Origin of the sequence: Pseudoalteromonas sp. JC28 (genome assembly GCF_013319255.1) — a bacterium.
GTDB lineage: Bacteria > Pseudomonadota > Gammaproteobacteria > Enterobacterales > Alteromonadaceae > Pseudoalteromonas.
Map to the genome: position 1 here is coordinate 1 of NZ_QOKX01000012.1, position 57,671 is coordinate 57,671.

Annotated in this window: 51 protein-coding genes, 11 tRNA genes and 1 rRNA gene (1 of these 63 running past the window's edge); 25 read left to right on the plus strand and 38 right to left on the minus strand. The window is 42.3% G+C overall.

The features are described 5' to 3' along the window. The 12 genes from DS891_RS22035 to DS891_RS22090 all read right to left on the minus strand — a co-directional run. Window positions 1–80 (minus strand): 16S ribosomal RNA (locus DS891_RS22035); the annotation flags it as partial. A gap of 980 nt (window positions 81–1,060) precedes the next feature. Continuing rightward, window positions 1,061–1,134, minus strand: a tRNA-Cys gene (locus DS891_RS22040). Between the two features lie 11 nt (window positions 1,135–1,145). Next, a tRNA-Gly gene (locus DS891_RS22045) sits at window positions 1,146–1,221 on the minus strand. A 43-nt stretch (window positions 1,222–1,264) separates the two neighbouring features. Next, window positions 1,265–1,351: transfer RNA gene (locus tag DS891_RS22050), tRNA-Leu, on the minus strand. 21 nt (window positions 1,352–1,372) lie between these two features. Further along, window positions 1,373–1,448 (minus strand) — tRNA-Gly (locus DS891_RS22055). A 57-nt stretch (window positions 1,449–1,505) separates the two neighbouring features. Continuing rightward, a tRNA-Leu gene (locus DS891_RS22060) sits at window positions 1,506–1,592 on the minus strand. A 36-nt stretch (window positions 1,593–1,628) separates the two neighbouring features. Beyond that, a tRNA-Cys gene (locus DS891_RS22065) sits at window positions 1,629–1,702 on the minus strand. A 7-nt stretch (window positions 1,703–1,709) separates the two neighbouring features. Further along, window positions 1,710–1,785, minus strand: a tRNA-Gly gene (locus DS891_RS22070). A gap of 209 nt (window positions 1,786–1,994) precedes the next feature. After that, a complete protein-coding gene (gene pgsA, locus DS891_RS22075; RefSeq protein WP_010375584.1) occupies window positions 1,995–2,540 on the minus strand; it encodes a CDP-diacylglycerol--glycerol-3-phosphate 3-phosphatidyltransferase in 546 nt (181 codons plus the stop codon). Window positions 2,541–2,582: 42 nt separating this feature from the next. Continuing rightward, window positions 2,583–4,406 carry an excinuclease ABC subunit UvrC gene (gene uvrC / locus DS891_RS22080; RefSeq protein WP_174170939.1) on the minus strand — a complete coding sequence of 608 codons (1,824 nt, stop codon included), beginning with the start codon at window positions 4,404–4,406 and terminating at the stop codon, window positions 2,583–2,585. An 11-nt stretch (window positions 4,407–4,417) separates the two neighbouring features. Then, entirely contained in the window at window positions 4,418–5,068 is a 651-nt protein-coding gene (gene uvrY / locus DS891_RS22085; RefSeq protein WP_174170981.1) for a UvrY/SirA/GacA family response regulator transcription factor, read from the minus strand. A gap of 258 nt (window positions 5,069–5,326) precedes the next feature. Beyond that, on the minus strand, window positions 5,327–6,472 hold the full coding sequence (locus DS891_RS22090) for a dicarboxylate/amino acid:cation symporter (protein WP_174170940.1): 1,146 nt from the start codon (window positions 6,470–6,472) through the stop codon (window positions 5,327–5,329). A 211-nt stretch (window positions 6,473–6,683) separates the two neighbouring features. Between DS891_RS22090 and DS891_RS22095 the strand changes: the two genes are divergently transcribed. The 3 genes from DS891_RS22095 to DS891_RS22105 all read left to right on the plus strand — a co-directional run bounded on the left by DS891_RS22095 (window position 6,684) and on the right by DS891_RS22105 (window position 11,101). Next, window positions 6,684–8,978: a carbohydrate binding family 9 domain-containing protein gene (locus DS891_RS22095; RefSeq protein ID WP_174170941.1), complete on the plus strand. Its 2,295-nt coding sequence runs from the start codon at window positions 6,684–6,686 to the stop codon at window positions 8,976–8,978. A gap of 128 nt (window positions 8,979–9,106) precedes the next feature. Beyond that, window positions 9,107–10,075, plus strand: a complete 969-nt coding sequence (gene cysK, locus DS891_RS22100) for a cysteine synthase A (RefSeq protein ID WP_010606534.1) — start codon at window positions 9,107–9,109, stop codon at window positions 10,073–10,075. Window positions 10,076–10,234: 159 nt separating this feature from the next. Beyond that, entirely contained in the window at window positions 10,235–11,101 is an 867-nt protein-coding gene (locus DS891_RS22105) for an ABC transporter substrate-binding protein (RefSeq protein WP_102056584.1), read from the plus strand. Window positions 11,102–11,198: 97 nt separating this feature from the next. On the opposite strand, the gene queE is transcribed toward DS891_RS22105, so the two are convergent. Beyond that, entirely contained in the window at window positions 11,199–11,864 is a 666-nt protein-coding gene (gene queE, locus DS891_RS22110; RefSeq protein ID WP_010606532.1) for a 7-carboxy-7-deazaguanine synthase QueE, read from the minus strand. Between the two features lie 123 nt (window positions 11,865–11,987). On the opposite strand from queE, the gene queC reads away from it, so the two are divergent. Beyond that, window positions 11,988–12,644, plus strand: a complete 657-nt coding sequence (queC, locus tag DS891_RS22115) for a 7-cyano-7-deazaguanine synthase QueC (protein WP_174170942.1) — start codon at window positions 11,988–11,990, stop codon at window positions 12,642–12,644. A 53-nt stretch (window positions 12,645–12,697) separates the two neighbouring features. On the opposite strand, the gene cysB is transcribed toward queC, so the two are convergent. After that, the gene (gene cysB, locus DS891_RS22120) at window positions 12,698–13,675 is read right to left on the minus strand and encodes an HTH-type transcriptional regulator CysB (protein ID WP_010375565.1); all 978 of its coding nucleotides are present in this window, start codon (window positions 13,673–13,675) and stop codon (window positions 12,698–12,700) included. A gap of 413 nt (window positions 13,676–14,088) precedes the next feature. Between cysB and DS891_RS22125 the strand changes: the two genes are divergently transcribed. Continuing rightward, window positions 14,089–14,850, plus strand: a complete 762-nt coding sequence (locus DS891_RS22125) for a hypothetical protein (protein ID WP_039492261.1) — start codon at window positions 14,089–14,091, stop codon at window positions 14,848–14,850. A 67-nt stretch (window positions 14,851–14,917) separates the two neighbouring features. Here DS891_RS22125 and DS891_RS22130 read toward each other — a convergent pair whose 3' ends face one another. Continuing rightward, window positions 14,918–16,207, minus strand: coding sequence for an NCS2 family permease (locus DS891_RS22130; protein WP_010606529.1), 1,290 nt, complete (start codon window positions 16,205–16,207; stop codon window positions 14,918–14,920). A gap of 121 nt (window positions 16,208–16,328) precedes the next feature. Here DS891_RS22130 and DS891_RS22135 point away from each other — a divergent pair, with 121 nt between their 5' ends. The 3 genes from DS891_RS22135 to DS891_RS22145 all read left to right on the plus strand — a co-directional run bounded on the left by DS891_RS22135 (window position 16,329) and on the right by DS891_RS22145 (window position 18,011). Continuing rightward, window positions 16,329–16,778, plus strand: coding sequence for a tetratricopeptide repeat protein (locus DS891_RS22135; protein WP_010375560.1), 450 nt, complete (start codon window positions 16,329–16,331; stop codon window positions 16,776–16,778). Window positions 16,779–17,108: 330 nt separating this feature from the next. Next, the gene (locus DS891_RS22140; RefSeq protein ID WP_017218896.1) at window positions 17,109–17,504 is read left to right on the plus strand and encodes a SulA-like leucine-rich domain-containing protein; all 396 of its coding nucleotides are present in this window, start codon (window positions 17,109–17,111) and stop codon (window positions 17,502–17,504) included. A 45-nt stretch (window positions 17,505–17,549) separates the two neighbouring features. Next, window positions 17,550–18,011, plus strand: a complete 462-nt coding sequence (locus tag DS891_RS22145) for a YchJ family protein (protein WP_174170943.1) — start codon at window positions 17,550–17,552, stop codon at window positions 18,009–18,011. A 396-nt stretch (window positions 18,012–18,407) separates the two neighbouring features. On the opposite strand, the gene DS891_RS22150 is transcribed toward DS891_RS22145, so the two are convergent. Beyond that, the gene (locus DS891_RS22150) at window positions 18,408–18,929 is read right to left on the minus strand and encodes a VC2046/SO_2500 family protein (protein ID WP_010606526.1); all 522 of its coding nucleotides are present in this window, start codon (window positions 18,927–18,929) and stop codon (window positions 18,408–18,410) included. Between the two features lie 112 nt (window positions 18,930–19,041). Between DS891_RS22150 and DS891_RS22155 the strand changes: the two genes are divergently transcribed. The 4 genes from DS891_RS22155 (at window position 19,042) to DS891_RS22170 (ending at window position 19,456) form a co-directional block, all read left to right on the plus strand. Next, window positions 19,042–19,126, plus strand: a tRNA-Tyr gene (locus DS891_RS22155). A 20-nt stretch (window positions 19,127–19,146) separates the two neighbouring features. After that, window positions 19,147–19,231 (plus strand) — tRNA-Tyr (locus tag DS891_RS22160). Between the two features lie 29 nt (window positions 19,232–19,260). Then, window positions 19,261–19,345, plus strand: a tRNA-Tyr gene (locus tag DS891_RS22165). 26 nt (window positions 19,346–19,371) lie between these two features. Beyond that, window positions 19,372–19,456: transfer RNA gene (locus tag DS891_RS22170), tRNA-Tyr, on the plus strand. A 17-nt stretch (window positions 19,457–19,473) separates the two neighbouring features. Here the strand turns inward: DS891_RS22170 and DS891_RS22175 are convergent. Further along, a complete protein-coding gene (locus DS891_RS22175) occupies window positions 19,474–19,971 on the minus strand; it encodes a DUF2938 domain-containing protein (protein ID WP_010606525.1) in 498 nt (165 codons plus the stop codon). A gap of 72 nt (window positions 19,972–20,043) precedes the next feature. Here DS891_RS22175 and DS891_RS22180 point away from each other — a divergent pair, with 72 nt between their 5' ends. Then, window positions 20,044–20,439 carry a helix-turn-helix domain-containing protein gene (locus DS891_RS22180; protein WP_174170944.1) on the plus strand — a complete coding sequence of 132 codons (396 nt, stop codon included), beginning with the start codon at window positions 20,044–20,046 and terminating at the stop codon, window positions 20,437–20,439. A 22-nt stretch (window positions 20,440–20,461) separates the two neighbouring features. On the opposite strand, the gene DS891_RS22185 is transcribed toward DS891_RS22180, so the two are convergent. Continuing rightward, window positions 20,462–21,118, minus strand: coding sequence for a M48 family metallopeptidase (locus tag DS891_RS22185; protein WP_174170945.1), 657 nt, complete (start codon window positions 21,116–21,118; stop codon window positions 20,462–20,464). A gap of 226 nt (window positions 21,119–21,344) precedes the next feature. On the opposite strand from DS891_RS22185, the gene DS891_RS22190 reads away from it, so the two are divergent. Continuing rightward, complete coding sequence (locus tag DS891_RS22190) at window positions 21,345–22,325, plus strand: ion channel (protein ID WP_010606522.1); 981 nt, start codon at window positions 21,345–21,347, stop codon at window positions 22,323–22,325. A gap of 17 nt (window positions 22,326–22,342) precedes the next feature. Here the strand turns inward: DS891_RS22190 and DS891_RS22195 are convergent, their stop codons facing one another. Further along, window positions 22,343–22,984 (minus strand): HD domain-containing protein, encoded by a 642-nt coding sequence (locus DS891_RS22195; protein ID WP_045989065.1) that lies wholly within the window; start codon window positions 22,982–22,984, stop codon window positions 22,343–22,345. 127 nt (window positions 22,985–23,111) lie between these two features. On the opposite strand from DS891_RS22195, the gene DS891_RS22200 reads away from it, so the two are divergent. Next, window positions 23,112–24,302, plus strand: coding sequence for a class I SAM-dependent methyltransferase (locus DS891_RS22200; protein ID WP_102056578.1), 1,191 nt, complete (start codon window positions 23,112–23,114; stop codon window positions 24,300–24,302). A gap of 63 nt (window positions 24,303–24,365) precedes the next feature. Here DS891_RS22200 and DS891_RS22205 read toward each other — a convergent pair whose 3' ends face one another. From DS891_RS22205 to DS891_RS22225, 5 genes are all read right to left on the minus strand, one after another. Then, entirely contained in the window at window positions 24,366–24,656 is a 291-nt protein-coding gene (locus DS891_RS22205) for a PilZ domain-containing protein (protein WP_010606519.1), read from the minus strand. 9 nt (window positions 24,657–24,665) lie between these two features. Continuing rightward, window positions 24,666–25,049 carry a PleD family two-component system response regulator gene (locus tag DS891_RS22210; RefSeq protein ID WP_010606518.1) on the minus strand — a complete coding sequence of 128 codons (384 nt, stop codon included), beginning with the start codon at window positions 25,047–25,049 and terminating at the stop codon, window positions 24,666–24,668. An 81-nt stretch (window positions 25,050–25,130) separates the two neighbouring features. Continuing rightward, window positions 25,131–29,024 (minus strand): ATP-dependent RNA helicase HrpA, encoded by a 3,894-nt coding sequence (gene hrpA / locus DS891_RS22215; RefSeq protein WP_174170946.1) that lies wholly within the window; start codon window positions 29,022–29,024, stop codon window positions 25,131–25,133. A gap of 153 nt (window positions 29,025–29,177) precedes the next feature. After that, complete coding sequence (locus DS891_RS22220; RefSeq protein WP_010375537.1) at window positions 29,178–29,606, minus strand: CBS domain-containing protein; 429 nt, start codon at window positions 29,604–29,606, stop codon at window positions 29,178–29,180. 85 nt (window positions 29,607–29,691) lie between these two features. After that, window positions 29,692–30,720, minus strand: a complete 1,029-nt coding sequence (locus tag DS891_RS22225) for an isoaspartyl peptidase/L-asparaginase family protein (RefSeq protein ID WP_174170947.1) — start codon at window positions 30,718–30,720, stop codon at window positions 29,692–29,694. A 253-nt stretch (window positions 30,721–30,973) separates the two neighbouring features. On the opposite strand from DS891_RS22225, the gene DS891_RS22230 reads away from it, so the two are divergent. Next, window positions 30,974–31,456: a hypothetical protein gene (locus tag DS891_RS22230; RefSeq protein ID WP_174170948.1), complete on the plus strand. Its 483-nt coding sequence runs from the start codon at window positions 30,974–30,976 to the stop codon at window positions 31,454–31,456. A gap of 128 nt (window positions 31,457–31,584) precedes the next feature. Here the strand turns inward: DS891_RS22230 and DS891_RS22235 are convergent, their stop codons facing one another. Further along, complete coding sequence (locus DS891_RS22235; protein ID WP_010375531.1) at window positions 31,585–32,295, minus strand: SapC family protein; 711 nt, start codon at window positions 32,293–32,295, stop codon at window positions 31,585–31,587. A gap of 149 nt (window positions 32,296–32,444) precedes the next feature. Next, the gene (locus tag DS891_RS22240) at window positions 32,445–33,149 is read right to left on the minus strand and encodes a SapC family protein (RefSeq protein ID WP_010606514.1); all 705 of its coding nucleotides are present in this window, start codon (window positions 33,147–33,149) and stop codon (window positions 32,445–32,447) included. A gap of 64 nt (window positions 33,150–33,213) precedes the next feature. Here DS891_RS22240 and DS891_RS22245 point away from each other — a divergent pair, with 64 nt between their 5' ends. After that, window positions 33,214–34,206: a cupin-like domain-containing protein gene (locus DS891_RS22245; RefSeq protein WP_174170949.1), complete on the plus strand. Its 993-nt coding sequence runs from the start codon at window positions 33,214–33,216 to the stop codon at window positions 34,204–34,206. Window positions 34,207–34,222: 16 nt separating this feature from the next. On the opposite strand, the gene DS891_RS22250 is transcribed toward DS891_RS22245, so the two are convergent. From DS891_RS22250 to pgi, 4 genes are all read right to left on the minus strand, one after another. After that, complete coding sequence (locus DS891_RS22250; protein WP_095729955.1) at window positions 34,223–36,874, minus strand: TonB-dependent receptor; 2,652 nt, start codon at window positions 36,872–36,874, stop codon at window positions 34,223–34,225. A gap of 787 nt (window positions 36,875–37,661) precedes the next feature. Further along, window positions 37,662–38,372: a 6-phosphogluconolactonase gene (gene pgl / locus DS891_RS22255; protein ID WP_010606511.1), complete on the minus strand. Its 711-nt coding sequence runs from the start codon at window positions 38,370–38,372 to the stop codon at window positions 37,662–37,664. Beyond that, on the minus strand, window positions 38,372–39,841 hold the full coding sequence (zwf, locus tag DS891_RS22260; RefSeq protein WP_069019726.1) for a glucose-6-phosphate dehydrogenase: 1,470 nt from the start codon (window positions 39,839–39,841) through the stop codon (window positions 38,372–38,374). Before zwf ends, pgl begins: the two co-directional genes overlap by 1 nt. Before the next feature lie 285 nt (window positions 39,842–40,126). Continuing rightward, entirely contained in the window at window positions 40,127–41,773 is a 1,647-nt protein-coding gene (gene pgi, locus DS891_RS22265; protein WP_174170950.1) for a glucose-6-phosphate isomerase, read from the minus strand. 382 nt (window positions 41,774–42,155) lie between these two features. Between pgi and DS891_RS22270 the strand changes: the two genes are divergently transcribed. Further along, a complete protein-coding gene (locus DS891_RS22270; protein ID WP_174170951.1) occupies window positions 42,156–43,193 on the plus strand; it encodes a LacI family DNA-binding transcriptional regulator in 1,038 nt (345 codons plus the stop codon). A 50-nt stretch (window positions 43,194–43,243) separates the two neighbouring features. Here the strand turns inward: DS891_RS22270 and DS891_RS22275 are convergent, their stop codons facing one another. Together DS891_RS22275 and DS891_RS22280 are read right to left on the minus strand one after the other, a co-directional pair. Next, a complete protein-coding gene (locus DS891_RS22275; protein WP_010606507.1) occupies window positions 43,244–44,311 on the minus strand; it encodes an AI-2E family transporter in 1,068 nt (355 codons plus the stop codon). Next, a complete protein-coding gene (locus DS891_RS22280; RefSeq protein ID WP_010375515.1) occupies window positions 44,304–44,555 on the minus strand; it encodes a hypothetical protein in 252 nt (83 codons plus the stop codon). Before DS891_RS22280 ends, DS891_RS22275 begins: the two co-directional genes overlap by 8 nt. Window positions 44,556–44,620: 65 nt before the next feature. Here DS891_RS22280 and DS891_RS22285 point away from each other — a divergent pair, with 65 nt between their 5' ends. The 5 genes from DS891_RS22285 to DS891_RS22305 all read left to right on the plus strand — a co-directional run bounded on the left by DS891_RS22285 (window position 44,621) and on the right by DS891_RS22305 (window position 48,202). Then, window positions 44,621–45,286, plus strand: a complete 666-nt coding sequence (locus DS891_RS22285) for a hypothetical protein (RefSeq protein ID WP_010606506.1) — start codon at window positions 44,621–44,623, stop codon at window positions 45,284–45,286. Window position 45,287: 1 nt separating this feature from the next. Further along, window positions 45,288–46,739 (plus strand): M48 family metalloprotease, encoded by a 1,452-nt coding sequence (locus DS891_RS22290; RefSeq protein WP_174170952.1) that lies wholly within the window; start codon window positions 45,288–45,290, stop codon window positions 46,737–46,739. 130 nt (window positions 46,740–46,869) lie between these two features. Next, complete coding sequence (gene arsC / locus DS891_RS22295) at window positions 46,870–47,217, plus strand: arsenate reductase (glutaredoxin) (protein WP_010606504.1); 348 nt, start codon at window positions 46,870–46,872, stop codon at window positions 47,215–47,217. Next, a complete protein-coding gene (gene wrbA / locus DS891_RS22300) occupies window positions 47,217–47,768 on the plus strand; it encodes an NAD(P)H:quinone oxidoreductase (RefSeq protein ID WP_010606503.1) in 552 nt (183 codons plus the stop codon). The genes arsC and wrbA overlap by 1 nt, the downstream gene beginning before the upstream one ends. Next, the gene (locus DS891_RS22305; protein ID WP_010606502.1) at window positions 47,765–48,202 is read left to right on the plus strand and encodes a DUF2069 domain-containing protein; all 438 of its coding nucleotides are present in this window, start codon (window positions 47,765–47,767) and stop codon (window positions 48,200–48,202) included. Before wrbA ends, DS891_RS22305 begins: the two co-directional genes overlap by 4 nt. Window positions 48,203–48,296: 94 nt before the next feature. On the opposite strand, the gene DS891_RS22310 is transcribed toward DS891_RS22305, so the two are convergent. Continuing rightward, on the minus strand, window positions 48,297–49,631 hold the full coding sequence (locus DS891_RS22310; protein WP_174170953.1) for an ankyrin repeat domain-containing protein: 1,335 nt from the start codon (window positions 49,629–49,631) through the stop codon (window positions 48,297–48,299). A 145-nt stretch (window positions 49,632–49,776) separates the two neighbouring features. Between DS891_RS22310 and DS891_RS22315 the strand changes: the two genes are divergently transcribed. Continuing rightward, window positions 49,777–49,983, plus strand: a complete 207-nt coding sequence (locus DS891_RS22315) for a DUF2897 family protein (protein WP_010606500.1) — start codon at window positions 49,777–49,779, stop codon at window positions 49,981–49,983. Window positions 49,984–50,018: 35 nt separating this feature from the next. Here the strand turns inward: DS891_RS22315 and DS891_RS22320 are convergent, their stop codons facing one another. After that, a complete protein-coding gene (locus DS891_RS22320; RefSeq protein ID WP_017218873.1) occupies window positions 50,019–50,429 on the minus strand; it encodes a hypothetical protein in 411 nt (136 codons plus the stop codon). Window positions 50,430–50,535: 106 nt separating this feature from the next. Then, complete coding sequence (locus DS891_RS22325) at window positions 50,536–51,693, minus strand: endonuclease/exonuclease/phosphatase family protein (RefSeq protein ID WP_174170954.1); 1,158 nt, start codon at window positions 51,691–51,693, stop codon at window positions 50,536–50,538. A gap of 166 nt (window positions 51,694–51,859) precedes the next feature. Here DS891_RS22325 and DS891_RS22330 point away from each other — a divergent pair, with 166 nt between their 5' ends. Continuing rightward, window positions 51,860–53,878, plus strand: coding sequence for a response regulator (locus tag DS891_RS22330; protein WP_174170955.1), 2,019 nt, complete (start codon window positions 51,860–51,862; stop codon window positions 53,876–53,878). Window positions 53,879–53,923: 45 nt separating this feature from the next. Here the strand turns inward: DS891_RS22330 and DS891_RS22335 are convergent, their stop codons facing one another. The 3 genes from DS891_RS22335 to DS891_RS22345 all read right to left on the minus strand — a co-directional run. Further along, the gene (locus DS891_RS22335) at window positions 53,924–54,895 is read right to left on the minus strand and encodes a RimK family alpha-L-glutamate ligase (RefSeq protein WP_010375495.1); all 972 of its coding nucleotides are present in this window, start codon (window positions 54,893–54,895) and stop codon (window positions 53,924–53,926) included. Between the two features lie 169 nt (window positions 54,896–55,064). After that, window positions 55,065–56,354 (minus strand): Glu/Leu/Phe/Val dehydrogenase, encoded by a 1,290-nt coding sequence (locus DS891_RS22340; RefSeq protein WP_174170956.1) that lies wholly within the window; start codon window positions 56,352–56,354, stop codon window positions 55,065–55,067. 86 nt (window positions 56,355–56,440) lie between these two features. Continuing rightward, window positions 56,441–57,671: the 3' portion of a UvrD-helicase domain-containing protein gene (locus DS891_RS22345; RefSeq protein ID WP_174170957.1), read on the minus strand. 743 nt of this gene lie beyond the right edge of the window; only the last 1,231 of its 1,974 coding nucleotides appear in the window; the start codon falls outside the window, past its right edge — the gene reads right to left on this strand; the stop codon is at window positions 56,441–56,443.

Genomic DNA, 57,671 nt, shown 5'->3' on the forward strand with positions numbered 1-57,671 from the left:
TAGAAATGTTACCGCTCGACTTGCATGTGTTAGGCCTGCCGCCAGCGTTCAATCTGAGCCATGATCAAACTCTTCAATTAAAAGTTTTTTTGAAGTCTAAGCTTCGTGCTCATTGAATTCTGATTGTTTGTTTCTACTTTTCAAAAAAGTAAAATCAAAACGAATTGACTATATAGTCACTCAGTTACAATTGAGACTCTAAATTTGTTTGCGTCATCTAGCGAACTAGAATCTGCTGTTAGAACTCAATCTGTACGAGTGCCCACACAGATGATTGCTTCATATTTTTAAAGAACATTTCGAAACATTTCGTTGTTTCGAGGGATGTGCATTCTAAGCATTCCCGATTTTTTGTCAATACTTAATTTTGAATTCCTTTAGAAGTTTTCTCTTAAGTTTTCAAAGCTAAGTTTTACTCGACTACCAACTCGTTGGCTTATTGCTTTTCAGCGCTGCTCCCCGTGTCGGTGGATGCGCATTATAGGGAGATCCGATTTTAGTGCAACCCCTTTTTTCATTAAAAATTATAAAAACGGTTTGTTCGAACAAAAAACAAACGAAATACATCAAAATAGTATATTTTTCACTCAAAAAAGACCGAATTGAGGTCACGCGAGTCTACATAAACTTTAAGCACCACTAAGGAACAACTGAACAAATGGCGTTATATAACATCTGTTAGCATATTAACTTGCCTACTTACATATAGAACTCGAAACAAAACCAGGTCAATTCTTCTTTATGTAGAGAAGGTGTACGTAAATTATGTGGAAGTGAAAATGTAAAGCGACTATGAAGCAGTAAGTCTATCCAATAAGCAGGACTAGATACCAAAATGATACCTTTTATCGAAAATATGAAGATAGCTGCGTTTATAAAGGCATTGAATACTAACTTTCGATCCTTCTTATTATTGACTAGTAGCTATAGCAATGATTCTGGGATCTAAAGAAACAACGCTTAAATAAAAGAAGATGTGGATAAATCAGTAACAGTGGCGTTTTTGGATAATAAAAAAGGTAAATAAGAAAGATATTAAGAATAAGGACAATATGCGATATGGAGGCGGAACCCGGAGTCGAACCGAGGTAGACGGATTTGCAATCCGCTGCATGGCCACTCTGCCATTCCGCCATGAAGAATATTGGAGCGAGTAACGAGGTTCGAACTCGTGACCTCGACCTTGGCAAGGTCGCGCTCTACCAGCTGAGCTATACTCGCATTCCATTTTTCACACTGGTAAATTTAATATGTGAAAAATAAATGGTGCCCGGGGCCGGACTTGAACCGGCACGCTGTTACCAGCGAGGGATTTTAAATCCCTTGTGTCTACCAATTCCACCACCCGGGCATCGGGTGTAAAAGCAAAAATTGGAGCGAGTAACGAGGTTCGAACTCGTGACCTCGACCTTGGCAAGGTCGCGCTCTACCAGCTGAGCTATACTCGCTTTCCGTTTTGTACATAAAAACCATGTAGACTTTTTACATACAAATCCCGATATAAATGGTGCCCGGGGCCGGACTTGAACCGGCACGCTGTTACCAGCGAGGGATTTTAAATCCCTTGTGTCTACCAATTCCACCACCCGGGCATCGGGCTTGCTTTCGCATGTGGATATGTTGAGAAATGGAGGCGGAACCCGGAGTCGAACCGAGGTAGACGGATTTGCAATCCGCTGCATGGCCACTCTGCCATTCCGCCGCAAATTTGGAGCGAGTAACGAGGTTCGAACTCGTGACCTCGACCTTGGCAAGGTCGCGCTCTACCAGCTGAGCTATACTCGCGTTCCATTATTTAAATCTACTTATTTACTAAGCTTCTTTAAACTTTAACTTGCTAGGTGATGCTATCTAAATTTCATTTAGATGACATACTGCCCTCTCAACACGGACGCATTCTACAGAAGTTCTGGAACGCGTCAACATAAAAAATGAATGTTTTGAATCGTTTGCTCAAAATTTATCTAAACCGCTGGGTTTATAATCATTTCAAGTCAAGAATTAGTCAATTCTCCTTTTGCAGCATAGAGATACTGGATCATAGAAACTAATGTTAGCAATGTCGCGATAGCTAAAAGTGCGTAACTTAGCATTGTCATCCAATCTGATAATTGCCAAATCAAACCTATAATAGCTAACATCTGTGCAGCTGTTTTGAATTTACCCAGCCAAGATACAGCAACACTACCTCTTTTACCTTGTTCAGCCATCCATTCACGCAACGCAGAAATAACTATTTCTCTACTAATAATGACAACAGCAGAAATAGTAATGAAATAATTATCATAATGTGTAGCAAGTATCACTAAAGCAACACTGACCATCACCTTGTCGGCAACAGGATCTAAAAAAGCACCAAATGGCGTTGACTGTTCCAACTTACGAGCAAGATAGCCATCGAGGATATCGGTAACGGAAGCTAACCAGAAAATAAAAGCGGCGGCAAAAAACGCCCATGAATAAGGAAGATAAAAAACGACTGCAAACACGGGAATGAGTAGCAATCTAAATGTTGTGAGCGTATTTGGAATATTCCACATAACTACTTGGTATTGTCTTTTTTTCTATGTTCGCATGATTGCTTAAGCTTTGTCATGCAAATGATTAAATATCTTTTCAGCCATTTCAGGGCTGATCCCAGGAACTTGCTTTAATTGATGTATATTTGCAGATTTAACTCCCTGCATGCCTCCTAAAAACTTAAGTAGTGCCTGACGTCTTTTCTGACCTACGCCTTCAATCTCTTCAAGCACAGATTGCGTTCTTTGTTTTTGTCTTTTATTACGATGCCCTGCAATTGCAAAGCGATGTGATTCGTCGCGGATATGCTGGATAAGGTGTAATGCAGGTGAATCACTTTCGACATTCACCGTTTTACGACCACCATCTATTAGCAATGTTTCTAATCCCGGCTTTCGGCTTGTGCCTTTTGCAACCCCTATCAGTATCGGCATTTTATTGAGTTGCCAATCAGCGAAGAAAGATTCCGCCCTACCTAACTGCCCCTTACCACCATCAATAAAAATAATATCGGGTACCTTCGCTTCATCCGACATTTTGCCGTAGCGCTTATTTAATGCAAAATCCATCGCTGCGTAATCATCCCCTGGGGTGATCCCAGTGACGTTATATCTGCGATACTCTCTATTGTTTGGCCCTTGACCATCGAATACAACGCACGATGCGACCGTGTTTTCTCCCATGGTATGACTGATATCAAAACACTCCATTCTTTGAATGTCTGACAGCCCTAGCACTGCTTTTAGTTTGGCATATCGTTTGGTGATTGAGTCTTGTGCACTTTGTTTAACTTCAATACTGTTTTGCGCATTTTTATTTGCCAATGCAAGATATTGGGCTCGCTCACCGCGAACGTTACATTTGAAATTAACTTTGCGCTTCGAAACTTGAGTCAGCGCTGCTTCTAATGCACTTCCCTCTTCTATTTCGAATGGCAATACAATTTCTTTAGCAATTCTAGAGTGGTTACCCGTTGAAATATAATACTGTCCAAGGAAAGAAGTTAGCACTTCATCTGCACCAGAATCTTTTGGTACTTTTGGAAAATGTGTTTTCGTCCCAAGTACCTTATGTTCTCTTATCATCAGTACATGAATGGCCACTAAACCGTTCTTCTGTTCATAGCCGATGACATCAAGCTCTGCAAAGTTTCCTGCAATGGACTGCTGTTCTTGCATTTGCCTTAATAAAGCAATTTGATCTCTGTGTTTTGCTGCTTTCTCAAAATCCAAAGACATACTGGCGATTTCCATTCGTTCCACCAGTGCTGAGATAACGTCCTGTGAACGTCCCGTCAAAAACTGTCGAACCATGGCAACTTGTTCTTGGTATTCTTCGTCGCTTACCTTGCCAACGCATGGTCCTGAACACCTTTTTAACTGATACTGCAAACAAGGTCGGCTGCGTGCGCGGTAATACGCATCTTCGCATTGCCTAACAGGGAAAATCTTCTGCATTAACCTCAGACTTTCCGATACCGCAGCACTGCTAGGAAAAGGACCAAAATATTCGCCTTTTTGTTTTCTACTACCACGATGAAATGCAAGCCTTGGATGTTGATGGGCGCTCAAGAAAATATACGGATAACTTTTATCGTCTCTTAAGAGAATGTTATATCGTGGTTGGTATTTCTTAATTAAGTTATTTTCTAAAAGCAGCGCTTCGGTTTCGGTATTCGTTAACGTTACTTCAATATGATCAATATTACTGACCAATACTCGCGTTTTACTATCTGTGATATTTGAACGGAAGTAGCTAGAAACTCGTTTTTTGAGGTTTTTTGCTTTACCAACATAGATAACCTGGTCGTCCACATCGTACATGCGGTACACACCAGGTTCTGTTGTTAATGTCTTAAGGAAAGGTTTGTAATCAAATTCAGTCATTTAAAAAGAACTTAATGACTGCTATCTATATCGATCATTTTATGGCGAATAGCCAAGTGGGTTAATTCCACATCACCGCTCACATTGAGCTTTTCAAACATGCGATAGCGATAACTATTTACCGTCTTAGAGCTTAGGTTCAAGCGATCTGCAATATTTTGTGCTTTCTCACCTTTAGTGATCATGAGCATGATCTGTAATTCTCTTTCCGATAGCGATTGGAAAGGGTTTTCGTCATTGCGGCCACTAAATTGCGCAAGGGCAATCTGCTGAGCAATTTCTGGCGCAATATAACGCTGGCCAGCATTAACAGCACGTATTGCGTTGATCATTTCATCAGGGCCTGCACCTTTTGTTAGGTAACCATGCGCACCAATTTGCATTACCTTGCTTGGGAAAGGATCTTCACAATGTACCGTAAGCACAATAACTTTTACATCTGGACAGTAACGGCAAATCTTTTTGGTCGCTTCCAATCCACCAATTCCAGGCATGTTCATGTCCATTAGCACAATGTCAGGCTCACTTTGGCGACAAAAGGTTACGGCTTCTTCACCGTTTTTGGCTTCTCCTACCACTTTAAAGCCACGCACATCATCTAAAATGCGTTTTATGCCAGTCCTGACAAGTTCATGATCATCAACTAAAAGCACATTAATCAATGGCATACCCTCTACATATATATTGGTAAAAGGAGCGAAGCAACCAACAGCCCCGCTTCCAGATGTTTGAGATTACCACATATTTTTTAAAAGCATAACGATAGAAACGAGAGAAAAATACAATTTTGATATGAATTAACTAAATAGTTAATTCATGAAATAAGCAGTTTGATTATAATTTCACCGCTTTATGATTTTAGAGGCAGCCGCTACGGTATTTAGCCATAGCGACTTATAGTAGATTTATTTTTATATGACTCAGCTTTGCTTTGAAAATTTATCGACCCAAAGTGCAATCACACCATCACCGGTTACATTACATGCTGTGCCAAAACTATCTTGCGCTAAATATAAAGCAATCATCAATGCCACTGCGCCCTCATTAAAACCAAGCATACTGGTCAATAGTCCAAGCGCAGACATAACCGCTCCACCCGGCGCACCAGGAGCCGCAATCATTACGACACCAAGCATAAAGATGAATGGCAACATTTCCGACAATGACGGTACAACCATCTCAGGAGAAAGCAGCATCACAGCCATTGCGCAAGTCACTATGGTAATAGTCGACCCTGACAAATGAATGGTGGCACAAAGTGGTACGGTAAAATTGGCAACCTCTTCGTTAACATTATTAGATTTACTTGCACGAAGAGACACTGGAATAGTTGCCGCGCTCGACATAGTACCAATAGCGGTAAAATACGCAGGTAGCATATTTTTGATTAATTCCAGTGGATTTCTACCAAGTAACAGGCCGCTCACCACAAACAAAGTGCTTAGCCATAGCCAATGCATAATAATCGCGGCAAGCAATACTACGCCAAACGTACTTAGGGTGTCGAATACCGTACCTGCTACTGCCATTTCAGCAAAAACACCGGCGATGTAGAGTGGTAATATTGGAATAATGACTTTCGCAAGCAGTGCATCTACCACATCTCTCGCTTCGTCAGTGACATCTTTAAGTTTAGTTAAGCCACACTGGCTCATCCCAATACCAAAGATAAATGCCGTTGCAAGTGCCGTCATCACTCCCATCAGCGGAGGGATCTCAATATTAATAAAGCTCTTAAGATGAGATTCTTCCACGGCTTGATAAGCAACGCCGCCGTCAAAGAATGGGATGAAAGCATTAACTAATAAAAATGCTAATGTGCCAGCAATAATGGTTGACCCATAAGCAAAGCCAACTGTCTTACCAAGCAAGTGGCCCGATCCCTTTGGTAAGCCTGCTATACCTGAAGCAATAAAAAGCAGGATTATCAGAGGAATAGTAAAGCTGATAAGTTGTCCTATGATCACCTTGAAGGTGTATAAGAGCTCAACTAACACAGTCGGCAAGTACAGACCCGCCAACATACCAGCGACGATACCCGCCACTAGCTTCAATATAAGAGACATAGTTACTTCCTAGCAGATTTTCAAAGGCGTTGTTGTAACATGTTTTTGACCATCTTTGCTATTAATTCGATGGAGATAAATAGATTTGTACATTTTATGTATACATATTCGCCACCCAACGTAAATAATTGCAACCTGACGAAAATAAATTGTTTCAGTTCATTGCATATTATCTAATACTGGAAAAAGTCTCTGTAAAATAATTAAATTCATGCTTAAAGCTGTAACCTACTCTTTTTTCGCGCTTAGTCTATCTAGCCAAACATGGGCACTAGACCCAAATAAAATCCCATTTGTCGATAGTTCTGCAAAAATTGATGGTGTACTTGAAGCCGATATTTGGCAACGTGCATTAGAAATAGATATCAACAACATCACTTGGCCATTCGAGAACCAATCAAGTCCAGTACAAACTAAGGCTTACGTATATGAGAACGGTCAATCTTTATTTATTGCTTTTGATGCAAAGGACCCTAATCCTGAATTGATCCGTGCATTTTATCGTGACCGTGACCGCGCCTGGGAAGATGATCTTGTCGGCATTAAAATTGATTCATTTAACAACGCCCAAAGCGCTTACCAGTTTTTCATCAATCCACTAGGTGTACAACAAGACTCAATTGAAAACGAACTCACTAAAAGTGAGAATGGTTCTTGGAATGGGATCTGGGATAGCGTCGGAAAGATAAACAAAGACGGTTATGTTGTTGAAGTTGAAATCCCACTTCGTGTATTAAATTTTAACGACTCCCTCGAGAGCAAAACAATGGCTTTAGAGTTTCTGCGTTTTTATCCAAGAAATGAAAGGTTGCGTATCTCCAGCATGCAATTGCAACATGCAAATTCTTGCTGGATCTGTCAAATGCCAAAATATCAAGGATTTGCTAAGGCTAAGCAAGGTAGTAACTTTGCCGTTATTCCAACACTAGTCACCAATAGGCAAGAGTCTCGCGACATAGATGATGGTATCGCAGAGCCATGGCAAGCTGACAATAATGTCGAGCTGGGCTTAGACGTAAAGTGGGCTATCACGCCAGACACGACGCTAAACGCAACACTAAACCCTGATTTCTCACAAGTTGAAGCTGACACGGGACAATTGAGCGTTAACAATAGCTTTAGCCTATTTTTCCCTGAAAAACGGGCGTTCTTTTTAGATAATTCCGATTACTTTTCTTCTCACCTTAACCTTATTCATACTCGGAACATTTCAGCCCCCGATTATGGCGTCAAGCTTACCGGTAATAAAAATGGTCACACTTTTGCAGGATTTATTGCCAACGATGAAAGACTCAATGTCGTTGTTCCCGGAAATTTGGGCTCGAGTGTTGTCTCATTAGAGAGAAAAAGCCAAAACATGGCGCTTAGATATCGTCATGACCTAAACAAAACCTTGTCTGTAGGCGTGACATCGACGACTAGGCAAAGCGACGACTATCGCAACCAAGTTGCGAGTATAGACGCCAAATACAAGCCAACTGATAACGATACCTTACAGGTGCAGTTAATTGGCTCGGATACAGACTATGATAGCGCTTTTGCCGAAGCGTTATGTGATAGTACGCTCGCTGAGTGCGACCTAAACGAAAGTGTACTCAGAGTGATTGACGAAGATGACCGTGGTGCTGGCTATTACGTTAATTATGAGCACAATCGCAAGCATTGGAAGGCATTTACCAGCTATCAAGCTCGCGATGCAGCACTTAGAACCGATATGGGCTTTATCACTCAGGTCGACTTTAATAAATTTCTTTTCGGCGGTGAGTACCGTTGGTATGGCGATGACAACAACTGGTGGAACCGTGCACGTTGGTACGCCGACTGGGATATTTCCCACAACGAGCAAGGCGAGTTATTAGAAAAAGAAGTGCAAACCAACTTTGCAGTTGACGGCCCGTTGCAAAGCTTTCTTGATTTCGGTGTTGAACATAGAAAACGCACAGGACTGCGACATGATGAAACCCGTTTAGCGATTGACGGCAATACCGATCTATTTACCGAGAATTCACAGTGGACCTATATGGAGTTCAAGCCAATGGCCGGCGTTTTCGCAGGTTTGAACTTAAGTAAAGGAAACCGCGTTGACCTTGCAAACAACCGTGTTGGTGATTTGTATTTCGCCCGTCCGGTTATTAACGTCAATTTTGGCAAACATTTTGAAGTTAGATTACGCCACACATACGAAAAAATGAAAGCAGATGGCGCGGAAGTTTATACCGCAAATCTGAGCGATATCCGCCTGACTTACCAATTCAACATTAATAGCTATTTGAGATTGGCAATCATCAATACAGATATTTCGAGAAACCAGAGCAATTATAACGATGATGTTGATGCGACTTATAAAAGCATCAGCACCCAACTGCTCTATTCCTATAAACTAAACCCACAAACCGTTTTCTTTGCAGGCTATTCCGATCATGGTTATCAAGACGATGATTTGTCAAAGATAACTAAAGACGAAAAGACGGTATTTATGAAGTTCAGTTATGCCTGGTTGATTTAAATATCAACCTTTAAATAACTATTGGCTATAAGCAAATTTGATATATCTTATAGCCAATCTTTCCTTTCGTTTTGCGAAATGCGCAGTAAAGTGATGGAATACAAGCAAACCTAGATTAGGGAACACAAATGACTAAAGTATATGCAGACAACAGTCTAACTATCGGTAATACACCGCTGGTTAAAATCAATCGCGTTTCTGGCGGCAATGTTTACGCAAAAGTGGAAGCGCGTAACCCAAGCTTCAGCGTTAAATGCCGTATTGGTGCGTCTATGATCTGGGAAGCTGAAAAAGCAGGTCTTCTTAGCGAAGGTAAAGAACTTATTGAACCAACTTCAGGTAACACGGGTATTGCACTGGCTTTCGTTGCTGCTTCTCGTGGTTATAAGTTGACACTTACTATGCCAAATACGATGAGCCTTGAGCGTCGTAAACTACTAAAAGCACTTGGCGCAAATTTAGTGCTAACAGAAGGCGCTAAGGGCATGAAAGGCGCGATTGAAAAAGCAAATGAAATTCAAGCAAGTAACCCTGAAAAGTACGTGTTACTACAACAGTTTGAAAACCCAGCAAACCCGAAGATCCATTTTGAAACAACGGGCCCAGAAATTTTTGATGCACTTGAAGGTAATATCGATTACTTCGTTGCGGGCGTTGGTACAGGTGGCACGATCACCGGTGTTTCACGCTATCTGAAAAATGAAAAAGGCCTAAATGTTAAGTCAATTGCTGTTGAGCCAGTTGACTCACCAGTTATCACGCAGACCCTTGCGGGCGACGAAGTAAAGCCAGGTCCACACAAAATTCAAGGGATCGGTGCTGGGTTTATTCCAGGCAACCTAGATCTTGAGCTTATTGATGGCGTTGAGTTGGTGTCGAATGAAGATGCAATTGCAATGGCACATCAGCTGATGAAAGACGAAGGTATTTTAGTAGGTATTTCTTCTGGTGCAGCCCTAGTTGCCGCAAAGCGAATTGCCGAGAAACCTGAAAATGCCGATAAAAACATCGTGGTTATTTTGCCAAGCGCTGCTGAGCGTTACCTAACTAGCCCACTTTTTGCAGACACATTCTCTGAACAAGAATTAGTGCAGTAAGAGTTGGGCTTCATATTCTAGATTACCAAGGGGCATCACTGCCCCTTTGTTTTTTATATTATTCCTTTTAATTTCACCTTCCTTCACTACACTTTACCTATTCGCTACTCTTTTTTGACTTCGATGATTGTAAAGACCTTATTACTCTTGTTTTTTCTCATGTTTAGTAGCTTCATCTATGGGGAGAATTTAAACGTCGCCTACTTCAAGGGCGGTGAATTTCACCTTGTTGCTGGAGAAAAGTACCAAGGGGGTTATCTATACAATAAGAAAGGCAAAAATGCGTTCATTCATATCGTGACATTAGATTGGCCACCTTATATCGGTGCAAACCTCTGCAACAAAGGCTGGGCTTTCCAGTTTGCCGTCGCACTGCTTACCGACTTAGACTATCAAGTGTATGTTGAATTTTTGCCTTGGGCTCGTGCTGTAAGAGCCGCAGAAACGGGCAAAGCAGATATTTTATTCCCAGAATACTATATTGAGGATTCAGCACCGTCTGACAATCACAAGAATAAGACCCGCAGAGAGCTACTTGCTTTATCTAATGCTTTTCCTGGTGGTGAAATCGGCTTTTTGAAGCGAAGAGGTGAAGAAGACCGCTTTGATGGTAATCTAAACTCAGTTAAGAATGAGCTCATTGGTGTCGTGAGGGGCTATCAGAATACCCCTGAATTTGATGCTATGATGGATAATGGTGAATTCGTTACAGTGGAAGCCGTAAATGATTTACAGCTAGTGAAATTACTCGTCGGTAAGCGCGTAAATTTAGTAATAGGCGATCCAAAAGTGCTGCGCTTTACGGTCAATTATTCAGACTTACCTAGAGCTGAGAAAATTGAATTACTGAGAAACATTGAAAACGTGACGCCACCTATTAAGTATAATCACCTCTACTTTGCACTTAGCAAACAAAAACCACATTGGCATGAATTGCTCAAAGATATCAATCGCAATCTCTATCAATTTGAGAACAGTGGTGAAACGCAAAGAATGATTGAAATGGTCAGTAACGAGTGTTATTGACCTCTACATAGAACTTAACGCCTAAGCACGCTGCTTGTTCAATACCTCAGCTTAAACACACTGCATTTTTAGCTAAAATACGCTTAGGCAAATCGCTTTAGTTAATCCCTAAATACTTGTGCACTTGAACTGATAGGCGCCAATTTTTCGCTTTGCAATTGTCTATTGCAAGCTTAGTGGCCTTGGCTTTTTGGCTAATTGGCTGAAGATACACAAGCTTTGGTTCAACCCCAGTTTGTGCAAATAACGCCTCTAATTCCTCAATATGCTTTTGCATCGCGACGGGATGCTTTATTTCATCGGCACGAGCCATTGCACTTGGAAGTACTTTGTAACCTCCACGCATATTAATTTTTGGCGACACAGTAACCCAAGTTTCTGCTGGCGCGAGGATCTCAAATGTCCCACTGGTTTCAATCTGTGTGCTGTACCCTTTACTATGCAATAACTCGCATAATGGGCGAAGATCAAACATACAAGGTTCACCACCGGTGATCACCACATGTTTGGCTTGGTAGCCCCGAGCCTCGAAAATCGCCAAGATCTCTTCAGCACTCGCGTTCGCCCACCACTCTGAGTCAGCCTTTTTTTCTACAGTGTTATCCAATGAAACAATAAAAGTGTCGTTGGTTTCCCAGGTTTGTTTGGTATCACACCAAGCGCAACCAACTGGACAGCCCTGCAAACGTAAAAAGATTGAAGGCGTACCAGTGAAGCTTGCTTCACCCTGAATTGTTTCAAATATTTCGTTAACCTTGTACAAAATGGCCCCGTGTTTAAGATAAAGTTGTCGAAAAATACCGCGAGAAAATTGTCATTTCTCCAGCGGCCGTGTAGTATATCGCGCCCTGAAGTAAACCTCTATCAAAATCGAGGCAAATCACCTATGAGCGAAAAAGTTGTCGTAATCTATTCCGGTGGAATGGACTCTTACACTGTATTAAACAAGGCTGTCCGCGAGGGCCATGAGGTTTATGCACTGTCTTTTAACTATGGCCAGCGACATGTAAAAGAGCTACAAGTTGCCGCTGACGTATGTGCAAAACTCGGCGTTGCTCATAAGGTCGTTGATATTTCGGCTATCAATCAATTATTGTCAGGCTCTAGCCTAACAGATGACATCGACGTGCCAGAAGGCCACTATGAAGAAGAGAGCATGAAGAGCACGATTGTGCCTAATCGCAATATGATTTTGCTTTCTCTTGCGGTAGGTTACGCTGTCTCTCTAAAAGCAAATAAGGTATTTTACGGTGCTCACTCTGGCGATCATGCAATTTATCCAGATTGCCGCCCAGAGTTCGTTAAAAAGATGGATGATGTTTGTCGCATTGCGAACTACGACGCGGTTGAAATTGTCAGTCCTTATCTTAACAACTCAAAAATTGATATCCTGACTGACGGTCTAAAAATGGGATTAGATTACGCTGACACTTGGACGTGTTACAACGGCCGCGAAAAAGCATGTGGTAAGTGCGGTGCTTGCCAAGAGCGTCTCGAAGCGTTTGAACTAAACCACGCAACAGATCCGCTCCGGTACGAATAACAGTATTGAAAAAGGCCTCTGTTGAGGCCTTTTTCATATTCTTTTCAAGTACTTCATTTTACTGGAAGCGTCATACCTTCAAATAGCTTGTCGATATCATCTTGATTTCGTAGCAAACTTGCACGCTCTACCACATCTTTTGTGAGATGCGGTGCAAATCGCTCAATAAAATCGTACATGTAGCCTCTTAGGAAGCTTCCTTTTCTGAAACCGATTTTCGTCGTACTTGCTTCAAATAGGTGACTTGCATCGATACAAACTAAGTCGCTATCAGACTTTTCATCAAGTGCCATTGACGCTAATACGCCAACACCGAGCCCTAATCTTACATAGGTTTTAATCACATCGGCGTCTGTTGCAGTAAACACGATGTGTGGCTCCAAACCATGAGCATTAAATGCTTTATCCAGTTCTGAGCGGCCAGTAAAACCAAACACATAAGTGATCAACGGATATTTAGCGACGTCTTGCACCGTCAGTGCACTGCCTTTTTGTGCAAGAGGATGGTCTTTGGCGACCACAATACTACGATTCCAGTGATAGCAAGGTAGCATGACAAGATCACTGTACAAATGCAGCGCCTCGGTAGCAATAGCAAAGTCAGCATCACCTCGAGCGGCAGCATCAGAGATTTGCTGTGGCGTACCTTGATGCATGTGTAGAGAAACCGCAGGATATTTTTTCATAAATCCTTGGATCACAGGAGGTAACGCGTAACGAGCTTGTGTATGCGTCGTTGCGATGTTTAGTTTACCTTGATCTGGTAAGGTATGTTCATTTGCAACCGCTTTGATCCCTTCCACTTTAGAGAGGATCTCACGAGCAATATTAATAATTTCATTACCCGCGCCCGTAACATGCGTTAAGTGCTTACCGCTACGGCCAAAAATTTGTACCCCCAACTCGTCTTCAAGCATGCGCACTTGCTTTGAAATACCAGGTTGAGAGGTATATAAACTTTCCGCCGTCGCTGACACATTAAGGTTGTGATTCAACACTTCGACGATATATCTCAATTGTTGTAATTTCATATTGCTTTTATTCTTATGATCTCTTGATGTTGAGCATCAGCCCATAGCAAAACCGCTTTTTGTTAGCGAGTTTAGTGCAAAGCGATAAAAACCGCCTGTTACGACCTTATGTAGGCTAGCACATTTGGTAAAAATGAGGTAGCCAAGAGGTACTAAATATCAGCATTTTCACTGACGCTCCGACAGTCATTTGGCCAAATAGCGGATATTGTGACACGCTTTTGCAAACTCACGAGCTAAATCTGGCGACTATCTTTCACTAAAACTAACCGCTCATTTAGGCATCGGCTATACTAAAAAATAATGAATTCTTTATCTTTTTTACAGGTTATTGTCGTAAACCTGTTCAGAATAGTACGAATTCATGTAAGATTAAAAAATTACACTGGTGGTTACATGAAAGAGATTTCAGTATGTTTGTTTCTATTATAATAATGTTGATTGTTGCACTTATCGTCATAGCAGTTTGGGTAAGCGCTATCCAGCAACATAAAGAGAAACAAGAAGCGGAGAGACGCAAAGAACTTGCTAAGCAAAAACGCGTAATAGAAGAAGCGGAAGACGTCATCATGAATGGCAGCAATATTCCGATGTCTGAAGTCATGATCCGTATTATTCAGCGCCGCGTGCACGATGCTTTAGCCGCAATGGTGGAGTTGTCTCCGACTTCGAAAGAATTAAAAAGTCGCTTACACGAGTCGCAAGAGCGCTTAAATACTCAGCCTGAAAAAGCAGCTGACTCAGACTCGATAGCACTTCCAGACAACGACAAACAAATTATCGCATTAGTTCAAGGCATAAAGAAATTACGCCAACTACTACGCTCAGAGCATAGTAAAGGTAAAGTAGACACTCAACTGTTCGTTAATGAAGACCGTAGGCTGGAGCGCTTTCAGCTTAAAATCAATGTTGAAAGCCAGATAAAACGAGGGCTTTCAGCGAGAACCGCAAACATGGTCGGTTCAGCAAGACAATACTTTGAAAAAGCTTACGCTACAATTTGCGCCGTCTCATACAATGATGACTATGTAAAAGAGAAAAAAGCACAGCTCGAAGGTTATTTAGAAGAGATCAGCAGTGAACTTAGAGCGTCTAACGCATCAGCGGTGAAAAAGAAAGCAGAGCAAGAACAAGACGACTTGGACGTCCTGTTTGCACCGAAGAAGAAGTGGTAACACCATAATTTACGTAAAAGGCTGGTCTCCCAGCCTTTTTTATTACAAAGAGAGTAAACCCACTTGCTTAACCAAAAGCAAACTTTAAGATAAAAAGTAGGGTCAGTACCCAAACGCTGATACTGATTTCATTTGCTTTGTTACACGCCAATTTAACTGCCGTATAAGAAATAAAACCCAAAGCAATACCATGTGCGATTGAAAACGTAAGCGGTGTCATCAGTAACACAACACTGACCGGAATAGCATCGCTCATTTCATCCCAATTAATCAACTTTAGGTTTTGTAGCATTAATACCGACACATACAGTATCGCGCCTGCCGTCGCATATGCAGGAACCATCTGTGCCAATGGCGCAAAGAACATCATGAGTAAGAAACAGATCCCCACGACCACGGCCGTCAGTCCTGTGCGACCACCGACAGATACACCCGACACTGATTCAATGTATGAAGTCGTCGTTGAAGTACCGAGCACTGAGCCTGCAATCGTCGCAGTGCTGTCAGCTGACAGTGCCCTACCCAACCTTGGCATGCGACCATGTTCGTCAGATAATCCGGCCTTTTGAGTCACCGCAACCAATGTGCCACTGGTATCAAATAAATCGACAAATAAAAATGCAAACACCACGCTAAGCATGGAAAGCTCAAAAATTCCGCTCAAATCCAACTGCATATAGGTCGGCGCGATGCTTGGGGGAATATCAACAACCCCGTGATAATCTACAAGCCCAAGCCCCCACGCAATACCCGTTACCATTAAAATGCTGATAAGCACGCCACTTTTGACTTCACGGTACATAAGCGCCGCAATCACAAAAAAGCTCGCAATAGCTAATAGCGGGCCGGGAGAAGTGATATCACCAAGTTGTACTAATGTCGCATCGCTTGCGATAACAATTTTCGCGTTCTTTAGCGCGATTAACGCTAAGAATGCGCCAATACCTGCCGCGATCGCACGCTTTAGCACGATAGGTATGGCTTGGATCACCCACTCGCGAACTTTGAATACGCTCAAAAATAGAAATAAACAGCCCGACATAAATACCGCGCCTAATGCACTTTGCCATGTATAGCCCATGCCAAGCACAACACCATAGGTAAAAAAGGCGTTTAAGCCCATTCCAGGCGCAAGCGCTAACGGATAGTTTGCCCATAGCCCCATAATAAAACAGCCGATTGCGGCTGCGATACAAGTTGCTACAAAAGCAGCGCCGTGATCCATGCCAGCTTCTGCTAGCATTGCAGGGTTTACGAAAACGATGTAAACCATAGTAACGAATGTCGTCAAGCCAGCAATCACCTCAGTTCTTACATTGGTGTGCATAGCTTGCAGTGAAAATAACCGCTCGAGCATAACTAAAATTACAAATTTAAGGAACAAGTGGTTGGATTTTAACACGAATCACTTTAAAACTCGGACAAAATAGTTAAAATTCAGCTACACTCTGCTTATCAACATTATTGCGAATAAAGATATGGATCAAAATAGCACCGACAACTCAGCAAACCATGACTTAGAACAGCAGCTGCTGAATGTGCTTGAATTTGTAACGTCGCCATTAAAAGCGGACGCAAAATTCCCAGATCTTCACGACAATACCCAAGCTTTGAAAAAAGGCCTCTATTACCTAAAAGAAAAATCTTTTCCGCTTGCGGCAAAATGGCTAAGACTGGCGGCGATGTCTGGTGATTTGAAGGCACAGTTCTTTTTAGGTTTGTTGTTTATGAAAGGTCAAGGAGTGCCACCCAGCCCCTTTCATGCAGCCGCTTGGTTAAGTTTGGCCAGCAGCCAAGGGCACAAAGGCGCCGAACAGGTACTACTAGATGTACGCCGCTTCCTTACAACTAAGCGCTTTAGAGATGCACAGTGCTATGCTGCAACACTTTACGAGCAAATTCATCAACTACAGCATATTAGCCAGTAAATTAAATTTGACTCTCCAAAAAAACGTAGGCTAGGCGTAGCTAAGCCTCTCTTAAGTAAACGTACGCTTTCCCTCTGCGACGATCAAAATGATACAGTAGGAAAACTACTGTATCGCAGCTGAGAAAACTTCCTTGCTTTACTCATACTGAACTTTCGTCAATTAAGCTCTCATTTCAAAAAAATCACAACCACTTGTTTTATATTGAAAATTTAAACTAAATAAAAATTAAGCTTGAATATTGATTAAAAAGCTAGCAATTTTCCTTGCATTCACACACTGTATAAACTACTGTATACACATACTGTATAGATAACCAGTGAGACAATTATGTTACACAGCAATGCACTTCTACAGCCAAACAATTCAACTTATTACACACTTAACGAAATCAATAATGTGATAGTTGAAGATGAGATCGTCGCTAGCTTAGAGTTACTTAAAGTTTTACATAAATGTCAGCATAAACAAGGCTGGACGCTACTCGTTGCACCCGATAATGTACCAAACAAGTCACTACTAGAAAGCGCTTCAGTTGATGCAAGTAAGTTGCTCGTCATTAGGCAAAAGCACATATACGACCTTGAGTATGTACTTAAAAGTGCTATCAGCAATGGTAATTTCGCTGCAGTGGTGATTTGGACTGATATTGCATCAGTGCAAACTATCAACAAAATGGAACTGCCGGTATCTGACGTTGCGATCCACTGTTTTCAAAGCGCTTAACAAGCTACAATAACAGGATATAAATTTGTTAAAACTGAAGTTTTTATGTCTTGTTATTGCAATTCATCCCTTCCCTATTCGCAATGTTGTGAGCCGTACCTTAAGGGACAAAAATTCGCAGAACGTCCACAAATACTAATGCGCTCTCGCTATACTGCATACTGCTTAAAAGATGCAAAGTATATTCATGACACCTACGCCCAGGCTAAACAAGCACAAAACAATATCGACGATATTGCTGCATTTGCTAATTATGCACACTTTATAAAATTGGAAGTGCTAGAAGAAGTAGCAGAAGCTACTCAGGGGGTTGTTGAGTTTAAGGCGCACTATATCGCAGAAAACACACACTATATACTCCATGAGCGGTCAAATTTTATTACCGAAGCAGGCAGATGGTATTACTTAGATGGTGAATTGTACGATACGCCTACAACCAAGATAGGCAGAAATGACCTCTGTCCGTGCGGCAGTGATAAAAAGTATAAAAAGTGCCACGGTAGCTAAAATAGTCTGAACTAGAGATTAGATACAAAGCAATAAAAAAGGCTTGAAACGAGCTAAGGATGATTAAAGGCCGTTTAGCTTATACCAGTTGTATTAAGTAAATGATCTATCTTGAAGCGGGGAAATAGCTTTAGTAGCAAGGCAATAGCTTTAGTAGCAAGGCAAAAATTTTGCTATTTAGTTGTTCTAAATGAGAAATTTTTAACGAAGCTAATATGCTATTTCACCCTTCAAATTGATTAGAGAATTAATTCAATTGGTATTAGACATGAAGCACGATAAGCATAGCGTTTTATGTCAGTCTAGTAACGAAGCAAAGAGCTGTAAAATGACAAGTTTAATACCAGTTTGTCTTAAATTTGCTCAATTTTGAAGGAGCAAAAGCAGCTAATGTTGTTACGCCGTCGCGCGTAACATACTCTGCATATCACCCGTTGCAATTTGATCATAAAAACCAGCCGCATCCATTGCCTTATCAGCAACTAAGGCCAGTTTACCTTGCGCGCTCGCCAAACGCCTTTTAACCGCTGGTTCCAAATTTTCTACAACGTCGAGTGGAATATGCTTTTTATCATTTCGTGCGGCAAAAGGTTCTGGATTTAAATTTTCTTGCAATCGCAAGGTTGCCATCGCCCCCATAGATACCAGCTGCGCGTTATGCTGACCAATAAGCATATTGTACTCTTTTGGCGCAAGCGGCTTTTGTGGACCTATTTCAAATTGCTTCTTTAGTGTTTCTTCTGAGTTATCTTTTGCAGCAGCTTCAGATTTTGGTAGGTGAAATTGGCTAAAATCTAATGCATCAGTTGATAGCATAGATAACAGCATGGCAAAATCGGCAGAGCGCGTCTGATGAACACTAATGTTCAATGCGGACCCTAATTGCGACTCACTGATTAAAACGCCATCAATTTGCATGTATTCCAACCGATTATTTTGCTAATTATGAATTTATCGGCCTTTTTCCGAAAAACTTTAGTAGTTTTCTTTACTTCGAAAAAAACTTTGTTATTATCACCGCCGTTGTTTAGGAGGGGTTCCCGAGCGGCCAAAGGGATCAGACTGTAAATCTGACGGCTCAGCCTTCGCTGGTTCGAATCCAGCTCCCTCCACCATAAACAACAGTTACAATTTCGGAGGGGTTCCCGAGCGGCCAAAGGGATCAGACTGTAAATCTGACGGCTCAGCCTTCGCTGGTTCGAATCCAGCTCCCTCCACCACTTTCAAATTGTAACGCTTTAAAATGTATGGAGGGGTTCCCGAGCGGCCAAAGGGATCAGACTGTAAATCTGACGGCTCAGCCTTCGCTGGTTCGAATCCAGCTCCCTCCACCACTTTTAAAGTAAACGCTCCAAATGATGGAGGGGTTCCCGAGCGGCCAAAGGGATCAGACTGTAAATCTGACGGCTCAGCCTTCGCTGGTTCGAATCCAGCTCCCTCCACCACCTTTTATTGTGTTATCTCACAACAAGCTTACATATATAAACGAGCTTAAAAACAATCCAAAGCCAAAAATCAAATGTGTTGTCATACTTTTTACCCTTGCCTTATTCGGCTCTGGTAATTTAGATGCTGCGATCCCTGCACCAAAGCAGGGTTGCATAATAAAAAATGGAAACACACACGTTATTAAGCCAAAAACTAACGCAGTCAAAAGGCTAGGCTCAGTCAACCAAGGCTTGCCCACGCTCAGTAGTAACACCAAGGCGAATACAATCCCAATGAGATAATGCACGCCCCAGCCAATGACACGTTCACCAAATATTGGTTTACTACGCCCGATACCTTGATGCGTGAGTTTTCCTTGACACAAGTGCCCAATCCACCTACCAACCAACGCATAATCTAAGCCCTTTATGGCAAATAAGCGACTGAGCATAAATGCCCACAAATCCATAACGAGCGTTGCACCTACGCCAATAGCAACTGCAGGCATTAACATCGAATATAGGTTTTCCACTATTTTTACTCCTCTTTTTTACTGATAGCCGCTATCCTATTAGTTCAAGTTAACTTTAAGTCAAGGGCAAGAATGGATATCAGTGAAGTTGCAAAGAAGTCAGGTTTACCCGCATCCACGCTTAGATATTATGAAGAAAAAGGGCTGATCCGATCGATTGGTCGACAAGGGCTCAAACGTGTTTTCCCTCCGTCGATACTTGAACGTCTAGCGCTTATTACCCTTGGAAGAAACGCAGGCTTTTCATTAGATGAAATAGCGGACATGTTTACCCCCGAGGGTAAAGCGGATATTGATAGGGTGAAGTTACAATCCAAAGCGGATGAATTAAATGAAACCATAAAGCATTTAACTGCAATGCGAGATGGCCTCTATCACGCTGCAAAATGCCCTGCGCCAAGCCATTTTGAATGCCCGACATTTCAAAAGTTGTTAAAACGCGCGGCAAAAGCGAGGCCCGGCAAATAATAGGCATAAACAGGGCACTATGCTAATGCTCAATCATCAAGTCACGACCGTGGTCACGTAAATAACGCCGAGCCATTTTATGGTCGTGGCCATAGTGCTTTGTTACCAAATGCCAAAATGCGCTATTGTGTGCCATGACATGAAAATGGCAAAGTTCATGCACTACCACATAATCGATTACCCACTTAGGCGCACCAATCAAAAGCGTATTAAACGCAAGCACGCCTTTAGATGAAAAACTGCCCCAGCGGCTTTTATAAACGCGTATCTTTAGCGTATCAAAGCGAGCTTGAATATCAGGTTGATATCGCGCAATAGCCATGTCTACATAGTCATTTAGCGTTTCGCTTAACAGCGCAACTAATTCACGCCATTCATTTTTGACAGCCTTAAGTAACACCCTTTTGTTATCAAAATCAATTACAGAGGTCGTACTTTCGCCCCTTTGAATGATAAAGGTCTCGCCAAATACTTGCACAATTCCTGTTTCCAGTGGCCGAGGGCTCTCAGGTATGATTTTTAGAGCAAGCTTTGATTTTATCCAACCGGATTTGCTTTCCACCCAAGTATGTAACCAGCGCTCGCAGATTTGCTCTGGTGCATACACAAAGACTTGGCCAGCTTTGATTTTTATCGCAACGCTCTTACGCTTTCGGCTTTTCTTTAATTGATATTGCAAGGTAACAAATTCTTAGTCACTAAAGCATGCATTATAGTATGAGCAACTTGTCAGAGTCACTGCAAACGCCATGCAAGATAATGAATTTGACCAACGATGGCAATAAACTCATCAATAGTGTGGTTTCTAACACTCTATAAATTAGAAAGATTTTTTCGTTAAATCACCGTATTTATTATTTTTGCTGCTACGCTTAATGAAAAAGGCATTTTGATTTAGGCAAGCTATGGCTGATAAACCCATTTGCCAATATGTATCACCTGAGGGAAAAAAATGCAGTGAAATCGATATGGGCTCAGGTTACTGCTTTTGGCATGACAATAAATTCGATAAAGGTGGCTTGGAGCTAAGCCAAAAGCTTGAACGCTACGCCAAGCGCGGTGGTTTGCTGCAAGGCTTAGAGTTGAAGCGGGCCAATTTAGAAGGGCTCAATCTTGTTAACTTTGAAAATCACCATGGCTATGATCTGTCTTATAGCAACTTTTATCGTGCCAATTTGAAAGGGGCGCACCTGTTTAATAATACCATTAAGCATGCGTCGCTAATGAAGGCCGATTTGAGAGAAGCCAGTCTGCACTGCTGTAATTTAGAAAGCACCAATTTGCTCGGCATAAAGCTTGAAAACACCCGTATCGATAATATGGAACTCGGCGAGCAATTACTGCAAGAGCAGCAAGCTTTTGAAGCTCGTAGAAACCGAGCCAAAGAAGACGCTGAGGACTTGTTTCTACAATCCGAAGAGATCTATCGTTTACTGCGTAAGGGTGCGGAAAACCAAGGACTATTTGAAATGGTTGGGCGCTTTACATACAAAGAGCTACGCATGCGACATGCCCAGTATCCACGATTTTCAAAACGTCACCTAATTTCCAGCTTTGTCGACTTATTATGTGGGTATGGAGAAAAACCGGAAAATGTCATTCGCTTCAGTCTAGGTATGATAATTACCTGTGCATTTTGCTATTTTCTATTTGGTGTTTCGTTTCAAGATCAGATAATGCAACTGGACTTAGACAACAGTGTATCTGAAAACGTCATGGCACTGCTGAACAGCTTTTACTTTAGTGTTGTTACCTTCACAACCTTAGGTTACGGGGATATTACGCCAGTGGGGATCTCACGACTGATCGCAGCCGTTGAGGCTTTTACCGGCAGCTTTTCATTAGCGCTATTCGTGGTGGTATTTGTGAAGCAAATGACGAGGTGATACTCATCTCGTCATTTTTAATCCGCGATTTCTGATTTCAGTTGTTCTAAAAAATCCAGCATATATTGGGTGCGAGCTTGAGCCTGCTCTCGGGCTGCGGTGGTATGCATGTTATCTTTAATATGCAGCAGCTTAATGAAGAAATGATCTAAGGTATATTTGGTATCGTCAGCTTTTCTATGCTCACAAAAAGGGTCTTCTACATTGTAGAGATTACGCGCTATCGCCCCACCTACTTTCATACAGCGGCTAACACCTATCGCCCCTAACGCATCCATTCTGTCTGCATCTTGGACTATTTTGGCTTCTAATGTCGTGGGTGTAACACCGGCGCTAAAGCTGTGTGCAACAATGGCGTGGTGAATCGCCTCAAGTTTATCCGTGTCGTACTTCAACTCTGTTAGGAAGGCAACCGCCTTATCTGCAGCTAATTTAGACGCCAGCGGCCTATCTGGATGATTTTTTGCTACGGCAACACAATCATGTAACCAAGCGGCTGGGATCACCACAGCAGGATCCGCACCCTCAGCTTCGCAAAGTGACTTTGCGACTTTAACTACACGCTTGATATGAGACAAATCATGGGCGGTATCTGCACATGGAGTCGACAGCATAAACTCTTCACATGCTTTTTCTAATTCATGCATTTTTAACGTCATTAAGCTCAACTTTTATTAATATCCGACAAATAAGCCCACACAAATTTGGCGTGAAAGGCATTACTGATTGTATGTTGCCACACCCTTCACTAAAATGGCAGCTATCAGGAAAGATTAGAGAAAATATATGACTTGCGCGCTATATCTGCAACCAGGCAGAGAAAAATCCCTTAACAGAAAACACCCTTGGGTTTTCTCAAAAGCCATTAAAAAAGTAAAAGGTAAGCCAGCCCTTGGCGATACCGTCAAGATTTACAGCAATGAGGGTAAATACCTCGCGACAGCCGCTTACAGCCCAGACTCTCAGATCAGAGCCAGAATTTGGACATTTGATGAATCACAACATATCGACCAAGCGTTCTTTGAGCTAAAACTCGCACGAGCACTAGCGGCCAGAGAATATGTTATCGCTGAAGGTGGTTTAACTGGCTTTAGATTGTGTGCCGCAGAGTCAGATGGTCTGCCAGGAGTAACAATTGACAAGTTTGATAACTACTTGGTTTGTCAGTTGCTAAGCGCTGGTGCCGAGCGCCACAAGGGTGAAATAGTAATGGCATTGCAATCACTATTTCCTGATTGTCATGTTTACGAGCGCTCAGATGTTGATGTACGCAAAAAAGAAGGCCTTGATAAAATTACCGGACCGCTTGCTGGCGACGCGCCAACCGCACCTGTCCTTATTAGCGAAAATGGTTTAAAGATTGAAGTCGATATCATCGGCGGCCATAAAACTGGCTTTTATCTAGATCAACGCAACAGCCGAGCCGCGTTAGAACGCTTTGTAAAAGACAAGGAAGTGCTTAACTGCTTCTGCTACACCGGTACATTTGGCCTTTATGCACTGCGCGGTGGCTGTAGTAAAGTAATCAACGTTGACGTATCGCAGCCAGCACTCGACACAGCTAAACGCAATGTAGAACATAATGAACTAGACTTATCGAAAGCTGAGTTTGTTAAGCAAGACGTGTTCAAACTACTTAGACAATATCGTGATGAGGGCCGTCAATTCGATACTATCGTGATGGATCCACCAAAGTTTGCAGAAAGTAAGGCGCAGCTTAACGGTGCTTGTCGTGGCTATAAAGATATCAATATGATTGCCATGCAGATATTAAAGCCTGGTGGCACGTTACTCACCTTCTCGTGTTCTGGCCTTATGGAACAAAACCTGTTTCAGAAAGTCGTTGCAGACGCTGCGCTCGATGCCGGTAAGGAATTGTTGATCATGGAAAGGCTAAATCAAGCAGCCGACCACCCTATTGCGGGCAATTATCCAGAAGGCTTTTACCTGAAAGGTCTTATTTGTAAGGTCTATTGATTTAACAATTTTTTACGGTGGTATAGAAGAACACTTCAATACCACCTTTATAGCTTAGTTAATCTAATTAAACTTGGTGATTTCAAGCCCTACAACCCACTGCTCATCCTGCTCTTGACTACAGCGGATCACGGTTGCATGAGCACTAAGTGGCTGGATCATATCGCCACTGGAATCAATGAAAATGTCAACGGTTGAATTTGCTTCGATTGGTTCGCTCACTGTCACCGACAATCCTGTAGCGCTTAAATCGTGACAAACTCCTTGATGCACTTTACCCGACTCAAGCTCGGTTAATTTTGCTACTGCATCCACCGACATACGCATAAAACGGCGTTTATCTTCATTGATCATATAATGCTCCTACACCATTGATTTTATTTTTTCTAATAGCGATTGCATTGAGAATGGCTTAACCACATAAGCATCACAGCCTGCATCGAATCCCGCTTTTTGTTCTTTTTCGGACTCTAAACCAGATACCATTAATACCGGAATGTCCTTCGTCTCTGGTGTATTTTTCAACATTCGACAGGTGTCGTAACCGTCAAGACCCGGCATACACACATCAAGCAAAATAGCATCTGGAGGATCAGCAATTGCATTAGACAAGCAACTCGTACCCGAGTTTGCATAGCTCAGCTCAAACGCCCCTGACAGTGCCATTTCAAGCATTTCATAGTTAAAATACTCGTCGTCAACCACTAGCAGATGCGGTGCATTTTTCCTTTTCTCTCGTGTGGACATATTCAATGCCGCTTCCTTCTCACAATCCAAAACTTTACTTCCTCATATAATAAAGTAACTGTCGTACTCTAAAATGCAAGTTTATATTTCGCACTCTTTTATCGAATTCAGAACGCGTTTAGCCGAAATCGGATAAGCCGTTCCTAATGTTTGAGCAAACAAAGACACGCGAAGTTCCTGTTGCATCCAAAAAATATCTATAAGCGACTCTGGTACAGGTAATCCAGAAGGGATTTTTGCCAACTTGTCTTGATAGGCCGCAGCAACTTTTTCCAATTCTAGTACACACAGCCTATCTCTGTTTGGATCTACCGCAAGTTTTTCAAGCCTTTTTTCAATCGCTTTCATGTAGCGCAAAATATCAGAGATTTTGTCAGCACCATGAGCGGTGACAAAACCTTTAAAGATAAGACCGGATAACTGAGATTTTATGTCGCCGTGCGCGGTGATCATCGTGAGATCCACTCTGCCTTTCATACGCTTGTTAATACTGTGGGCAATACTAAGCACCGCCTCAACTTGCTTCGCAATTTCAACTACAGTGTCACCGAGCTCAGCTCGAATGTGCTCTTTGGCTTTTTCAAACGCGATGTCATCTCTGATCTCGCCAAATGAACGCAGCAACTTATCAACCCCAGCTTGCGTACAGTCATCAACTAAATCGTGCACTTTACCAAAGGGGTTAAAGTATAATCCTAACTTAGCCTTATTTGGTAAGTGCTGTTGCAGGTATTTGACGGGCGAAGGAACATTGAGTAGCACAAGACGGCGCAATCCTGCTTGATGCGCCGCTTGGGCTTTTATTTCGTTATCAAACAGTTCTATAGCCGCACTTTGTTTTTTATCGACTAATGCTGGGAAAGCCTTAATCTCATAATTTCCCTGCTTTTTAGTATATTGTTCTGGTAGCTCGCCAAAATCCCACTGCTGAATATCCGTTTGCTCGATCCCTTGCTCTGCCACTTGCGAAAGCGTCTCGGTCACTTGCCCTTGCAACTTTGCTTTAAGTGCCAATAAATCAAAGCCATGGGCTATCACCTTACCTTTGTCATCAACTACCTGAAATTGCATTTTTAAGTGCGGCTCAAGTGAACTAACATCCCAATCTGACTCGGCGACTTTGACACCTGTCATTCTGAGTAAACGGTTGGCCACCGCTTCTATAAATGAGCCTTGCATTACCTCAACGGCGGCAAGCACAGCATCGGCATAATTTGGTGCTGGCACAAAATTACGTCTTAAGGTCTTCGGCAGTGACTTAATAAGCCCACAAACCAGCTCATGTCTGAGCGCAGGAATATGCCAATCAAAACCTTCATCTTGAACTTGGTTTAATAGTGCCAGAGGAATATTGACCACCACGCCGTCTAGTGCTTGGCCTGGATCAAAGTGATAACTGAGAGGCAAGATCAAATTCCCTTGCTGCCACGTATCTGGGTAATGAGTATCCGTGATATGTTCGGCGTCATGCTTCATTAACAGATCGCGCGTCATATGCAAAAAGCGTTTGTCTTTTTGCTTTTGTGAACGCCACCATTTACTAAACGCAGCACGATTATTTACGTCTTGTGGAATTCGATCGTTATAAAACGCAACCACATCTTCTTCGTCGACTAGGATATCGCGACGCCTTGCTTTATCTTCAAGCACCTGCACTTCTTCAACCAATTTTTGGTTTGCGCTTAAAAATCCTTCGCTTTGGCCAAGTTGACCGTTTGCCAGCGCTTCGCGAATAAATATCTCTCGGCTAACCACGGGATCAATATCGCTATACACCGTGCGTTTGCGGCCAACGATAATCAAGCCGTATAAGGTTTGCTGTTCAAATGCGATAACCGCTCCAGCCTTTTTCTCCCAATGCGGTTCGCTATAGCTGCTATTAACTAAATGCTTAGCGAGCGGCGCAATCCAATTTACATCGATTTTGGCATTAACCCGAGCATAAAGTTTACTGGTTTCCACAAGCTCAGCAGACATCAACCACTTAGGGCTTTTCTTAAATAGTGTTGAACCGGGGAAAATATGAAATTGGCTGTTACGTGCGCCTTTAAAGACTTGCTTTTGCTTTTCGTCCTTCACACCAATATGGCTAAGCATACCGCTTAGCAATGATTGATGGACGGCCTCATCACTTGCAGGACTGCTATTTATTTTAAAGCCGAGCTCCTCACACACCGTAGTCAGCTGGTAAACAATATCTTGCCATTCACGTACACGCATGTAGGCCAAAAAGTCTTTTTGGCATTGCTTTCGAAACTGGTTACGCGTCAGTGCTTGCTGCTGCGCTTCGATGTAATTCCATAGATTTAGATATGCAACAAAATCAGAGTGTTCGCACTCAAAGCGATTGTGTTTTTCGTCAGCTGCTGCACGTTTATCTTGAGGACGCTCTCTTGGGTCTTGAATAGACAGTGCCGCGGTGATCACTATCGCTTCCCAAAGCGCGTTGTTTTGTGCCCCTGACATCACCATCTTGGCAAGCCTTGGGTCTATGGGTAAGCGACTTAGTTTACGACCTGATTCTGTGAGCTTGGCTTTTTCTCTGCGCTGTGCAGGAACTATCGCCTCCAGCTCTTCAAGTAACGACATACCATCTTTGATATTACGGCTATCAGGCGCTTGTACAAATGGGAATTGACTTATATCACCAAGTCCAAGTGCGAGCATTTGCAAAATAACCGAAGCTAAATTGGTTCTTAGGATTTCAGGATCGGTAAACTCTGGGCGCCCTAAAAAGTCGTCTTCAGAATATAAACGAATACAAATACCGGATGCCACACGGCCACATCGACCTTTACGCTGGTTTGCACTGGCTTGTGATACCGCTTCAATCGGTAAGCGTTGTACTTTGGTTCGATAACTGTAGCGGCTTATTCTCGCAGTACCCGGGTCGATAACATAGCGAATACCTGGTACGGTCAATGACGTTTCTGCAACGTTTGTAGACAATACGATGCGCCGTTGGCTATGGGGCGCAAAAATGCGATTTTGTTCGGCATTAGACAGGCGCGCATACAAAGGTAAAATCTCAACGCCTTTTAAATTGCGTTTTGCCAGCGCGTCAGCGGTGTCACGAATTTCACGCTCACCGTTCATAAATACCAAAATATCCCCAGGTCCTTCGGCACAAAGCTCATCAACCGCATCAAAAATGCCCTGCAACTGATCATTTTCTGCTTCGCCATTTTCTGAGTCTACATCTTCAACTGGACGATATCTCACTTCTACTGGATAAGTTCGCCCTGACACCTCGATAATAGGTGCGTCACTAAAATGTTTGGAAAAACGCTCAGGATCAATGGTTGCTGAGGTGATAATCACTTTAAGATCTGGACGCTTCGGCAACAACTGCTTTAAATAACCCAGAATAAAATCAATATTCAGGCTACGCTCGTGCGCTTCATCAATGATGATTGTGTCGTACTGGTTGAGGAATCTGTCTTGTTGAATCTCTGAGAGCAAAATACCATCGGTCATCAGTTTTACGTATGTATTGTCAGAGACTTGATCTGAGAAGCGAATTTTAAATCCAACTTCTTGCCCCATCTCGCAGCCAATTTCCTCTGCGATACGAGTAGATACGCTTCTTGCCGCTAGTCTTCTTGGTTGTGTATGACCAATATAGCCATCCACGCCTCGACCAAGCTCTAAGCAAATCTTAGGCAGCTGCGTGGTCTTCCCCGAGCCTGTTTCGCCGGCAACAATAACCACCTGGTTATTCGCAATGGCTGCTTTGATGTCGTCTTTTTTCTGGCTGACGGGTAGTTGCTCAGGATACTCTACTGCTGGAATATTGGCACTTCTTGTTACCTTTAATTCTTGGCTTTTTGCAATCGCAGCCGCTACTTTTGCGACTACCTGCTTTTGCTTTTCTTGATCGGTAATTTTTTTCGCACCATGGAGGCGCTTTTTGAGGATGAAGTGATCCTTTTTAAGACATGAATTTAGCTCTTTGAACAGCGAGTCAACCTGCACTACACGACACCTTGTGATTACATAAAACGCCGTGTAGTTTATCAAATCAGATTAGACGAACCCAACTAAATTTGGTTAGGAATTGAGATTTTTGCTGTTATTCTCAAGGCAGCTCCTCTCGGGTTAACTTAACAGCTCGTAAATTTCATCGCTTTATACGTAGCGGTGGCCAGAGACATAAGCATCATGTAAATGTTTATCCAACGCTAATAACACGTTTGCACGACTGATAACCCCAAGTAAGCGCCCTTCATCGTCAACTACCGGGTACACTTTGGGCTTATTGCAAATCATCAAATCTGCCATTTGCACTATGCTGTCTTCGCGTTTTACACACAGAGGCTCTTTTGTCATCACATCGGACACCACGCTATGAGACTCATTTTGATAGGTCGCCTCTAACATTTTTTTAAGACAATCTTGCTCAGATAAAAACCCAATAACCCGCCTTGCTTCATCTATAACCGGCCCGCCCGACTGGCCGCTTTGTAGCAGCTTCTCTACAGCTGATTCTACGCGCATGTCCTGTTTGAATGTTACGGGGCGATGATTTAAGTAGTCTGCGACTTTTATTGATTGCATTGCTCATCTCCATTAAAAACGCCAGCTATCATGATAATAATAGCTGGCGTTTGAAGAACTTGCTTAGTCTCAACGAAATATTGTTTTACTCGCTATAAATACCAACATAGGTAGGTGTTGTTGACGACTTGCTCGCACGATACATTCCCGCGGTATTAAATGGCATGCTAATATTTCCTTTAGGGTCAACTATGATCACCCCTCCCGTGCCACCAATTGGATAAAGCGTATCAAAAATCACTTCTTTCCCCGCTTTTTCAATCGACTTGTTTTGATAAGCGACGCGAGCACAAATATCAGCTGCGACATTATATCGAATAAAATACTCGCCATGTCCCGTTGCTGAAACAGCACAAGAGCGGTTATCCGCAAATGTGCCCGCACCAATCACCGGTGAGTCACCTATTCTTCCAAAGCGTTTCGCCGTCATCCCACCAGTTGACGTTCCGGCCGCTAAATTCCCCTGCTTATCGAGTGCGACAGCCCCCACAGTTCCCATCTTATATTGGCTCTCTAATTGTTGGTGTGCCGCCTGATAGTCTTTGGTCGCCGCTTCTTTCATCTGCAATCGCTTTTTCGCCTTTAAGAGTGATTGATAGCGAGCATCGGTGTCAAAATAGCTGTTTTCCACTAACGTAAAACCGCGTTTCTTAGCAAAGTCTTCCGCACCTTCACCACTTAGCATGACATGTACTGAGTGCTGCATCACTTCTTTTGCCAGGTTGATTGGGTTTTTAATGTGCTTCACCCCCGCCACAGCGCCCGCTTGGCGATTACGACCATCCATGATTGATGCATCTAGCTCATGCCCTTCATCATAAGTGTACACGGCCCCCTTACCAGCATTAAAAAAAGGCGAGTCTTCAAGAATATTAATGGCAGCCGTTACCGCATCAAGGCTTTCTCCACCTTGTTCTAGTACCTTATAGCCCGCCTCAACGGCTTCTTTTAATTTAGCTTTGTATTGTTTTTCTTTTTCTGGTGTGAAGTTACTGCGCTCAATCGTACCAGCTCCTCCATGAATGGCGATCGCAAATGGGGGCGCTTTCTCGTCAGCGACAGCAGCTGTCGCCGACAAGGCTAATAAGACTGCTAGCAAAGAGATTTTTTTCATTTTTATACCTTGGTTCGTTGTTAAACTTCAGCATGAGGTGAATTTTAGAACGATGCAAGCTTTCGCGTTAAAATTGTCAAGCTTACCTATTTATGGTGTGGTTGAAAGAAACTCATGAGCAGAAAGACACAACAGCAAATTTGAATATTTTTCAATCAATTCATGGTTGTTATTTTGACCACAAAATGGAAACATATTTATTACTTTGAAATAACTCAAAGTAATAAAATAACGAAATTCGACAGGAATCGATATGAAAAACATTCTCAAAATTGCAGCTTTTAGCACACTACTGCTTGGTACTGCTCAAGCCGCTTCTACTCAAGAGCAAATTAAAGTTATTGATTACAACACTTTTTATGACACCCAAGTAAACAATGTTGACTGCGGTGGCTACTGGGATGAGCGACGTGTGTGGGTATGTGACTACCGTACAGAGCTCGTTGATGTGAGTTATAAGACTTGCCACTACAAATTAATGCACGGTGAACCTTACGGTCCCTACACTTTATGGGAAACTAAAACCGTACTCGCGACACAAAGCTGCCCCGGAGGTTGGACTATTCCTCATCCGATCCCAAACTATCAGGTGCCTGGAGGAAGCTACTTTCATCAACATGATACTTTTTCAACCCAACAAGAAGAACGCCGAGTAGCGTATAACTGTCGTTGGGAAACACGCTCGGTCTGGATCCCTCGAGGCGGTTCATACTGTCCTATTCCAAACGCTAAGTAATACCAATTTGTCTTAATATTTGCTCAATTTGAAGGAGCAAATTGGTGTAGCAGTTATAAAATAGCATCCACAAAAAAGCGCTTCTCTCTGGAAGCGCTTCTATCGAATCGTTCTATATCTAAAAGCGATTAGCTCGCTTCGCGCTGTGCCTTCATACGTGCAAGGCGCGCAACTTGGTGTGTAGAAGTTAAGAATGCGAAAATCGGTGCTAAATAGCCACGTTTGCGTAGCTCTAAGAAATCTTCGTCACCTAATTCATTTAACTTACGCTCATCCACAAGGTAGATACCGTTGATGTCTTTCTTCTCACCACGGATTTCTACCGTTAGTGTTTGTTGAACCAAAAGCTCTTTGTCAGCAAGATACTGAGTAAACGCTTCAGTTACACGAGCAAACTCAACATAGCTTACTAACGCTTCTTTACGACGACCTAGGTATTCAGTTTCTTTACCGTCTTCGAAAAGCGCATTGCCTTCTTCTTCACCAACTAGCGGGCTTGCTTCATCAATAACAATACCAAACTGATCTTGCTCTGGGTGCTTAACCAGACCAAACGGGTAACGTGCTGCGGCCATTGGCACAAAGCTGCCAGTCCACTTATCACCATCAACAAATAGGTTTTCACCAGGCTGAAGACCAAACATAGCAACCGCTTGAAATTGACCTGACTCAGTGTTTTTAACAAACGCCATCGGGAATTCTGTCGCTACACGCGCAAACTCATGCGCCACTACCGGCATTAAGTGCTGAGTTTTAAGGAAATCAACGTTCACGCCATTTTTTACTTTGATGTTCGCGTGCTTTTCGTTATGTAAAGGCTGCACTTGTTGTTCCGCCATAATACTGCTCCATTATTTTACGTATTTGTTACTTTATTTATTGCCCCTAAGGCTAGCGGTTTTCGGGGCAAATTGGAAGTTAAATTTATCTTACTCGTTACCCTACATATATTAACCACTAGACGAGAACACAATCTTCTCACTTAATGTCAATGATTAGCCGTGGCTGATAAATCAATAACTCTTTGAAGCTGACCCAGCGATAGTAAATGTGCGTGTACTGCTTCTAGCATGCCTGATTTCTGCAAAGACAATAGAGATTCATCATCGAGAGAATTTAGAAGCTCCCTATCGACTGAATATAGTCCCCCAATCTCTTTCTTCTCACCATCCCCCAAATCAAACTTAAAACTAAACTCCGTCAACAAACCAAGTTCGGACAAACGATTAACAAATTGAAACGACAACTCATCTTGACGATACAACTCCTCTAATTGCGAATGTCTTAACTTAAGAAAGTCCGAAAGTTCACCCGAATCTTGAAACAACGGCTCTCCAATCCCTGAACTATTTAATGCCGAAGCGTGAATTGCCAAATATGTCTTTTCATCTGAGGTTTTTGCTAGGACGAATGGATACTTCACTAAATGTTGAGGGATATATGGCGATTCAAACCTATTACCACGATAAAACGCATTTTTTCCGGTCTCAAGCCCAAGAATTGCTATCATTTGGAATTTAGCATCGCCACCAGACTTAATGAAACAAATAGGAAAATTCAGCGCTGCTTTTGCTACTTCACTTGGTGTTATAACCACCAAGTGCCGCTCTTTCGAATGCAATAAGTCAGTATCTAACTTAGCATAAAATTTTTTATGTTTTCCCGCATCAATGATTTCATATTTTTCTGACATTACACACTCAATTAATATGTTAAAGTAACAATTAAATTAGCATGTAAATATACAATTTAAAACCATGAAAATTCAAAAAATAAAACCATCAGATGTTGAAGACTTAAAGACATTCATTGAGAACAGTAATTCTCCGATAATAATATCAGAACTATTTAAAGACTGGCCATATGTTGAGTTAGCAAAAGATTCTCCATCACATTTACTTAGAAAGTTACTTAGCATTGCTTCTAAGAAATTGGTAGATACTTTATTAATCGAATCTAAACATAAAGGACTAATCAGCTACGCAAGCGAAGATTACGAAAGATTCACATTCAAAAAATTTCAAGTTCCACTCAAAGCAGTGTTAAAAAGATTGATTGTTGAAAAGCGAGATGAGCACAGTGAAGACATTGCAGTTCAAAGCGCATTAATAGAGCAATGCCTACCATCTTTTCTTACACAAAATCCATCTCCAAATTTTCTATCTGAAATTTCTCCCAGAATATGGATTGGAACAGCAACAACAGTTCCTGGGCATTACGACACCTCTCATAATATAGCATTGAATGTTTGTGGTAAAAGAACATTTTATTTACTCCCTCCAAATGCAATCCCTAATATCTATGTCGCCCCGATAGATCGCGCCATAACAGGGCCTGCTATTAGCCTTGTCGACTTCGAAAAGCCTGATTTGAGCAAATATCCTAAGTTTAAGAACGTACATAAAGATGTCCAAATTGCAGAACTGGAAGTGGGTGAGGCCTTATATATCCCACCTATGTGGTGGCATAATGTTAAATCACATGAAAGAGCTAATATTCTAGTAAACTATTGGTGGGAAAATAAAACTGCATCCGAGCTAACATCTACTGAAAGTTTAATCCACGCAATTCTCACCATTAGAGCACTTCCAAAATATCAGAGAGATGCCTGGAAAGAAGTATTCAAACACTATGTTTTCGATAGAAAAGAAGATGTCTTTGACAAAACATACAAAGGCATTCTTTCTAATAGTCAGGAAGAAATAAGAAAAGTTGAAGACATATTATTAAAAAGAAATGCCGCTAAATAGCGGCATTTTAATAATATTAGAAACGGAAGTTTGCACCTAGTACAAATCGACGACCATTCTGGTATATAGATAATACTCTTGCTTCATCAGTATTATATTCTATGACCTCTTCATCAGTCAGGTTAATACCTTCAAATACTAATGAGATATTTTCAGTTACGTTGTATGTCGCACTAAAGTCCAACTGGCCATAGTCATCATTCCAAAGCTCCGTACCTGAAGAGTGTAAACCTTTATACCATTTTGTACGGTAGTTATACATCGCTCGAACCGCAAACAGATCATCTTCATAGTAACCTGAAATATTTAACATATTCTCAGAGGCTCCCATTACTAAGCCAGACCCCGGTTTTAGGACATCTCTTTCACCATCATTATTAGCATCAGTATAAGTATAGTTTGCTGATACACCAAAACCATTGTCAAAACTATGTTGAATAGAGGCTTCTAAACCCGTTGTTGTTCCCCCTGCCCCATTCTCAGGCCGAGTAACAGTTACAGGAACCCAACGTTGAGTTTCTTGATCATAAAACTCTTGGCTCGAAGTACCAGATGTTTGGTAACTCTCAATATCTTTGTAGAATAGCGTTATTGCAAGTAACGATGCATCACCGAAGTAATATTCCCAAGCAGCATCAAACTGGTTAGCTACTTGTGGATCTAGATTTGGATTACCAGCCTGTGCAGTTGGATTATCTTCACCAAGATCGCCAGGTGCGGTAATTGGTGAAATATCAAAGAAATTAGGACGCGCCATCGTTCGTGCCGCAGACAACCTCACAATTTGATCTTCAGCTAAGTCATAAGATAAATTGAAGTTTGGCAAAATCTCGGTGTAGCTACGTGACTCAGTTTTCCACTCTAATGTAGAAGGTGTTAAATCACCATTGAGGCCAGGGTTTTTGACAGTTAATAAGTCCCAAGAATCTGAAGAGAACAAATAACCAGCAGAATCTTGCTCAGTCTTAGCAACCCTTACACCTATGTTGCCTCGGAAACTTTCTCCAGAGAAATCACCCTGAACATAGAAAGCCGTTTTTTGCTCAGCTACTTCAAATATTTCTGGTAAATTCTTGTGAATTGCATAGGAAGCATTTGGACCTAACCCTAATTCCAACATACGATCACTGTTGTGTATCAACTGTTGAGTAATATCACCATTGACAACGTCAGCACCAACAGTATCAGTGCCTCTAGAAAGGTCACAATCCGCAAGCGTACTACATTGATTAGCCAAGATCTGGTTCATGTAATTATCACTCTCACCATCGTTAGCTAAACCCCAATGCCAACTGTAGGCATTTCTGTCTTGCGTGCGTTTGTGATCACGATATTTTGCACCAACTTTAATTGATGTAAACGCACCAAGTTCGACCGGGAAGTCAAAGTCTACCTGAGCATAAGACTCTTCATCTGTTGTTGGTTTATTCCCACCCCAGATCCAGCCACCGTTAAATTTAGAAGGGTCCGTACCATCAATACCAGCGTTTACTGTTGGAGTACCATCAGTTAGATCAAAGTTGTAATCTCCCTGCCCGCCGTATTCCCAAGAAGTTTCATTTAATGTTCCACCCTCGGCTTCAGTCGTACCAAGCTCCACATTCATTGAGAATGAATCCGTTGCAAAGTCAATGTCTAAATGAATTGAATTAGTATCCGTGCTTGAGATACGGTTGATATGATTCCAACGAACATCACCACCGCCAGTGCCTTTTAATGCGTTGCCGTCACTAAACGAAAGCTCGGCCTCTGACCCAGGATTCATCAATAGAAAGTTTGAATTGGTATTATTCACATCCATATTTGAATCAAGTATGTTTAAAGTCGCACTGAAATCGTCGGAAGGTGCAAATTGAATCGAGCTGAAAAATGTTGTTCTTTCACGATCTTGGCGGAAAACAGGAACCCCCATAGTACGAGGTGTATAAGTTCCATCACCTTGAACATCCCAACCAAGTACCTCAAAACCTTCACGACGAACTGTACGATCAGCTTTTGAACCAGAAATTAAAATACCAAATTGCTCACTTTCATTCTTCCATGAATAAAGTGCTTCAATTGATGGATCATGTTCTTCCGCTACTTCTGAGTATTGGCTCTGCAAGCTTAACTGAACAGTACCAGAATCCAAATCAAGAGGCTTGCGTGTATTTAGAATTACTGTACCACCAATTGAGCCTTCATCAATACGCGCTTCAGGAGATTTATATACTTCCAAGCTACTTACCAATGAAGACGGAAGCATTGTAAAGTTGAAACTACGAGAAGGGTTATCCAAGATAAACCAGTCAGCTGTACCAACATTTTGTCCGTTTAATAGAGTGCGGTTTTTAGTTGGATCTGAACCTCGAACAGTAATCTTTTCACCTTCACCAAACTCACGGCTAACCCCTACACCAGTAATACGAGATAGAGATTCCGCAACGTTTTTATCCGGAAACTTACCAATATCTTCTGCTGTTATCGAATCAACAACAGCGTTTGCGAATCTTTTGTTATTAATGTCCGCCTTACTGGAAGCGCGAATACCGCGAACTTCAATGACTTCTACGTTTTCTTGTACTTGATTTTGACTTTCTTCTGCAACTACAACGCCTGAAAAGCCCGCACCTAGTGCGATGCTGACGTTAACTGCAAGTAAGCTTTTTTTGAAATTATTAGCTAACACAGGATTCCCCTTGAATCATTTTGTTGGTTTTTTAAATCACTTCTGCCCAGTGATGATGACAACGCTGTCATCTAATAACAAACCATACACCCTAAATTACATATTCGCTACAATTTTTTTGGCCTGTTATTCAAAAAATATTCATATAGATATATATCTTATTGATAAATATAAATTTAAATATGACCAAGATATGGTTTGTTACAAAAACGATTGGAGAATAACACAAAAAATTTTGCTGCTGTAGGGTTTTAAGATGGAATTGTCTTAATAAAGGGACATTTTAATTATCTGAATACACACAAGGGGATGTGTATTCAATTCCCTCATCAAGCTTGGACAGAAGCTAAAGATGAGAATCAATATCAATGACAACGCTGTCATTATAAGTTTATCTGTAAGTACTGTCTAGTTCTTTTAAGAGAAATTTTTATGACAAAGGCTTATGAAATCTAAGATTAGCGAGTTAGTTATCACTATCTTTTGCACAAATTTGAATACCCAATTACGGGACTTGTTGATTTTCTAATGATCGTATCTTGAATCAGTAAAATTTATTGCTTTTATTCGTAAGAAGTAAGAAGTAAGAAGTAAGAAGTAAGAAGTAAGAAGTAAGAAGTAAGAAGTAAGAAGTAAGAAGTAAGAAGTAAGAAGTAAGAAGTAAGAAGTATTGTCGCTTCGAGCTTAATGTCCAGAGGTATTCAATCAGTTGACTCAAATAATCTAGGTAAGGCCAGCTACCACGCCAACCTTACCTTCTACTATTTCTAGTACCTATGATCTTAGGTTACGGGCACCAGAATACGGTCAAATTAATATCAGGATGATTTAATACAGCACGCAGTGGTACTTCATACTCTGAGCCGGGTTGTTTTGCCGCTTCATACACCGCTTTTTTTTCATCACCAGAGATCAATAAAACAGCCGCCTTAGAATTAGCTATTCCTGCCAAAGACAAACTCATGCGCTCGGTGATCTCACCTGTCACTTCGCTTTGATGAGCATTAATTGCGCACACAGTGTTTGTGGTCGTTAATGCGTGTTCTAGGCCATTTGCACTTGGGAATAAACTGGCGGTATGACCATCCGGCCCCATTCCTAAAATGGTTACATCAAACGGCTTTTTCAACGCTGCATAAGCAGACTCACATAGATCAGCGCCTTCTAGTGCTGACACTGCTGCATTCTTCATTGTCACAAATCGAGCATTTGCCGCTTTGTCTTTCAGTAATGTCGACTTAATAAATGCTTCGTTAGACTTTTCGTGATCCGGTTCGACCCAACGTTCATCAACCATAGCAACCGTAATTTTGTCCCAGCCTAGCTCAACACCAGAAAGGTAACGATACGCTGGAGCCGGTGATGAACCACCAGACACTAGCAACACCGCTTCACCGTCTTGCTCAATACCTTGACTGAGCCCAGTTTGAAGTAGCTCTGCAAGCGCTGCTGTCATTTCGTCTTTCGAGTTGAAGTTTCTTTCTGTTAACTGTGCCATTACGCTTGCTCTCCCGCATTGAACCAAACATGTTTGTTTTCTTCTAGCAGTTCATCGGCGTCTTCAGGACCCCAAGAGCCAGCACGATAAAGTGACGGAGCCCCTTTACTCTGCCAACGCTCAATGATTGGATCAACCCACTGCCATGCTTGGCGCACTTCGTCACGGTGAATAAATAAAGCAGGGTTATTTGCAGCGGCGTCTAGCATTAAGCGCTTATATGCGTCTGAATGATAGCCATTGTTATACTTTTCACTCAATGAGATATTTAGCGTCACTGGCTCTAGTTGCATTTCAAGGTTATCTAGACGCTTAGACATTAGCGTTAACTGAATACTTTCTTCAGGTTGTAACCTTATTACCAGACGGTTTGGCTGAATTGGACCCGCCGCATCGCCATAAACATTGTGAGAAACAGGCTTGTACTCAACTACAATTTCAGCACAACGCTTTTTCATACGCTTCCCTGTTCTTAAATAGAAAGGCACGCCAGACCAACGCCAGTTATCAATGTGAGCACGAATAGCAACAAATGTTTCTGTTTTACTCGACCCTTCGCCCAACTCTTCAAGGTAGCCAGGTACCAGCTTACCTTCAAGGTCGCCTGGCACATATTGACCACGCACAACATTATTATCTACACCCGTGTCAATTAGCGGTCTAAGCGCTTCTAATACTTTAAGCTTTTCAGTGCGAATGCTGTTGGCATTAAGTTTATGTGGTGACTCCATGGCAACCAAGCAAAGTAGTTGCAATAAGTGATTTTGCACCATATCACGAAGTGCACCCGCTTTGTCGTAGAAGCCAGCTCTGCTTTCAAGACCGACTGTTTCAGAGATACTGATCTGAATATTATCTATGGCTTTAGCATCCCATAAATTCTCGAACAGTGCGTTTGAGAATCTAAGTGCCATCAGGTTTTGAACCGTTTCTTTACCTAGATAATGATCGATACGGAATACTTGCTCTTCCGAGAAGAACTCACCGATTTTGGCATTAATTTCTTCTGCAGATTTACCGCAATAACCAATAGGCTTTTCAACAACTACACGTGATTGCTCAGTGATTAGCCCTTTGATTGACAATAGCTCACAACAACGGCCATAAACCGCTGGAGGAAGTGACAAGTAGAATACACGAGACTTATCTTCCCCATCAGCCAAAATATTCTTTAGCGTATCCCAGTGTTCATCTTCTTCAGTAACGTTGACTACCACAGGCACTAAAAACTGTTCAAATGCGGACCAATCTTTCTTGTTGTATTCGCCTTTGCCAAGGTGAGTTTGTAATGCGATATGTGCCGTTTCGATAAATTCTTGTTGTTTGTTTTGTTCACGAACGGTCGGTAAGATGCGAGTGCCTTCAGGTAAGTTACCTTCTTGATATGCACGATACAAGGCTGGTAGGAGTTTGCGAAGTGCTAAATCGCCTCCCCCACCAAAAATTACGATGTCAAAAGGATTAAGCATAATTCACTCTCATTAGGTTAGGCGTGCACTACAAGCACGCAGTGTTTATTCGATTTGGAGCCACTCCAAAGCCTACCAAACTCATTGTGTAACGGGTGATGATTTCGATTGCAATGCACTAGTAATATCAATTCGACTTAATACCTGCTCAATTTGAGGGATTAAGTAAGTTGGTATAAATGAGTCTTAGAAACCTGTATTTCCTCTCACAAAAATACAGGTTCTAAGTACTCCAGCGCTACCCGTTCAAAGGTATTCTGTTTACTTCCAGTTCCACTCGAAGTATTAATTTGTTCTCTTTTGCTTGTAATAAGCGATTAGACCCGCCGTTGAGCTATCATGCGGGTTAGTAACGCCTTCTTGCGTTAGCTCGGCTTCAATATTTGAAGCAAGCCCTTTACCAAGCTCAACACCCCACTGGTCAAATGAACACACATCCAAAATAATGCCTTGGCAGAAAATTTTGTGTTCATACAAGGCAATTAGTCGGCCCACAGCTTTTGCATCTACCTTATCTAAGATAAATGAAGAAGTTGGACGGTTACCTTGGTGTATTTTATGCGGGATCAACTTGTCGATTTCCGCATCCGACTTACCTTTAGCCGTTAAATCTTCACGTACCTGCTGTGCATCTACACCCGCCATCATCGCTTCCGTTTGCGCGAAGAAGTTAGACAGTAAAATATCGTGATGCTGGCCTACTTTGTTTTGCGGTTCAATCGAAGCGATGAAATCGGCCGGTACAATCACATTACCTTGGTGTAAACACTGATAAAAAGCGTGCTGGCCATTTATTCCTGTCATGCCCCAAATAATTGGCACAGTCGTATAGTTTACCTGCTCTCCTGCAAAAGTAACATGCTTACCATTACTTTCCATTTCACCTTGTTGTAAATACGCAGGCAGCATATGAAGCGCCTGATCATAAGGCAAAATCGCTTGTGCTTGATACCCTAAGAAGCTGGTATTCCATACACTAAGTAACGCCATCAACAGTGGAATATTGTCTTCGTTGTTTGCCGTTTTAAAGTGCTCATCAATTTCAAACGCACCTTCAAGTACTTCGACAAACTTATCGAAGCCTAAATAAAGTGCGATTGGTAATCCTATCGCGCTCCAAAGCGAGAAACGACCGCCAACCCAGTCCCACATCGTAAACACGTTGTCATCGCTAATACCAAACGCTCTGGTCTTCTCAAGGTTGGTGCTCACCGCAACAAAATGCTTGGCGATTGCCGCTCTATCATTTGCAGCATTCAAAAACCACTCAACGGCAGTCTTTGCATTGGTCATAGTTTCAGAGGTTGTGAAGGTTTTTGATGACACAACAAACAGGGTTGTTTCTGCGTCCAAACCTTTTAGTACTGAAGCAATCTGTACACCGTCAACATTTGAAACATAATGCACGTTTAGCGTGTCATCTGCATACGCAGCAAGCGCATCAGTTACCATTTGCGGGCCTAAGTTAGATCCGCCAACGCCAATCGCAACCACATCTTTTACAGCTTTGCCTGTATACCCTTGCCACTCACCTGAACGAACTCGGTTACTAAATGCTTGTAGTTTTTCTAATTCTGCATTGACTTGTTCAGTAACGTTTACACCATCCACATAAATAGGTGTATTAGCTCGGTTACGCAGTGCTGTATGTAAAACCGCTCGGTCTTCGGTGATATTTATTTTTTCACCAGAAAACATCTTTTCTCGCCAAAGCGCGATATCGCTCTCTTTTGCGAGCTGCATCATTTCAGAGAATGTTTGGTCGTCAATGCGTTGCTTGGAAAAGTCGAACAACACACCTGGGATTTGACGAGAGAACTTTTCAAATCTTTGTGCATCGTTTTCAAACATCGTTTTTAAATGCTGTTGCTCTACTCGCTGCGCAGAACCACTGAGCTTTTGCCAACTATCCAAATCTACACGACCACCCATTACATATTCCCCTAAGACGTAAGTGATTGTTAGTTACCTTACTTTTCAGTTAGTAACAACAAAGAAACATTATTAAACAAGCACATTATGTCAAAATGACAACGCTGTCAAATTGCTTCTTTTCAATTTTACATTGCGAATAATAACCTAAAACAAAATTTTTGACACCGGTATCATTCATTTATTTCTGCGAATTGTAGTGCTAAATTCTGTACTTATTAGATAGACTAAGAAAAACAGATGATCCTTTTATTAAGCCGATGGTCGCCTTAGCGGCTAAATATCACAGAAATTGGGCGCTAGCTTCTGCATACATAAAGCGCTACTATTCCTCTGTGCTTAATAATGATCGATACAGACCTGTAAATAGAAGAACAACTACATGAAAGTCACTATTAATGATGTTGCCAAGCTAGCTGGCGTATCTATGAAAACCGTATCGCGGGTAATCAATAAAGAACCTTCGGTTAGAAAAAAAACCTACGATCAAGTAATGCAGGCTGTCAAAGAGCTTAATTATCAGCCTAATATTGCTGCAAGAAACTTAGCTGGTACTTCTTCATTTGCAATTGGCTTGGTCTACGACAATCCCAATGCGTATTATGTCATTGATATGCAAAACGGGGTGTTATCTCGCTGTAGAGATGAAGGGTATGAGCTCGTCATCCACCCCTGTGAATCCAATTCGGAAAATATGGCCGAAGAATTCGTCACTATGATCAAACGCTCACGTCTTGCAGGTTTAGTCTTGACTCCTCCTCTATCCGAGCAACAAGCCATTATTGATATGCTAGATGAGCTGGGCATTCATTACGTGCGTCTACTTTCAGGCCGAGCGCAAGAAGCGGAAAGTAGCGCAAATAACTGTATCTTTGTTGACGACTACGCTGCTGCCTATGAAATTACCGAGCATCTGATCCAACTTGGGCATAAAAAAATTGCTTTTGTACTTGGTGATGAAGAGCATAAATCAACTGCAGAGCGACTAGCTGGATATCGAGATGCCCTAAAAGCACACGATATAAAACAAGATGATACACTGCTCTATCACGGCACGTACTCATTTGAATCTGGAGTAAAAGGCGCTAAAGCACTGCTGGCCGATGGCAATCCAAACCAAATCACTGCGATTTTAGGTGGTAACGATGAGGTTGCAGCTGGGGCTTTATTTGCTGCGCGGCTGATGAATATAGAGATCCCAGGTCAATTGTCTATCAGTGGCTTCGAAGACTCTCCATTCTCCCGCCAAACTTGGCCAAAGCTTACGACTGCACATCAGGCTAACAACATTATTTCTGAACATGCTGCGCGTCTATTGTTTTCTAAAACACGTGGACATCGAAAAAATGATAAAGAAGTCTCACATGTGTTCACACCGAGCATGGTCGTTCGTGAAAGCACGGGTAGAGTCACACAATAACTACTTATTTATAGTCGGCTCATGAGCCGACTAACATCAAAAAAACGTCACTATTTCACCAATAGTTCTTCACTCTTACTCGACCATGCATTGATCAGCGCCTTGACCAGAGATGCAAGTGGAATAGCAAAGAATACCCCCCAAAAACCCCATAAACCACCAAAAAATAATACTGCAACAATAATATAAACAGGGTTAAGATCCACAGCTTCTGAAAACAATAACGGCACTAAAACATTACCATCTAATGCTTGAATAATGCCGTACGCGATGAGAATGGTCCAAAATTCTGGCGCTAGACCAAATTGAAACAAAGCTACTGCGGCAACGGGTAAGGTAACGAGTGCAGCACCAATAAATGGGATAAGTACAGAAAGTCCAACCAATGTCCCCAGTAATGCGGCATAGCGTAAATCCAAAATAGAAAAGGTCACAAAGCTCACTACACCAACGATGACAATCTCAAAAACTTTACCACGAATATAATTCATGATTTGTTGGTCCATCTCATGCCACACTTGTGAAATAAGCTTTCTGTCCTTAGGTATAATTTTTGACACTCCAGATGTAAGTTCTGACTTGTCTTTCAACATGAAAAAAGCAAGCAGTGGCACTAAAACCAAATAAATCATCCATGCGACAACGTCTTTTAATGAGGTTAATGAGGCTGAGACAATAACTTCGCCAAGCTCTAGCAATTTACTTTCCACAGAGCTCACAATTGCCTGTACCTGAGTTGTAGAGATCAGCGTCGGGTAGTATTCAGGTAAATGTAAAAGGAAGTCCTTACCCTCTTCTACCATGGTTGGACTTTCTTGGAGCAAGTTACTTAACTGTTGCCACAGAACAGGAACGATACCAAATACCAGCCCCAAAGCGACGCCCACAAATACCGCCATTACGACTACTGCTGATAACATCCTACTGCCAGTCACTCGGGTGAGCTTATTCACTGGCCATTCAAGTAAATAGGCGATCACAATTGCGACCAGTACCGGCATGACATAACTGCCAAAAAAGTACAGCAAAGCAACTGTGGCAACTAGCATCAACAATAGCGTGACGGAATGTGGATCTGAAAACTTTTTGATGTACCACGCTTTTACTAACTCAAACATCCATGATCTCCAAACACACTTCACCGCTTTCAATTTCAATAATTTGGTAACTCACCGAGTTACCATCCAAATACTTTTTGATATCTAACAAGCTCTGATCCTGACTCATCAGCAATTTTAGTTTGCCTAGAGTATAGTCATGGCGCTTTAACCGCCACTTAAACTGAACAAATAATGCAGGACAGGTAAATTCTCGTAGATCATGTACAAATTTTGTCGTCTTGTCTCCACACAAATCACTCAATGCGGTAGCCCTCAAGGCGTTGATGGTTTATTCTTAATAGCATACTCTACTTCTTGGGAATCTTAATGCCAGGCGTTAATAATAAGGCCCGATTGCCAGCCAATCCAACACTAAAAGAAATAAATTGGTACAAAAAGCAAATTAATTGGGGTGAACTTCCGCCTTTTTATCACCTTGTCGCCTCAGCGGTAAGTGAATGTGAAGGTCTGCTCCATCACGGCTTTGACAATGCGGTAAAGCGTTTGCTAGATAAGCGAAATTGGAATATAGAACTATTAGGTGGTTATGAAGATGACAGTGGCATAATTCACTGTGACAATAAACCTCAAATCGCGTTACATCAAGCATTTACTGACAGAGGTTTTGAGCTTTGGGCTTACCCAATAGCCAAAGGCACCAAGATTGATGCCTATGTTAAAGACAATCGTTTTTTGGAGTTTCGAGTATGGGATCCGCATACGATGAAAAACTTACTGCGCATCAACCAGCTCCATAAATTCATTGCGTTTTACTTTGAACGCGGTGATATAGCTGACAAAGCTCTGATACTTCATGCGCACAAAGTGCTGCATATGACAGTGACGTTTTTGCAAAAAGAATTGAACATCACTAGTGTTGCAGGGGTCTCAATAAAAGATTTTTACCAACTTTGTGAAAAAGATGCTCGAGCATGCAATGATGAAGTCGACTTAGCTAGGATCATGCTCGGAGAAGACCTTAAAAGGGATTAAAATGCGGTTAAAACCCCTATTAAATTCAATCGTTTTAACATTTGCGCTCGCTGCATCAAGCAGCGCTATTGCACAAACAGAACTGAAACTACCAGATTTAGGCACTTCAGCTCTCCAAGTACTACCTATTGAAAAAGAACAAGCGATCGGCGAAGTCATGATGATGCAGCTGCGCTCGCGCTCCCCAGTGGTTGGCGATCCGGTACTTGAAGAGTACTTAACCAGCCTAGGCAATCGCCTCGTCGCCAATGCTAATGATGTACGCTTTCCATTTACCTTTTTTTGGATTAATAACAAAGATATTAATGCCTTCGCTTTTTATGGAGGCCACGTTGGTGTACATACGGGACTCATTGCGCAATCCGATAATGAGAGTCAATTAGCATCCGTTATTGGCCACGAAATTGCGCACGTTACCCAACGTCATTTAGCACGCCGCGTACAAAACGCAAAAGACAACAGCGCCTTGACCATAGCGGGGCTTATTACTGGTATTTTGGCAACCGTAGTTGCCCCAGATGCGGGTATCGCCATTTTATCCGCAAGCCAAACGCAATCATCGTTGAACCAACTAACGCATAGCCGAAAAGCCGAGCAAGAAGCCGACCGATTTGGTATGAATACACTACATAAAGCCGGCTTTGACCCCTATGCGGCCAGTGAGTTTTTAACTAAGCTCTCGGATCAAATTCGTTTTAAAAATAAGCCCCCTGCATTTTTGCTTACGCACCCGTTACCCGACAGTCGAGTATCGGACGTTAGGCTTAGGGCACAACAATTCGAGAAAATGCATTATCCCTCAAGCCTTTCCTACGCGTTAGCTAAAAGCCGTGTGCTTGCACGATACTATTATTCAGAAGATGCTGGTGAAGCCTTTTTCAGAAACGCTCTAAAGCACTCAGCAGAGCTCGACAAGCGCGCCCTACAATACGGGTTAGCAATTACGTTACTCGATCAAAAAAACTACGAGGAAGCTGGCAAACTATTGGATGAGTTGTTAGAAAAAGATCCGAATAACCTGTTTTATCTTGATGTGTATACCGATTATTTAATTGCGACAGAGCATTCTGGCAAAGCGGTTGAGATGCTTCAAGCTCAACACCAACTTAGACCCAATAACCAAGTTATCACACTAAACTATGCCAATGCCGCAATAAAAGCAAAACAGTATGAAGTTGCCGAGCAATTGCTTAAGATCTTTTTGCTTGAGAAACCGGATCATATTCTCGCCCGTGATTTACTCACACAAGCCTATGAAGCCCAAGAAAACAAGGCGGCTTACCATGAGTCAAAAGCGAGTGTCTATGCCCAGTATGGTGCATTTAATAAAGCAGCAGACGAAGTCCAGCGTGCACTCAATCATGTCGAAGATAACGAAGATATCAAGCGTACCAGATTAAAAGCGCTACTTAGCCAATACCGTAATATGCAAAAAGAAATCGCTAAGCTGTGATGCTTGGCGATTGCTTACAGCGATATACAGCGATAGTAGAAACGTATTTAAGCCAATTTTCTTGCACATCGCTTTTCGTCATCTCTACATTAAGCTATGATCCGTTTACATTACGAATTAGAGCGAAATCATGTCAGTAGAAATCTATCACAACCCGCGTTGTTCAAAATCACGTGAAACCCTAGCTTTACTAGAGTCCAATGGCGTTAATCCTACCGTTATTGAATACCTAAAGACGCCAATCGATAGTGACACTTTGGCTAATTTACTTTCTAAACTTGGATTTAGTTCTGCTCATCAGCTTGTACGTAGCAAAGAAACGCTCTACAAAGAGCTTGGACTATCGAAAGAGTCGGATGAAGCGACACTGCGCACTGCCATGCTTGAAAACCCTAAACTGATTGAGCGTCCTATCGTTGTTAAAGGTGATAAGGCGGCGATTGGCAGGCCTCCAGAGTCGGTGCTTAATATCCTGTAATGAGTAAAATTCTTATTTTATACCACTCCAGTCATGGCTCTGTGGCGAATATGGCGCACGAATTTGCAGACACCATAGTGTCACAAGGTGGTGAAGCCATAGTGCGCGTATTTGAGAAGCGCCAAGACCATGATGTGATCGTAACAAAGCAAGACTTAGTAGCATGCGACGGGTTAGCGTTCGGTACTCCAACACGCTTTGGCATGATGGCAGCCCAAGCGAAAGCGTTTTGGGAAACCACCAGCGATTTGTGGCTTAAAGGCACGCTCATCGATAAACCAGCCTGCGTATTTTCGTCTTCAAGCAGTATGCACGGTGGCAACGAGGCTACCCTACTCAACCTCTCCTTACCGTTATTACACCACGGCATGATGTTGTTAGGTATCCCCTATGATGTTCCAGAGCTTTTGGCGACCGAAATGGGCGGAACGCCTTACGGTGCAACACATGTTGCGGGCAGCCAAAACAATGCTTCACTCACTCAAACAGAAATCAAAATTTGTCGTGCAGCAGCGAGTCGACTGCTACGCGTCGCGGAAAAGTTAACATGAATGAAATTGCAAAAAAGCCCATCACTAGACGCTTTCAACGCTTTGCGCTAGTCGGGTATTTTGGTCTTTTGATCCTGATGCCACTGTGGCTCTTCGTGCTTGCACCAAGAGAAGGTTACAGCTTGGGCTTTGTCTTTGTGGTGTACGTTTTACCTTTATTACTCCCGCTTAAAGGTATTTTACAAGATAAGCCATACACTTATGCGTGGGCAAACTTTGTCGTAATGTTTTATTTTATCCACGGCTTTACCCTTTTATGGACATCTCCAGACGAGCTATTGTTAGTCCTGCTTGAGATTGGCTTTGCAACGTCCATGTTTATTGGTTGCACTTACTATGCAAGACACAGAGGCCAAGAGTTAGGGTTGAAGATCCGCAAGTTAAAAGAAGACCTTGCTGACGAAAAGGCAGCGCACGAGCATAAAGAGTCATAATCTCGCTCGCATAACTCCATTAAAAAAGCGCAGTCTTCAATGAAGTAACTGCGCTTTTTAGCATCAATCCGTCAGCTTAGTTCGTTACTGTAAGCTACTGCAACGATAGTACGGCTATCAACACCAATACTGAAAACAATACCTGCACACCAATACTAAGCCATGCTAACGCATTTACCCCGATCAGTGACCAAGGCGTTGAGCTGTTTGGGTATAGAGGGTTGCTGCGTTTACGCCTCGCAAAAACAAAAATTGCGATAGAAGCTGCCGTAGTGAAAAGTGTTGCGATGGTTTTTTCATCCACCTCATCAGTAAAGAATAAAAATAACTGCAGCGGTAGCAAAATAGCAGCAAAGGCATAAAGAATATGGACAGTTTTTATTTTTTGATACTTTGCCTCATTAGAAAGCTCGATAATACCGTGCTGCTCAAATGTTTGCTTAGAAGTAAGCGCCTGATTTTTCATAGCCACACGGTATGGGGTGTCGCCATGAATATCCGCAAGCGTCGGGTCATCACCATGTTCAAAAATCATTTCGATCATAGCTGCAGAGTTCGATGCCGCCGCATAGTGCATTAAGTTCCTGCCCGATTCGTCCAATTCATTTACTTTATGGTGCGGCAACATGGTTTCAACCGCGCTCACGAAGCCATTTTCAACCGCTAACATAATAGCTGAGCGCCCACTGCTATCTCTCGCAGTTCCTGTCGCGCCCTGCGTGACTAAGGTGATAATCGCTGATTGCTTCACCTGTTGTTGGGTTAGCTGGAACAATAGCGCTTGTTCCAAAAGACCCGTTACTTCATCTTTGTCACACATAGTGCAAAGCAGCTCAAAAGTCTGCTGTCCATCCAGCAAACTATCTGTTGCTAGTTTAGCCGTGGCTGCTCGGTCAAGCAGACAAGTATCAATATGAGTCAATAGTGCCGCATGTGTTGCCTCCGAGCTGTTGCACCACAGAGAAACAATTTCTTTCGCGCTAAACTTAAGCCCTTTCTCCAGTAGCCATATCAGCGTTTTTTCATAATGTTTGTCACAGAGCAACTCTACAAACGATAAGCTTTGCTCTTGCACCTGAGCTTGAATATCAGAGTACTGGCCAAGACGCTGAATGAGTGTTTTTATTAGCTCATCCTGATCAGTATCATTTTCCTCAATGTGTTGAATTACGCTATTAACGTATTGACGCTGTTTATCGTCATAGTCATCAATATGCTGAAAATAACAGGCTTCGAACGGCTCTAGCGGTCGTAACCAAGCGAGGTAAAATAAAGGAGGTAGAACAGTGGTCGTTACGCCCTGCTCATCTTTCATTTGTTGGCAATTCGGCCATGCCTCTATGGCATCTAGAATGTAAGCACCGTTTTGTTCGATTAACCCCTTTAACAGCATGGGATACTGAGCAGGCCAAATTAACACTTGTTCCATGAATGCGCTATTATCCTCAGAATGTAAATATATGCAGCATAATTATCGCGAAATGACTAGGTGGTGAATAATATCAACAGTCGCGCTAAAATGCTCACCTATTTCAGGACAAATTTAAAAAATAGGGCTTTTTTGAGGAGCTAGAATGGGCAATCAATTAGAAACATGGCAAGTGGTCTTGATCATTGCTGGCGTGTTAGGGGTGATTTGGAGCAATATTGCGTTGTTAAAGTATTCCGCCAAATTTGAAATGAAAAAGAAAATAGACGAGCAAACGGCACCTTTTGACAAAGATAAAGTAACATCCAAAAACAACACGCCTCAAAACAATCCAAAAAAGGATGAAGATTGAAGCATGTTGCGACGTTAGACGTGCTGACTAATCATTCATCCACATTTGAAATTTAATCGCACATCATAAGGCTTACCGAGCGCACCATCGGCTATTCCTCCACCTATGGTCATTGCAGCCCCTGCATCATCAACACTATTTCGACCAAAAATCCACATCGCCATACCGGCAGCCTCAACGGCGTTAGCTACGCCTTTTTGCGTGATATAAGTACTCTCAGGCGTATCGCTGTTATAAATGATATCTAGATTCACAACATACGCGACCATATCAGCTTGTTTGCAATAGTGTCTAGCCTGCTTTAATGCTTCTTTACTACCCGCATCACGGCTGTCGGAAAATAACATAATATTATGCACACCATCAGACGATGGACGCACATCATCATGATGAGCACACCCAGATAACCAAACCGCTAAACCAACACTTAATAGAATTCTTTTCATCACACTCTCCTATTCATTAAGCGCAAGCTTAGAGGTTATTTCGGTTTAGTTCCGTTAGTCATTGTTTAAATTTGTAGTAAGCGACACGGTTGACCAATCACTGAGCTCACTTAACTTCCACGTCCACCCAAACTAGGCGATGATCGGAGCTGGCATGACGACTTTCCACTAAACGGAATAATTCGTCTTCTTTGCTTGGCCAGAAAACCCCGCTGCTAAGTACTCGAAAGCCGAACTTGGATGGTAGTACGTAATCTACGCGTGCCCCCCAATGTGCGGTATAACTGCGACTCGCACTTTCCTTGCTATGTTCACTTCCGCCTCTACTCGTTGGCGCTAAGTCCGAGAATACTTTAGGGTTATCTAATAATTGTTCTATCACACCAGGTCTATGTTTATCCCCTGTATCGGCAGCATTTAAATCACCGACAATGACAAACCGTGTATCATTTTTAAGGCCACCTTTAACGCCATTATCATCATAAATGTACTGGCTACGTTTAGGGTCGATATAATCGGCCATTAAGCGGATCTCATCGTGATTTCTGTTGCCATTTCTATCCTCTTCACCATCAAAAACTGGAGGCGTTGGATGCATCGCCAGCAGGTGAAATAATTTACCGTTCACTTCAATTGGCAGATCCCAGTGAGATTTTGAGCTTAGTCTCAAATTTTGCCACTCTTGCTCACTATACCAAGGCTGTTTCGTCACAGGGTCTGTTGTGACCTTATGGTCTGGCATATCTTTCCAAAGAAAGGTCTGCAGAGTTCGGGCCTGCTCTTTTTTAATCGGGTACTTTGACAGTACAACCATCCCATATTGCCCCTCATATAAACCAAACCCTTGGGCATCACCGCCATAACTAGATTGCTTGCCGTCATTATCTAAATCATACGGTGTTGGTAATCCAGTATTGACTGGCGCAATATAAAAGTAAGGATACGATATCGGCTGCTGATCCGCTTGAGGTTGTGCTAGATAGTTATTTACAAATGCCTGTACACCTTTATTTGGTTCAGCGATGTAATCAAATTCATTAAGTAGAATCACATCTGGGCGAACACGCTGAATGATTTCTGCAATATTTCTGATTTGTTGATGTTGACCATTCTGTAGCAGTTTACTGAGCTTTTGAGAGTCCAGAGCTTGCCCTTTTTGTTGATAGTTCGTTGCTTCCATACTGACATTAAAGGTAGCAACACGAAGTGTTTGTGCACTTACGACCGTTGTCATTAATAAAAAAAGTAGACCTACGTATTTCATAGACTTGCCTTAAAAAATTGTGAAAATCCCGCGTCGACTATTTTATTCATAATCCTTTGAAAAATGGAAATTATCTCGACAGATTCAAACGATTTAATGTTGGCAAGTTAGCAAAGAGCGGTTAAAGTTAAGTGATTAACTGCCTTGTACTGCCAATGTGAAATTTGTGAGTATTTTAAAACGATTACACCTCATCACCACAAACCAAGACACCACATTTGAAGAAAAAGTGACGGCGCTGCTGACACTTGGTCTCGATGTGTTTGAGCTTGATATTGCAATCGTCAGTGAAATTCAGGCTGATATATACACAGTAAGACATGTGATCACCCCAGATAATTCTTTGTTGGTAGGTACGGATTTTGAACTGGCGAACACCTATTGCTGGCACACTTTACAAGCTGACAGCGCACTGTCTTTTCATCACGCTGGTATCAGCGAAATTGCCACTCACCCTTGCTACGCAAACTTTGGCCTAGAGAGCTACATTGGTGCGCCGATTATTGTTGATGGTAAACGCTATGGTACCGTCAACTTTTCCGCATCTAGTGCCAAAGCCCAAGCGTTCAGTCAAGAACACTTAGATTACGTGAGTTTATTAGGTCAATGGATTGGTGTTGAAATTTCTCGGCAAAAGGCGTTAAAAAAGATACAACACCGTTCACAAGCATTAGCAGCGATGAGCCGTCTTGCTGATATTGGCTCATGGGAAGTCGATTTTAAAAAGAACAAAGTGTATTGGAGCCAACAAACGCGACTCATTCATGGCGTTGATGATAACTTTACACCAACACTCGACAATGCCATCAGCTTCTATAAACCCGGCGTTCACCAAGGAAACATTAAACAAGCCATAGACGACGCCATCACCTCCAAAACCAAATGGGACATAGAATCCATTATTATTGATGCCAACGGCAACGAAAAGTGGGTCGCCTCTCACGGTCAAGGTGAATATGAAAATGGCGAATGCGTTCGGGTTTTTGGTGCCATTCAAGATATAGATGAACAAGTCAAAATGCGTATTGCATTGGAGCAAAAGCGCGAAGAAGCGGAGCAACTTCTTAAAACCCGGAGTGAATTTATCGCCAAAATCAGCCATGAATTAAGAACCCCGCTGAACGGATTAGTCGGTATGCTTCAAGCGTGCAGAAAAGAAACCGACATAAAAGAAATCAAGAGCAACCTGAGCGTTGCAGTCAACAGTGCAGATATGTTGATCACATTAATAAACGACGTATTAGACTTCAGTAAGTTAAATAGTAATAACCTGAAGCTAGACAATACTCCGTTTGATCTTCATCAGTTAGTCGAACAAGTTGTAGGCCTGTACAGTCCAGCCTGTCGCGAAAAAGGGCTTTCAATTAACTTCCATATTCATAAAAAAGGTACAAATTGGCTCTATTCAGATCCGACGCGAGTTAAACAAATTATTGCAAACCTCGTGAGTAACGCCATCAAATTTACACCAACGGGTAGTATCGATATTTATGCCGACGTGCTGGGAAGTGAAACTTCACCGGTTCTACAATTAAGTGTCTCAGACACAGGCATAGGGATTGCTAAGACCAATCAAGTACATCTTTTTCAGCCATTTAGCCAAGGCGATGTCAGTGTAAGTCGGCATTTTGGTGGTACTGGTCTTGGCCTTTCAATCGTATTTGAGCTTTGTAATTTGTTACAAGGCGAAGTACAGGTAGAAAGTGAGTTGGGTAAAGGAAGTACCTTTATCGTTACCTTCCCAATAGAGTTTGCAGACGAGACCAACGACGTACAAGAGCAAAAGACTGAAGAGCAGCATATTTCCTTATCAGAATGTAAAATCCTGCTTGTAGATGATAATCAAATCAACGTACTGGTGATGGAAAAGTTACTGAATCAGTTTGGTGCAACTCACATCGACAAAGTTTATAACGGCGAGCAAGCCGTAAAATCATGCCAAGACAAAACCTTTGATATTGTGTTTATGGATTGCGTCATGCCGATTATGGATGGCTTTGAAGCCACTCGTAGTATTCGTAGGCTGTCAAAAGAGAAACGCCAAGGACCACATATTATTGCGTTGACCGCCAATACTTCAGAGTCCGATAAGGCAGCCTGTTATGAGGCCGGCATGAATAACTTTCTGTCTAAGCCTATTCAGCTTGACGCACTAAGAAGCGCGCTTGAGCCCTTCACGCAATAAAAAAGGAGCTTGACCTAGCTCCTTTCTTGTTATGACGTAGCGGTATTATTCCGCTGCTTTTTCTTTGCTCGCTTTAGTGCCGTTACTGCTCTTCTTTGATTGACCAGTGCGATTAAAGATCCCTAAGCGAATTCGAATAAAGTGTAAAATCTCTCTCGCCACATCAATGTCTACAGCCTGTTCTAGCCCTTCAAAACCTGGACTTGAGTTTGCTTCACAAATTTTAAAATGCTCTTCATCGAATAATAAGTCGATGCCAGCAACATCTAGATTCAGGATATTAGCGGTCTGTGTTGCTAGCCATTCGATTTCAGGGGTGATCGGGTGTGGGCTACCTTTTGCACCTAAACTTACGTTGGCCTTAAAGTTCTTACCGCCAGAATTACGCTCCATACAAGCGACAGCACGGCCGCCAATGGTCAATACACGTAAGTCTCGACCATGACTCGACTTCACAAAACGCTGCAAAATGATATTTGCTTTTGGATTTGTTGCTTCAATAAGTTGCATCAAATCATCAAATTCACCGCGTGATTTTGACAAAAATACGCCGCTGCCCTGCGAGCCTGATAGCGTTTTAATCACGACTGGGAAACCAATTTGCTTCTCTACCAGTTCAATATTTACAGGGAACTTAACCAACATGGTTTTTGGTGTTGGTAAGTTTTGCTCTGCAAGGATCTGCTGCGCATACAGCTTATCTTTTACAGTTTCGATAGACTGCGAAGAGTTAAAACAATGTACGCCTAAACGCTCAAGGTGACGGATAATCGCAAGCGTAAAGTAAGTCGTGCCTGCACCCATACGCGGCAGTACAAAGTCAGGTAACGCAACCGGCTGACCATCGATTAGAATACTTTCTTCATCTTCTCTAGTTACCAATAGATCGAATTGATCAGGTGAGTAAACTTGAAGATCAATACCTTCTTCCTTTGCCACCGCCATCAATCTATCTATTTCATAAATTTCAGGTTTTAACAAACTGGCAGAGTCTTTGTAAATGATCCAACCGCGCATACGAATTGCCCCTTGAGTAGCGGAATAAGAGGGTCGCTGTTGACACGAATTGTTAAGTGAAAACACCTAAGCTGGTTCGTGTATCACCGACCCCCAAACAAAAGCGCGATTATGTGGACTCACCAGAAAACAGTACAGCAAAATAAATTTATCGACACAATCTAAAAAACTACTCACGATTTTCAAAGTAAGATTGTGTCCCGTGGGCTTCCAAGGCGCTCTCAATACGTTTTAATGCCAGTTTGTATACGGCATCTCGCATTTCAAGCCCTTCATCACTTCGCAGCTGCCACGCCGCTTCAAATGCATTCGATAAATATTGCGCCAATTTATCTTGCACAGTTTGCTCGTCCCAAGCCTCTCCTTGGCGATTCTGACACCACTCAAAATAGCTTACGATGACGCCGCCGGCATTAGCTAAAATATCAGGGATCACTATCACGCCCTGTTCATGCAAGATTTCGTCGGCGTCCGCCTCAATGGGTCCATTGGCAATTTCGACAATATATTTTGCTGATACTGCTTTGGCGTTATCTCGGGTGATTGCGCCGGATAGTGCTGCGGGCACCAAAATGTCCACATCCAGCGCAAGCAGCTCTTCATTACTCAGCACTTTATGTTCAACGCTTTCACAGACCGAATCATCACAGTACACGGCTTTAAGCGCCTTATTGCGTTGCTTTTCTTGATAAATGCTTTCTATATCTAAGCCATCTTTACAGTAAATCCCGCCTTTTGAATCGCTTACTGCAACGACTTTATAACCCGCTTGCTGCAACAGCCTTGCACAGTGATAGCCACCGTTACCAAAGCCTTGAATAGCTACCGTTTGTTCCGCTTTATTCCAATTATTTTTTTCACTAAGCCGCTCTATCATTAAAAATGCACCGCGACCCGTGGCGGACTCTCGCCCTTCACTCCCTCCAAAAATAAGCGGTTTACCAGTGATCACGGCAGGACTTTTTTTACGGACGATTTTCTCGTATTCATCCATCATCCAACCCATGATCCTGGCATTGGTGTACACATCCGGTGCGGGAATATCTTGATTGGGTCCAATAAAATCAGCATTAGCTCTAATATATGCTCGAGCAAGGCGCTCAAGCTCCATGGGACTCAGTGATTTAGGGTCAACGGTTACGGCACCTTTACCACCGCCAAATGGCACGCCAACCGCCGCACATTTTAGTGTCATCCAAAGGGCTAAAGCTTGCACCTCACTCATATCAGATTCTTGATGGAAGCGTATTCCGCCTTTTGTTGGGCCTAGCAAATCATTGTATTGACAACGATACGCCTTAAAATAATCAAGCTTACCGTTGTCACGACGAATTGAAATGTTGCTCGACAGCGTTCTTTGAGGCTGGGCTAACGCTTGATAGGTAGACTCGTTAACTCCTGTTTTTTCGACTATATGGTTTAATCTTTTCAACGCGTCTTTTAGTAGATCCGTACTCATCCTTTCCTCGCTTATGTTTTAATTCAACAAGTAATTGTATGAGTGCCTGGCGCAAAAAGATCAAGTCCATCAACAGGGATTAATAATTATGCGATTTCCTCTAAAAAGTAGGAAGGTGTATCATTTGGTGCTAATAAAAAGCATTGTTTCTTCGCTCTAGTTAACGCCACATAGAATAAGCGTCGCTCTTCTGCGTCAGGAAATGCCCCTTGTGCTGGTAAAAGCGCATCGACAAATGCTGGCGTTTTTACCTGTGACGGAAAGTTTCTATGCTTGAGACCAAATACTATCGTAAAGTCTGCTTCAGACCCTTTGGCACCGTGAAAGGTGTTATGTGAAATAATAAGCTCTGGATAGAGTTGCCGCCACTGCGCAATTTTTGATTTATCAGGTAATGCTCTATGATTTCTCGCCAGTAAGGCAACGGAAGTTTTCCCCTCATTGCGCTGCTCAATATGATTGAGCAGTTGTTGCGCCTGCGACAATTCATCATCCACCATAACTTTCACTACGCCCTGTCCTGCCACGCCTGTGGTATGAGAAGTGATATGCTTGGTTATTTGTTCTGGATTGCGGCAAATAAACTCACTCGCCGTGTCTAAAATGGTTTGAGGATAACGGAATGTTTTATCCAAATATGTGGTCGTTGACTTACCAAAATACCGAGTAAACTCGGTAGTTAGGCGCATATCGCCACCACTAAAGCGATAAATAGCCTGCCAATCATCACCAACGGCGAACAATTGCGAGCCGGCTTTTTTATCTAGCAACACCTGAATGAGCTTTGCCCGCACACGGGAGATGTCTTGAAATTCGTCGACCAAGATGAACTTCCACGGTGAAATAAACTGACCAGACTCTACGTAATAAATAGCCCGCTCCAGCATGTCATCGAAATCGATGCTAGATTCATTGCTTAGATACAGCTGATATTCCGCAAGAACTGGCATGATCACACTCATTTGATTGCTAAATTGCGTCAGCAGTTGCTCAACCTCCCCCATTATTTGAGCATGCTTCATCAATGGTAATACCTGACTTATCAGGTCTATCGCCTGTGACGCTTGCTGTGTGCTCGAACTTTTCAGAAATAGTGCAAAATCTCGCTCAAAGTGGCTTTCTTGTCGCAACGACTGCACGGTGTCTGCAATAAATTGTTTAAATAGTTTTTTATCCGTTGCTAGATTTGAAATTGTCGGCTTTTCCCCGGTAACCGCTTCGATGATCTGCATGCCAAGCGAATGAAAGGTAGAGCAATTTAAGGTATTACAGAGAGGCCGACAGCGCTGACGCATCTCCGTCGCGGCATCATTACCA

Bases quoted from the DNA above. Each gene is read 5' to 3' on its own strand.
- pgsA (WP_010375584.1), bottom strand. From the start codon at position 2,540: ATGTGGAATATTCCAAATACGCTCACAACATTTAGATTGCTACTCATT.
- uvrC (WP_174170939.1), bottom strand. From the start codon at position 4,406: ATGACTGAATTTGATTACAAACCTTTCCTTAAGACATTAACAACAGAA.
- DS891_RS22090 (WP_174170940.1), bottom strand. From the start codon at position 6,472: ATGTCTCTTATATTGAAGCTAGTGGCGGGTATCGTCGCTGGTATGTTG.
- DS891_RS22095 (WP_174170941.1), top strand. From the start codon at position 6,684: ATGCTTAAAGCTGTAACCTACTCTTTTTTCGCGCTTAGTCTATCTAGC.
- cysK (WP_010606534.1), top strand. From the start codon at position 9,107: ATGACTAAAGTATATGCAGACAACAGTCTAACTATCGGTAATACACCG.
- DS891_RS22105 (WP_102056584.1), top strand. From the start codon at position 10,235: ATGTTTAGTAGCTTCATCTATGGGGAGAATTTAAACGTCGCCTACTTC.
- queC (WP_174170942.1), top strand. From the start codon at position 11,988: ATGAGCGAAAAAGTTGTCGTAATCTATTCCGGTGGAATGGACTCTTAC.
- cysB (WP_010375565.1), bottom strand. From the start codon at position 13,675: ATGAAATTACAACAATTGAGATATATCGTCGAAGTGTTGAATCACAAC.
- DS891_RS22125 (WP_039492261.1), top strand. From the start codon at position 14,089: ATGTTTGTTTCTATTATAATAATGTTGATTGTTGCACTTATCGTCATA.
- DS891_RS22130 (WP_010606529.1), bottom strand. From the start codon at position 16,207: ATGCTCGAGCGGTTATTTTCACTGCAAGCTATGCACACCAATGTAAGA.
- DS891_RS22135 (WP_010375560.1), top strand. From the start codon at position 16,329: ATGGATCAAAATAGCACCGACAACTCAGCAAACCATGACTTAGAACAG.
- DS891_RS22140 (WP_017218896.1), top strand. From the start codon at position 17,109: ATGTTACACAGCAATGCACTTCTACAGCCAAACAATTCAACTTATTAC.
- DS891_RS22145 (WP_174170943.1), top strand. From the start codon at position 17,550: ATGTCTTGTTATTGCAATTCATCCCTTCCCTATTCGCAATGTTGTGAG.
- DS891_RS22150 (WP_010606526.1), bottom strand. From the start codon at position 18,929: ATGCAAATTGATGGCGTTTTAATCAGTGAGTCGCAATTAGGGTCCGCA.
- DS891_RS22180 (WP_174170944.1), top strand. From the start codon at position 20,044: ATGGATATCAGTGAAGTTGCAAAGAAGTCAGGTTTACCCGCATCCACG.
- DS891_RS22190 (WP_010606522.1), top strand. From the start codon at position 21,345: ATGGCTGATAAACCCATTTGCCAATATGTATCACCTGAGGGAAAAAAA.
- DS891_RS22195 (WP_045989065.1), bottom strand. From the start codon at position 22,984: ATGACGTTAAAAATGCATGAATTAGAAAAAGCATGTGAAGAGTTTATG.
- DS891_RS22200 (WP_102056578.1), top strand. From the start codon at position 23,112: ATGACTTGCGCGCTATATCTGCAACCAGGCAGAGAAAAATCCCTTAAC.
- DS891_RS22205 (WP_010606519.1), bottom strand. From the start codon at position 24,656: ATGATCAATGAAGATAAACGCCGTTTTATGCGTATGTCGGTGGATGCA.
- DS891_RS22210 (WP_010606518.1), bottom strand. From the start codon at position 25,049: ATGTCCACACGAGAGAAAAGGAAAAATGCACCGCATCTGCTAGTGGTT.
- DS891_RS22220 (WP_010375537.1), bottom strand. From the start codon at position 29,606: ATGCAATCAATAAAAGTCGCAGACTACTTAAATCATCGCCCCGTAACA.
- DS891_RS22225 (WP_174170947.1), bottom strand. From the start codon at position 30,720: ATGAAAAAAATCTCTTTGCTAGCAGTCTTATTAGCCTTGTCGGCGACA.
- DS891_RS22230 (WP_174170948.1), top strand. From the start codon at position 30,974: ATGAAAAACATTCTCAAAATTGCAGCTTTTAGCACACTACTGCTTGGT.
- DS891_RS22235 (WP_010375531.1), bottom strand. From the start codon at position 32,295: ATGGCGGAACAACAAGTGCAGCCTTTACATAACGAAAAGCACGCGAAC.
- DS891_RS22240 (WP_010606514.1), bottom strand. From the start codon at position 33,149: ATGTCAGAAAAATATGAAATCATTGATGCGGGAAAACATAAAAAATTT.
- DS891_RS22245 (WP_174170949.1), top strand. From the start codon at position 33,214: ATGAAAATTCAAAAAATAAAACCATCAGATGTTGAAGACTTAAAGACA.
- pgl (WP_010606511.1), bottom strand. From the start codon at position 38,372: ATGGCACAGTTAACAGAAAGAAACTTCAACTCGAAAGACGAAATGACA.
- zwf (WP_069019726.1), bottom strand. From the start codon at position 39,841: ATGCTTAATCCTTTTGACATCGTAATTTTTGGTGGGGGAGGCGATTTA.
- pgi (WP_174170950.1), bottom strand. From the start codon at position 41,773: ATGGGTGGTCGTGTAGATTTGGATAGTTGGCAAAAGCTCAGTGGTTCT.
- DS891_RS22270 (WP_174170951.1), top strand. From the start codon at position 42,156: ATGAAAGTCACTATTAATGATGTTGCCAAGCTAGCTGGCGTATCTATG.
- DS891_RS22275 (WP_010606507.1), bottom strand. From the start codon at position 44,311: ATGTTTGAGTTAGTAAAAGCGTGGTACATCAAAAAGTTTTCAGATCCA.
- DS891_RS22285 (WP_010606506.1), top strand. From the start codon at position 44,621: ATGCCAGGCGTTAATAATAAGGCCCGATTGCCAGCCAATCCAACACTA.
- DS891_RS22290 (WP_174170952.1), top strand. From the start codon at position 45,288: ATGCGGTTAAAACCCCTATTAAATTCAATCGTTTTAACATTTGCGCTC.
- arsC (WP_010606504.1), top strand. From the start codon at position 46,870: ATGTCAGTAGAAATCTATCACAACCCGCGTTGTTCAAAATCACGTGAA.
- wrbA (WP_010606503.1), top strand. From the start codon at position 47,217: ATGAGTAAAATTCTTATTTTATACCACTCCAGTCATGGCTCTGTGGCG.
- DS891_RS22305 (WP_010606502.1), top strand. From the start codon at position 47,765: ATGAATGAAATTGCAAAAAAGCCCATCACTAGACGCTTTCAACGCTTT.
- DS891_RS22310 (WP_174170953.1), bottom strand. From the start codon at position 49,631: ATGGAACAAGTGTTAATTTGGCCTGCTCAGTATCCCATGCTGTTAAAG.
- DS891_RS22315 (WP_010606500.1), top strand. From the start codon at position 49,777: ATGGGCAATCAATTAGAAACATGGCAAGTGGTCTTGATCATTGCTGGC.
- DS891_RS22320 (WP_017218873.1), bottom strand. From the start codon at position 50,429: ATGAAAAGAATTCTATTAAGTGTTGGTTTAGCGGTTTGGTTATCTGGG.
- DS891_RS22325 (WP_174170954.1), bottom strand. From the start codon at position 51,693: ATGAAATACGTAGGTCTACTTTTTTTATTAATGACAACGGTCGTAAGT.
- DS891_RS22335 (WP_010375495.1), bottom strand. From the start codon at position 54,895: ATGCGCGGTTGGATCATTTACAAAGACTCTGCCAGTTTGTTAAAACCT.
- DS891_RS22340 (WP_174170956.1), bottom strand. From the start codon at position 56,354: ATGAGTACGGATCTACTAAAAGACGCGTTGAAAAGATTAAACCATATA.